We start from the raw sequence: 57,488 nt of genomic DNA on the forward strand, positions 1-57,488 counted from the left end.
GTACGGGTCATCCTCTCCTCCGCCACCGGTGCCGGGCAGGGCACCGGCGCGCAACTGCACGACCACCCGCCGGCGGTCGTTCGGATCGGCGGAGCGCTCGATGTAGCCCTGCTTCTCGAGCCGGTCGAGCACGCGGGTGGTGGTGCTGGTCGGAAGGCCGGTCTGCTGGCTCACCTCCCCCGCGGTCATCGGCGCGCCGTTGCGCGCGAGGTAGCCGAGCGCCTGCAGGTCGACCACGCTCACGCCCATCGATCGGGCGACGCGCTCGTTGGTCATGACCGAGGAGGCGATCACGAGCTGGAGCAGGTCGACGATGCGCGCGGTGACCTCGGCCTTGCTTGACATCGTGGCGACGCCCTCCTATTCTTCCCGGTGTGGGAATGTCCCATGATGGGACTATACCGTTCCGGTACGAATTCAGTCTATGAAAGGGCGGCCGACATGACCACCGCACCCCGCCGAGGCCTCGCCGTCGGCATCCTCCTGTTCGCCTCGTTCATGGACCTGCTCGACGTCACCATCGTGCAGGTCGCGCTGCCGTCGATCGGCAGCGACCTCGGGGCGTCCGAGACCCAGCTCGAATGGATCGTGAGCGGCTACATGCTCGCCTTCGCCGTCGCACTGATCACCGGCGGACGCCTCGGCGACCTCTTCGGTCGCCGCCGGGTCTTCCTCATCGGAGTCGCCGGCTTCACCCTCGCCTCCGCTACCGCGGCCGCCGCCTGGTCCGGCGAGGTGCTCGTCGCCACCCGCATCCTGCAGGGGCTCTTCGCGGCGCTCATGGTGCCGCAGCTGCTCGCGACGGTGCAGGCACTGTTCACCCCGCGCGAGCGGGCCCCGATGTACGGGCTCATCGGCGGCGTGAGCGGTCTCGCCGCCGTCGTCGGGCCCGTGCTCGGCGGCTGGCTCATCGACGCCGACCTGCGGGGGCTCGGCTGGCGCACGGTCTTCCTCATCAACATCCCGGTCGGCATCGCCATCTTCGTGCTCGCCGCGCTGATCGTGCCCGAGACGCGCTCGCCGCGACCGATGCGACTCGACCTCGCGGGCGTCGCCATGCTCAGCGGCGTCGTGCTCGCATTCATGGTGCCCCTCGTCGAGGGCCGGTCGCTCGGCTGGCCGGTCTGGCTCTGGGCTCCGGTCGCCGCGGGCGCCGTACTCCTCGCCTGCTTCGTGCTGCACGAACGCCGGCGGATGCGGCGCGACGGTTCGGCGCTGCTGCCGATGCCCCTCTTCGCCGACCGCGGGTTCTCGGCGGGCATCGTCACCCAGGCTGCCTTCCAGGGCTCGCTCAACGCGTTCACCCTGCCCTTCATCGTCTACCTCCAGGTCGGGCTCGGATTCGACGCGCTCACCGCGGGCCTCAACCTCCTCGCGTTCAGCCTCGGCGCGCTCGTCGGCACGGGCGCGGTCATCCCGCTCGTCGCCAGGGTCGGAAAGTACCTCGTGACGATCGGCGCGGCACTGCTCGCGGTCGGCGTGCTGTGGGTGTTCGCCGTCGTCGCCGACACGGGCGCCGCGTTCACCGGTTGGGCCGCCCTCTGGCCGATGCTGCTCTCCGGCGTCGGCCTCGCCTTCCTCGTCATCCCGCTCGTCGACGTCGCGCTGGCCACCGTGCCGGTGGCCGACGCCGGAGCCGCGTCGGGCACCTACAGCACCTTCCAGCAGCTCGGCGCCGCGGCGGGCGTCGCCATCTCGACGACGGTGTTCTTCGGTGTCGTCGGCGACGACTGGAGCCGTACGCACGTGCTCACCGCCCTGCAGGCCTCGGTCTGGGTCGCTGTCGCCGGGTTCGCGATCGCCGCGCTCTCGAGCCTCCTGCTCCCCCGGCGCAGCGAGGTGCAGGCGCACCTCGACGAGGCGCGACGACTGGCCGAGGCCGATGTCGAGGCGGATGCCGATGTCGCGGCGCATGCCGCCCCGGTGCCGAACGTCTGACGTCTGCCGTCTGCACCACATTCGCGCCCTCCGCGCCACTTGAACCGGCGCAGAGGGCGACGAAGTGGTGCCAGAGGCTGAGCGGAGCGACCGTCAGTCAGCGGCCCGCGGCGACGGCGGCGAGCGCCCGGCGGTCGGGCTTGCCCGAGGCCAGCACGGGCCAGGGCTCGGCGACCACGAGCCGCACCGGCCTCGCGGCCGGGCCGAGGTCCGAGGCATCCGTGATCTCGCGCAGGCCGGCGAGCGCGGATGCCTCGTCGCCGACGCCGGTGCCGACCACGACCGCCGCTCGCTCGCCCCACTCGGCGTCGGGCACGGCGACGACGACCGCCTCGCCGAACCCCGGCAGTCGGCGCACGGCGCGCTCGACCTCGCCGAGCACGACCTTCACGCCGCCCGAGATCATGACGTCGTCGGCGCGGCCGCGCACGCGCAGCCGGCCGGTGCCCGGGTCGAGCTCGCCGAGATCGCCCGTGCGGTACCAGCGGGTGCCGCGCTCGGCGACGAAGGCCGCGGCCGTGCGCTCGGGGTCGTCGAGGTAGCCCTCGGCGAGGCTCGACCCGCTGAGCTCGATGCGCCCGTCGACGAAGCGGACGGCGGTGTCGCCGATCGGCGCTCCGTCGTAGACGCAGCCGCCGGCGGTCTCGCTCGAGCCGTAGGTGCGCACCACGCGCACGCCGGCGGCGTCGGCGCGCTCGGCGAGGGCGGGGGCGAGCGCCTGCCCACCCACGAGCACCGCGTCGAAGGAGCGCAGCGCCGCCCCCACGAAGGCGTCGCGCTCGGCGGCGTCGAGCAGCCGCGCCAGCTGCGTCGGCACGAGGGAGGTGTAGTGGGGCACGTGGTCGTGCATGCGAGCGGATGCCTCGGCGAACGCCGCCGGATCGAACCCGCCGGCAGGCAGCGCCACGGTCTCGGTGCCGGCGACGAGCCCCCGCACGATCACCTGCGCGCCGGCGATGTAGTGACCCGGGAGGGCGAGCAGCCACTGCCCGGTGCTGCCGAGCGCGTCGTGCGTGGCGTCGGCGCTCGCGACGAGCGCGTCGGCCGAGAGCAGCACCCGCTTCGGGGCGTCGGTCGAGCCGCTCGTCTCGACGACGAGCGCGACCCGGTCGTCGACCTCCGCCGCGGGACGGTCGGCACCGCCCACGCCCGCCGCGCCCGCCTCGGGCACCGGCCAGACCGCCGGTCCGCCGTCGAGGGCCGCGGCGAGTGAACGGGTCAACTCCGCGGCATCCGTCGCGGTCACCCTGATGAGCGGTTTCACGAACACCCCCGACACCGGCCGAGCCGGTTCGGCGTAACCGGCATCAGTAGTGCCACGGGTACGGGCCCCAGTCGGGGTCGCGCTTCTCGAGGAAGGCGTCGCGGCCCTCGACCGCCTCGTCCGTGCCGTACGCGAGCCGCGTCGCCTCGCCCGCGAAGACCTGCTGGCCGACCATGCCGTCGTCGACCGCGTTGAACGCGAACTTCAGCATGCGGATCGCCGTCGGCGACTTCGTGAGAATGGTGCGGGCCATCGCGATCGCCTCGCGCTCGAGCTCGGCGTGCGGCACGACCCGATTCACGGCACCCATCTCGTAGGCTCGCTCGGCCGAGTACTCCTCGGCGAGGAAGAAGACCTCGCGCGCGAACTTCTGCCCGATCTGGCGCGCGAAGTACGCCGAACCGTAGCCGGCGTCGAACGAGCCGACGTCGGCGTCGGTCTGCTTGAAGCGACCGTGCTCGCGACTGGCGATGGTCAGGTCGCAGACGACGTGCAGCGAGTGCCCGCCGCCGGCCGCCCAGCCCGGCACGACCGCGATGACGACCTTCGGCATGAAGCGGATCAGCCGCTGCACCTCGAGGATGTGGAGACGGCCGACCGCCGCCTGCCCCTCCCCCGAGACGACCGCGGTCTCGGCGTCCGAGTACTTGTAGCCGTCACGACCTCGGATGCGCTGGTCGCCGCCCGAGCAGAACGCCCAGCCGCCGTCCTTCGCACTCGGGCCGTTGCCCGTCAGCAGCACGACGCCGATGCGGGGGTTCGTGCGCGCGTCCTCGAGGGCGCGGTAGAGCTCGTCGACCGAATGCGGGCGGAACGCGTTGCGCACCTCGGGCCGGTCGAACGCGATGCGCGCGATGCGCCCGTCGAGCGAGTGGTGATACGTGATGTCGGTGAACGACGCACCCGCAGGAGCCGCGGCCCACTCGCTCGGATCGAACAGTTCGGAGACCTCGGCACTCATGGCTCAAGCCTATTCGGCGCCGCCGCCCAGCAAGCCGGCGACGACGGGCACGACGGCCGTCACGCCGACGAGGATCGCCCAGACGACGGGGATGCCCGCGGCGATGACGACGAGGACGCCGCCGATCCCGATCGCGAGGTTGCGCCCGGTCGACTCGGCACGGACCTCGCTCGTGGTGAGCCCCAGCTCGTCGATCCCTGCAGCCGTCATCCCTCCACCCTAGGCGTCCGAACCGAGCCGAGGGCGGGCGATCAGGGAATTCGTGCCCCGCTCAGGCGGCCGGTGCTCCGCGGCCGGCGAGCACCCGGAGCGCCGTCGCCGTGCTCGTGCCGAGCAGCACGAGCCCCGAGCCCACACCGGCGATCAGTTGCACGAGCGGCGCATCGTGCGTCGTGACGGCGAGCACCATCCCGACGACGCCGAGCGCCGTCATCACCGCCCCGATGACGATCAGCTCGCGCTGCCCGCGCACCCACCACCTCGCGAAGGCCAGGAAGTGCAGACCGACGACGAGCGCGATCCACGCGACGTTCGCGGCGGGCTCGACGCGGTTGAGCACGGCCAGGCCGCCGAAGAGGAGCACGGCCTCGATCGCCACGATCACCCAGAACGCGAGATGCGAGCGAGCCCGGTCGCGTTCGGGCGGGCGCTGCCCGCGCCGGACGGTCGCGACGAAGCCGGCCAGCACGACCGTCGCCGCGAGGACTGCGAGCACCGTCGCGATGAGCTGCAGCGGCTGGCCCAGCAGCCCGCTGTTCACCGAGACGAACACCGCACCGAACGAGGCGCCGATGAGGTGGCCGGGGTAGACGCCGCTCGCCCCCGCCGTTCGAGGGGGCGGCGAGGTGGTCGATCGATCCGTCGGAATGCTCACCCGACCGAACCTAGGGCACCCCGAATCGCCGGGGCACGAACACGCCGCCCGGTGCCAGACTGGGCTCATGTCGCCCGCCGCACACCCCGAGCTCGACGAACTGCTCGCCACCGCCCGCGTCGTCGCACTGCCGCTCGTGACGCGGTTCCGCGGCATCGACGTGCGCGAGGCCATGCTCATCGAGGGCCCGCGGGGCTGGACCGAGTTCAGCCCGTTCGCCGAGTACGACGACGAGGAGGCATCCGCCTGGCTCGCCGCGGCGATCGACTTCGGCTGGAACGCCCCTCCCCCGGCGCTCCGCGACCGCATCCCCGTGAACGCGACCGTGCCGGCCGTCGATCCCGACAGCGTGCCGGCCGTGCTCGCCCGCTTCCCGGGCTGCCGCACGGCGAAGGTGAAGGTCGCCGGCTCCGACCAGACGCTCGCGCAGGACGTCGCGCGCGTGCGCGCCGTGCGCTCGGCGCTCGGCCCGGAGGGCCGGGTGCGGGTCGATGCGAACGGCGGCTGGAACATCGACGAGGCCGAGCACGCCATCCACGCCCTCGCGCCGTTCGACCTCGAGTACGTCGAGCAGCCCTGCGCGACGGTCGACGAGCTCGCCGAGATCCGCCGCCGCACGAAGTACATGGGCATCCCGATCGCGGCCGACGAGAGCGTGCGCCGCGCCGACGACCCGCTCGCCGTCGCCGAGGCGGGCGCCGCCGACCTGCTCGTGATCAAGGCGCAGCCGCTCGGCGGGATCCGCCGGGCACTCGACATCGTCGGACGCACGGGGCTGCCCGTCGTCGTCTCGAGCGCCCTCGACACGAGCGTCGGGCTCGCGATGGGCGCGCACCTGGCCGCGGCGGTTCCCTCGCTCGAGTTCGACTGCGGCCTCGGCACGGCGTCGCTGCTCGCCGCGGATGTCACGCGCGCACCCCTCGCGCCCCGCGACGGGTCGATCCCGGTCGTCCGCGTCGATCCCGACCCCGAGCTGCTCGACCGCTACGCCGCCGCGCCCGAGCGCATCGACTGGTGGATCGAACGCCTGGGGCGCTGCCACGCGGTGCTCGGCGAGGCGCGCGTCGGCTGACCTTCCGACGCGGCGCCCGACGCAGCGCACCGCTCGCCGACGCGGTCAGCCCGTGATCGTCGCCCGGTCGAGGTAGGCGGCGATCGCGTCGCGGTTCTTCGAGAGGCATCCGATGCGCTGCTCGAGCTGCGCACGGCGCGCTGCGAGCGACTCGGCGAGCGCCCGCTGGATGACAGGGGTCTCGGGGTCGGACACGCTCGCGAGGCAGGGAATCATGTCGAGGATGACCGCGGTCGGGATGCCGGCGTCGATGAGGTCGCGCACCTGCCCGACGCGTTCGACGGCCCCCTCGGGGTAGTCGCGGTAGCCGTTGCTCTCGCGCGTGGAGGAGATGAGCCCCTGCGCTTCGTAGTACCGGAGCAGGCGGGTCGAGACCCCGGTCTGCGAGGCGAGTTCGCCGATGCGCATGACACCTCCTGAAATCGACTTGACCTTAACACTAGTGTCAAGGTTCGACACTGGCGGCATGGCTTCTCCGATCACCGCTTCCGCACCCGTCGTCGACGCGCCGACGCGCACCCGACTGCCCGTCAACGGCCTCCTCGCACTCGCCTCGATCGTGTTCGTCGGCGTCGTCACCGAGATCCTGCCCGCCGGCCTCCTGCCGCAGATGAGCGCCGACCTCGGCGTCTCGCAGGCGCAGATCGGCTGGCTCGTCGCCGCGTACGCCGTGACCACGGCCGTGACCGCCATCCCCCTGACCGCGCTCACCCGTGCGGTGCCCCGCAAGCGACTGCTGCTCTCGCTCGTGGTGGGCTTCGCCCTCGTCAGCGCGGTGACCGCGATCGCGGGCGACTACACGACCATCCTCGTCGCGCGCACGATCGGCGGAATGCTCGCGGGCCTGCTCTGGGCGATCGCGGCCGGCTACGCGATGCGCATGGTCGAGCCCGAGCACGCGGGTCGTGCGCTCTCGATCGCGATGGTCGGCACGCCGCTGGCGTTCGCGTTCGGCCTGCCGATCGCGACGACGCTCGGTTCGCTGCTCGGCTGGCGCGCGGCGTTCGCGGTGCTCGCGGGCCTCGCGCTCGTGCTCGCCGTCTGGGCGGCGATCGCGCTGCCCGGCTTCCCCGGAGAACGCGCCGGGTCGCGTCCGGGTCTCGGCACGGTGCTCCGCCAGCCCGGACTCGTCGCGGTGCTCGCGACCACCGCCGCCTTCGTGCTCGCGCACAACGTGGCGTACACCTACATCGCCCCGCTCGCGGTGGCGTCGGGTCTCGACCGGCACCTCGACGTCGTGCTGCTCGTGTTCGGGGTGTTCGCCGTGGCCGGCGTGCTCGTCTCGGGGGCGCTCGTCGACCGGCATCTCCGCGCGATGGTGCTGATCGCCGCGGTCGCGCTCGGCGTCGCGATGCTCGCGATCGGGTTCTTCTCCGCACAGCCCGTGGTCGTCTACGGCGCGGTCGCGCTCTGGGGCGTCGCGTACGGCGGCGCACCGACCCTGCTGCAGTCGGCGCCGGCCCGCATCGCGGGCAGCGCCGCCGACGTCGCGCAGTCGATGGTCGTGGCCACCTGGAACGGCTCGATCGCGCTCGGCGCGTTCGTCGGCGGGGTGGTGCTCGATGCCGCGGGCGTCGGCGGGCTGCCGTGGATCGCGCTGGCCCTCGTCGCCGTCGCCGCGCTCATCGCCGCGACCTCGCGCGCGGCGTTCGCACCGCTCCGCTGACGACCGGCGCGGCGCGACGTCCGGCCCCCTGCACTGGGGGTCGGCCGACGGGGTTCGACCGACCAGCATCAGGGCGAGCACGGATGCCGCGCACACGCGCCGCGACGACGGTGGGCTTCGAGCGTGCGCCGCCCGGGCGCGCCTCGAACCCACCCGAAGGGAATCACATGTCCAAGCGGACCTTGACCAACATCACGGCGGGCGTCGCGCTCGCCGCGGCGGGCGTGCTCGCCACCGGCGCCGGCGCCTACGCGCACGAGTGCTTCAACCCGAACCGCTCCGAGCAGGGCAACGCCGGGGCGTCGAACTCGCAGACGTGGCTCACCGTACACGTCGAGGAGCTCACCTTCGGCCTCCCCGAAGCCGACGCGGAATGCGTGCTCGACGCCTACGCAGCGACCGGCGCGCCGACCTCGTTCACGATCAAGATCAAGGGCGCGAACGGCTCGGGCGGCACGATCGGCGCCAACAACCCGAACCGCGACGTCAAGGCCGCCGACGGCAAGGGCATCGACGAGATCTTCGCCGCCCACGGCGACGACATCGTCGGCAGCTTCATGTCGTGCGGGGTCGAGCTCCCGTTCCCGGTCTGATCGACCCAGCGACCACGGACGCACACGACGGGCCGGGTGGGAGAGCTCCCACCCGGCCCGTCGCATCGTCACGACGCCGCGTCGCCTACCAGAGCAGGATCGGCACCGGCACCGTCCGGGTGTCGGCGAAGCCCTCGTCGCCGGTGAACACCGCGTGCACGATGTGCAGGCCGCGGCCGAGCTTCGGCAGCTTGAGGTTCACCCGGCCCTTGTCCTTCGCGGTCAGCGAGACCTCGGCGAGCTTCGTTCCGCCCTCGTACACCGCGAACGTGCCCGTCGGCGTCGAACCGTCGAGCGCGACGACCTTCGCGACGTACTTCACGGCCGAGCCGGCCTTCGCGACGAGCTTGTCGGGCGCGCCGAGGGCGAGCGTGGCGACCGCGGGCGGCGGCTGCTCGTCGACCAGCACGGCGACGCTGCGGGCGGGCACGGTGACGGTTCCCGTCGTGGCATCCCAGGCGGTCTGCTTCACGACCGCGTCGGAACCCGACGCCTGCGCCTCGGCGAGCGTGAAGTCGCGCCCGGCGAGCCCGCCGACCGTCTGGCTGACGGCCGACGGCGAGGCGTTGAACACGACGAGCGCGCCGTCGAGCTCGGGGTCGACGTCATCGCCGACGAGGTCGTCGATCTGCATCACGATCACGCCCGGCGTCGCGTCGGGCCCGCTGTTCGGGAAGGTGACCTTCTCGTCGATGAGCTCGGCCGAGCCGAGCTGCAGCAGGTCGACCGACGAGCGCACGCGCAGCAGGTCGAGGGCGGATGCCTCGGCCGCCGCCATGTCGGCCGCGGTCGGCTTCAGGGCGGGGTCGGCGAGCAGCGGTTCCATGACCGACCACTTGCCGCCGTTGTCGGCCTCGCCCGGCAGGCCCGAGCCGAAGGTCGACTCCTGCCCGGTCCAGTCGACCCGGTTGAACCAGTCGCCCGAGTTGTAGCTGTTGCGGTCGAGCGACTTCGATCGCAGCAGCTCGGTGCCGGCGTGCCAGAACGAGGGCGACTGCGACAGGGTGACCGTCGCGAGCGACAGCGTGTTCATGCGCACGCGGTCGGCCATCGTGGTGTCCTGCGGCAGCTTGAAGACCGAGAGGTCGTAGAGCGTCTCGTTGTCGTGCGCGTCGACGTAGTTGATGACCTCGTCGGGCTGGTCGGCGTAGCCGGCCGGCGAACCCCGGTAGTCGAGCTGGTCGCCGCGCACGGTCGTGCCCGTGGCATCCTCGAGCTCGTACCCGCGGAGGTTGCCGGCGAGGCCGAGCTTCACGAGGTCGGTCTGGTGCGCGAGGTCGGCGAGCTGGTCGGCCTGCGACGGCGTGCCGGCCCGGCCGTTCGGGTCGGTGCCGAGGCCCGTGCCGAAGCCCTGCTGGAACGTCGACGAGGCGTCGACCGGGCTGCCGCCGTGCACGGCGTCGCGCAGCCGGTCGTTGAACGTGCCGATCCCGGTGCCGCCGAGCTGCCCCTGCGTGGCCTGCTCGAACAGGGCGTTGTTCGCGACCTCGCCGAAGTTCCAGCCCTCGCCGTAGAGGTACACGGCCTTGCCGTCGACCCCGTCGCGCTCGAGCGTGAGCTCGTCGAGCGCCGCCCGCACGGCGAGCATGTTCTCCTTCGAGTGGTGGCCCATGAGGTCGAAGCGGAACCCGTCGACCTTGTACTCCTTCGCCCACAGCACGACCGAGTCGACCATGAGCTGCTGCGCGACGTCGTGCTCGGTCGCCACGTTCTGGCAGCACGTCGAGGTCTCGACGGCGCCGACCGCGTTGAGCCGCTGGTAGTAGCCCGGCACGATGCGGTCGAGCACCGACTTCTGCCCCTGACCGGCCTCGGCGGTGTGGTTGTACACCTCGTCGAGCACGACCTGCAGGCCGTCGGCGTGCAGCGCGCCGACCATCTCGCGGAACTCGGCGACGCGCGCCCCGCCGTCGGGGTCGACGGCGTACGAGCCCTCGGGCGCCTGGTAGTGGAACGGGTCGTAGCCCCAGTTGAAGCCGTCGAGGTCGCGGATCCGGTCGATGCACGCCTGCTGCTCGGCCGACGCGGGACCGAAGCTCGCGAGTTCGCAGTCGGGCACGGCCTGCTGCGCGCGCTCCTCCTCGATGGTTGCGAGGTCGAAGGTCGGCAGCAGGTGCACGGTGTTGATGCCCGCATCGGCGAGCTCGCGCAGCTGCTTCGCGCCCGCGGAGTCGCGGGTGAACGCCCGGTAGGTGCCGCGCTCGGCCTCGGGCACGGTCTCGTCGCTGATCGAGAAGTCGCGCACGTGCAGCTCGTAGATCGCGCGGTCGACGGGGCGTTCGACGACGGGTGCCTTGGTCTTCGCCCACTGCTCGGGGGCGAGCGCCGGGTCGTCGAGGTCGACGACGACGGTGCGCGCCGAATTCGTCGTGAGGGCCACGGAGTACGGGTCGGTCACCGAGTTCTGCTCGATCTTCCCCGTCGACGGAGCGAAGACCTCGACCGACCACCGGTACTCGTCGCCCGCGGCGACGCCATCGACCGACCAGGTGCCGCTCGCGTCGTCCCGCACCGCATCGGTCACCTCGGGGTCGCCGGCGGAGCCTGCGGCCCAGCGCTCGAGCGAGACCGACCGCGCGGTCGGCGCCCACAGGGTGAGGGTCGCGTCATCGCCGTCCCAGCTCGTGCCGAGCGGGGCGGATGCCACGGCGTCGGCGTAGAGGGCGTCGAGCACGCCGGGCAGCTGCACGCCGGTGAAGGCGGTGAGCTCGCCGTTCGAGCCGCCCGACCGCTGCGCGACCGCGAGCTGCTGGGCGAGGAGCGCTTCGACCTCGGCGCGGTCGGCGCCGACGACGTGCAGCGCCAGGTAGCCCTCGAGCGCCGGGAACTTCTCGAGCTGCGCGTCGGAGAGACCGGCCGGGTCGAGTTCGAGCTCGACGGCGTCGCCGCCGCCCGTGACCTCGCCGTCGGTCACCCCGAGGCCCGCGTCAGGTGCGTGCTCGAGCGACCACGTGGCATCCTCGGCCTTCGCACCGCCGAGCAGGGCGGCGGGCCAGGCGATCGTCTGCTCGTCCACCCAGTGCGCCTGCGACTGCCCGCTGCCGGCGAGCGGCGGGTCGGTGACGACGATCTCGAGCACGTGCGTCGCGAGGGTGTAGCGGAACTCGACGAGCTTGCCGCCGGTCGCGGTGAACGTGTAGTTCGCGCCGCCGGGTGCGCCGCCGACGCCGTAGTTCTCGTCCCAGCCGAGACCGTGCGCGACCTTCACCTCGTACGCCCCGTCGGGGATCTTCGAGGTCGAGAAGGTGTAGACGCCGTCCTTGTCGCCGTCCTGCATGAGCGAGGCGAGGCAGTCGGGCGCCCAGTCGCCGGCGCAGCCGATCTCCTGCTGGAAGCTGCCGGGCAGGGTCACCGTGGGGCCCTCGGCCGTCGAGGAGACGACCTTCGTGGCGGGGTTCCAGTAGAACGTCACCGGCTTCGAGCCGTCGGTCGAGTAGGTGACGTTGCCGCCGTTCTGCTCGCCGTTCGCGCCGTAGTTGACGTCCCAGCTGCCGTTGAGCGCGACCTTGTACTCGTAGTCGCCCGCGGGCACGTCGAAGGTGCCGGCGTAGATGCCGTCGGCGCGGAGCGTCAGCTTCGCCGCCTCGCAGCCGGGCGTCCAGTCGCCCGCGCAACCCATCTCGCTGTTGTGCGAGCCGGGCACCGTGACGAGGTCGATCGGCGGCTCGGGCTCCTCGCCCCCGTCGGCGAGGTTCACGGCGTTGCCGACGCTCGCGTAGCTCGACGCCGCCGAACGGTTGCCCGCCGCGTCGGTCGAGATCGCACGGTACTCGAGGAGCGCGCCCTTCGGGAGGCCCGCCGTGTCGTGGAACACCCGCGGGCTCGTGTCCTCGGCCGTGCCGAGCGCGTGCCAGGCGTCATCGCCCGTCGCGCCGGCGACGCGCCAGGCGAAACTCGTCTCCTGCCAGGTGGCGTCGTCGACGTCGGCGGCGACGGGGGTCACGCCGGTCACGCCCGCGCCGGCCGCGGGCACCGCGACCGAGAGCGCGGCGGCCGCGTCGGGAGCGCTGACCTCGCGGTCCGCGCGCAGCACGACGGTGCCGAGCGCCGGCACGGTGACGGAGGCCACGCCGTCGGCGTCGGCCGTCACGGCCGCGGCGCCGGCGCCGGCGCCGCCGTCGTAGAGCACCTCGAACGCGCCGCCCTTCGTGAGCGTCGGCACCTCGACCGTGCGCGCCTCGCCCGCGTTGTTCGCGGCGACGAGGTACTCGACCTGCTCGTCGCGGTCGACCCGGCTGAACGCGTACACGCCCGCGCCGTTGTCGACGTAGCGCTCGATCTGCGCGCCCGTCGCGAGCGCGGGGTGCGCCTGGCGCAGCGCCGAGAGTGCGGCGATGCGCTCGTAGAGCGGGGCATCCGTGCCGAAGCGGTCGACGCTGCCGGCCTGCTCGCCGGTGACGAGCTTCTGGTTCTGGTACTCGGCGACCTGGCTCGCGAAGAGCGACTGACGGGCGTCCTTGTCGCCGCCGGTGCCGGCGAAACCCTGCTCGTCGCCGTAGTAGACGACGGGCTGGCCGCGGGTGAGGAAGAGGAGTTCGTGAGCGAGCTCGTCGCGCTCGAGCGGGGCGCCCGTCGACTGCAGGAAGTAGCCGACGCGACCCATGTCGTGGTTGCCGAGGAAGGTCGGCAGCGCCGTCGCCGAGGAGTCGGGCGTCGTGTAGTAGTCGTCACCGGCGAAGAGCGACTGCAGGTTCTTCGCCGAGTTGCCGGCGGCGAAGCTCACGGCCTGCGACTGGAAGGTGAAGTCGAGCACCGAGTTCATGTCGGTCTTGCGCACATAGGGGCTGAGCTTCACCGGGTCGGCGTCGTAGACCTCGCCGAACATGAAGAAGTCGTCCTTGCCGGCGGCGTGCGCGTAGTCGAGCACCTCGCTCGCCCACTGCTCCCAGAACTCGAAGTTCACGTGCTTGGCGGTGTCGATGCGGAAGCCGTCGATGCCGAGGTCGACCCACTGCTCGTACACGTCGACGAAGCCGTTCACGACGGTCGGGTGCTCGGTCATGAGGTCGTCGAGTCCGACGAAGTCGCCGTAGGTGACCGACTCGCCCTCCCACGTCGAGTCGCCGCGGTTGTGGTACAGCGTCGGGTCGTTGAGCCACGCCGGCACCTTGAGGTCGGCGTCGTCGGCCGCGATCGTCGGCGTGTACGGGAAGCTCGTCGCGGCGTCGAGCGCAGGGAAGTCGGCACCCGCCTCGGCCCCCGCGAAGTCGGAAGGCTTGAACGCGGTACCGTCGGCGTCGAGGTACGGGCTCGTCTTCTGGTCGATGTACGAGTACTGCTGCTCTTCGTAGTCGATCACGTCGGCCGTGTGGTTCGTGATGATGTCGAAGTACACCTTGATGTCGCGGTCGTGCGCATCGGCGATGAGCGCCTCGAGCTCGGCGTTCGTGCCGAGGTGCGGGTCGATCTGGGTGAAGTCGGTGACCCAGTAGCCGTGGTAGCCGGCGCTGGCGTTCGCGCCCTCGCCCTGCACGGCGCGGTTCTTGAAGCTCGGCGTCAGCCAGATCGCCGTCGTACCGAGTCCGTCGATGTAGTCGAGCTGCTCGCGCAGGCCCGCGAGGTCGCCGCCCTGGTAGAAGCCCTTGTCGGCGGGGTCGAAGCCGGTCGCGAGGCGGTCGCCCGTGAGTCCGCCCTCGTCGTTCGACGGGTCGCCGTTCGCGAAGCGGTCGGTCATCACGAAGTAGAACGTCTCGTCGCTGCCGGGCTGGCGCACCGGCGCGGCGACGAGTTCGGCATCGGATGCCTCGTCGTAGGCGCCGGCCATCGCGCCCGGGGTCAGTTCGAGGCCGACCTTCTTGAGGGTGTCGTCGAACACGACCCGCACGGCGGTGTCGCCCGCGACGGTCAGCGGGATGTTGTCTCCCCCGCCGTTCAGCCCGTACGCCTCGTCCCACGAGTCGTTCACGGCGACCTTGTACTGCCAGCTGCCCGCGGGAACGGTGAACTCGGCCGCGTAGACGCCGGCGGTGGCGGTCGGCTCGAGTTCGGTCTCGGCGCAGGCGGGCGCCCAGTCCTCGGCGCAGCCGAGCTCGGACTGCAGGTCGCCGACGAGCGCGAAGCTGCGCTCCTCGGCCGCAGCTGCGGCGAGACCGAGCCCGGGGGCGAAGCTCAGCGCCGTGACGGCGAGCCCGCCGGTCACTGCGGCGGCGAGCCACCTGCGTACGAGTGAGCGTTGCGTCATCTTCGACTCCCGATTCCCGGCACGACTCCGTGCCACCGACACTGCTCGCGAACGTAGCAGCGTCAGCTCCGTTAATGCAAGCGTTTACAGTCGAAGAGATCAATGATGACGCGAAGTCGGCTTCAGGCAATGGGATGAGAGTGCAATCGCTGTCACTGCGGTGATCCGGCGCCCGTCGTCAGAGCAGCCGCGCGAACGCTCCCGCTCGGAACTGCTCCTCGCGCAGCCGTCGCGCCTCGTGCCGGAGCTGGTGGCGGCGGGCCTGCTCGTCGCGGTCGAGCGTCTGGACGGTGCGTGCCTCGGTGAGGCGGCGCGCCAGCCATCCGAGCACTGCCGAGCGTCGGGTCGGGCGGATCGTCGTGGAGACGGATCCGGCGAGTGCGGTGTTCATGATGATCCCCTGTCGTTCACGGTTCCCGCCTCCGCGGGCCGTGATTCCATCCCACCGCCGGGCGCTCGTCGACGAATCGGCGAGCGCTACCGAGATCATCGCGGCGCGCTACCGAGATCAGCTCGAGAGCAGGTTGTGCTCCTCGGCGAGGCGCACGGCATCCTGACGCGACGCGACCCCGAGCTTCGCGAGCACGGCGGCGACGTGGCTGTCGACGGTCCGCACCGAGACCACGAGTCGCGCGGCGATCTCGGCGTTGGTGAGGCCGTCGGCGAGCAGCCGCAGCACGTCGAACTGCCGGTCGGTGAGGCCGTCGGGATTTCGACGGGTGAGGCTCGAGGGGCCGCGCGGGATGCTTCGGACGCCGCGGTCGCGCAGTTCGGCACGGATCCGGCGGGCGAGCGGTCGTGCCCCGATTCGATCGAGGATGACGAGCGCCTCCAGCAGGTCGGCGTCGTCGGGGCTCTCGGCGAGCGCGACGGCCTCGTGGTAGGGACATCCGGCCGCTCGCCAGAGGTCGGCGGCGCGGCGCCACTCACCGCGCGCCTGCACGGCGAATGGATGCTCCCCCTCGGGCGCTTCGACCTCCGCGCCCGCCCGGCGCAGCAGTGAGGCGAGCTCCGCCCGGAGATTCTCATCCTGCCGACGCACCGCCTCCTCGTGCACGGGAAGGGCGATCGCGCGCACCGCCGCCCGATCGCCGCGGAGCAGCGCGGCCTCGGCGCGAGCCGCGGCGGCCGGGCCCGTGCGCTGCAGCTCACCGAGCCGTTCGGCCACCAGCGTCGCCTCCTCGAGCGTCGACTCGCCGTCGGGGTCGCCGCGGCGGATTCCGACCATGCCGATGATCGTGAGCGCGACGCAGTACAGCTGCGGCATCGCCTCGGTCTGGTACGCGGCCGCTGCAAGGGCCTCGTCCCATTGCGCTCGCGCGAGGTGCAGACGCCCGCGTTCGGCCTGCTGGTAGGTCCACAGTCCGAAGACCTCGGTGCGCTCCGAGAGTTCGAGCGCCGGCTCGAGGTAGCGCTCCGCGAGGTCGAGGCGGTACTGGTCGAGCAGGCTCCAGACGAGGTTCACGTGTGCACGGGCCGCGTCGTCCATGAGGTTGGCAGCGACGGCGATCTCAGCGGCCTCGAGCAGCTCCGCGATGCCATCGTCGCGCGTCTGCAGCATGTGCGCGGTGCCGAGGTTGTTGAGCGCATGGGAGAGCGCCCTCGGTGCGCCGACCGCCCGCGCGATCCCGGCGGCGCGCGACGCGAGGTCGATCGCCCGAGGCAGTTCGTGGGCGAGCATCGCGAGCTGCGCCTCGTTGCTCAGCGCCAGCGCGAGCAGCCCCCGGTCGTCCGATTCGGCGAGCGCCGCCGACGCCTCGCGACCGGCCTCCTCGGCGGCCTGTCGATCGCCCGCGAGCCACTGGAACCGTGAGAGCCAGCGAAGGCTCGCCCCCAGCGCGGTGAGGTCGCCCCGCTCGCGCCGGAGGCGCACGACCTCGGTCTCGGCCGTCACCGACTCGGGTCCCTGCCCGATCGTGTACGCCTCGATCGCGTACCCCTCGATGAGCTCGCATCGCTCGACCGCGTTGTACCGGTCGAGGTGGTCCAGTACCGTGCGGAAGTGCGCGGCCGCCTGCAGGTGCGCGCCGGATGCCTGGGCGTCGCGCGCGGCGCGCGGCGCCCAGGCGACGACGATGTCGAGGTCGCCCGCCGCGAGCGCATGGTGCACGAGCGTCGACGGGTCGGCGACCCCCGACGCGAGCAGTTCGACGAGCACCCGTCGCTCGAGCTCGATGCGACGGGAGGCCGGGAGCGCATCGACGATCGCCCGGCGTGTCAGCTCATGGCGGAACCGAACGCTCTCGGGGTGGACCTCCAGCAGCCCGGCCTCCTCGGCCGTCCGCAGCGCACCGGCCGATCCCGGGATCAACCTCGCGAGCAGGGTGGCGTCGACCGCCGACGGCAGCACCGCGAGCTGCTCGACCCGTTCCTGCGTCACCTCGTCGAGGCGGCGCAGCCGGCCGGTCACCGCGTCGACGACCGTGGGAGGCACCGCGGCCTCGTCGGCCGAGGCGACGAGTTCGGACACGAAGTACGGGTTGCCCTCGGTCATCGAGTAGACCCGATCGGGGTCGAGCCCGCTGCCGGCGGTCAGTGCACCGACGGCATCGGCCGAGAGGTGCCGCAGCGCGATGCGCTCGACGCGGTCACCGTGGCCGAGGTCGCCGAGAAGCCGGCCGAGCGGATGGTCGCGGTCGAGCTCGTCGCGGTAGGTGAGCACCAGGGCCGCGGGCAGGTCGTCGATCCGACGAGTGAGGAATCGGAGCGCGTCGAGCGTGGCCTCGTCGGCCCAGTGCACGTCCTCCACGATGAGCACAGTGCCGCCCGGCGCAGCGAGTTCATCGCGAAGCGCCTCGAATACGTCCTCCCGGTCGCCGGCACGAAGGGCCTCGCCCAGCCGCGATCCGACCGACGACGCGAGGTCGCGCAGCGGCCCAAGGGTGCGCGGCGTCGACATTGCGTCGCACGCCCCGACGAGCACCCGCGCCCCGTCGGGCACGGCGGACCGCAGCGCACCCACGAGGCTGGTCTTCCCGATGCCCGCCTCGCCGTGGACCAGCACGACCCGCCCGCGTCCGGCCGCGGCGTCACGCGCGGCGGCGAGGAGTTCGGCGAGCTCGGATTCACGTTCGAGCAGGTCCCTGCCCATGGAGCGAGCATGCACTCGGGGGGCCTGCGCCGCAACCGGGCCGGCCCTGAGTCAGGGTGGATCAGAGACCCGAGTACGCGTGCAGGCCCTTGAAGAAGAGGTTCACCACGGTGAAGTTGAAGAGCACCGTCGAGAAGCCGATGATCGCGAGCCAGGCCGAACGCGAGCCGCGCCAGCCGCGCGTCGCGCGCGCGTGGATGTACCCGGCGTAGACCACCCAGATGATGAAGGTCCACACCTCCTTGGTGTCCCAGCCCCAGTAGCGGCCCCAGGCCTTCTCGGCCCAGATCGCGCCGGCCATGAGGGTGAAGGTCCACATGATGAAGCCGATGATGTTGACCCGGTAGGCGAGGTTCTCGAGCGAGACCGCGTCGGGCAGGGTCGCGAGGAAGCTCGCCTTCACGGCCTTCGCCGAGGCGATCACGGCCTCGCGGCGGGCCTGCATGAGCTGCACGACCGACAGGGCGAAGCCGAGAGCGAAAAAGCCGACGGAGGCGCTGGCGACGAACACGTGGATCACGAGCCAGATCGACTGGAGGGCCGGCGGCAGCGGGATCGGGCTCACGTAGAAGTTGATCGTCGCGATGCCGAGCAGCACGAGCACGAGGCCGGTGACGAAGGTGCCGAGGAAGCGCAGGTCCTGCTTCGCCACGACGAGCACGAGCAGGAACACCGTCGTGATGATGAGCGTGCCGGTCAGGGCGAACTCGTACATGTTGGCCCACGGCACCCGGCCCGCGGCGAGCCCGCGCAGCACGGTGCCCGAGAGGTGCAGCAGCCAGGCGAGCACCGTCATCGCGACGCCCACGCGCAGTGCGGGCGAACGTCCGTAGGCGACGGATGCCCCGGCGCCCGGGCCGCCCGCGGCGCCGAGCTTGACCTTCGCCGGTCGCGCCGAGTCGGTCGACGCGGTCGCGCTCGCCGCGCTCGCCTTCGCCGCCGCGGCGGCCTGGAGCACCCCGACCGGCTCGGGCGTCTCGGCCGTCAGTGCGGGCGAGGCATCCCCCGCCGCCGTGGCCGCTGCCGAGCGCTTGGCGAGGTCGATCGAGAACGCGATGAACGCGATCGCGTACACGACCATGGCCGAGTACACGCAGAGGATGGAGATCTCGTCGAGCTGCACCGTTCTACCTTACGTCGAATGCGGGGTTGGTCTGGGGGTTACTTCGCATCGTCGGCCGGGCCGGCGTGCTTGTCGGCGAACGCCGTCACGGCGTCCTCGAGGGTGGGGTCCTCGCCGCGGGCGAGTGCGGCGTACTCGAGGGTGATGCGGCCGTCGGGCCCCGCGATCGCCTTCACCCACATGCGGCGACGCGGCACGAAGAGCGACACGAGGAGGCCGCCGAGGATGAGCGCCGCGAAGACGAGCACCCAGATCTGCGTCGGGTCGTGGTGGATGTCGAAGCTCGCGAAGCGCGGCACGCTGTTCGAGTAGTCGCCCTCGGCGGCGTCGGGGTCGGCGTTCTCGAAGGTGACCGTGCCGAGCCCGTTCGGCAGCTCGGTGGTCTCGCCCGGCATGAGCTCGATCGAGTCGACGCCGGTGTCGCCGCCGGTGAGCTGCTCCATGGTCGAGGGGTCGAGCGTGTACACCGAGGTGGGCTTGCCCTCGTTGATGCCGAGGTCGCCCTGGTACACGTTGAGCGTCAGCACCGGGTACACGAGGTCGGGGTAGGTCGAGGCGTAGGCGCCGGTGTCGAGCGTCTCCTGCGTCGGGTAGAAGAAGCCGACCATGCCGAGCTGCTCGGGCATGCCGTCGGGCACCTTCACGACGCCGATCGAGGTGAGGTTCGCGTCCTGCGGGAGGAACGGCACCGAGTCGGTGAACACGACCTCGCCGTCGGCGTTCTTCACCGTGATCGTCGGCGCGTAGCCGTTGCCGAGCAGGTACACGTCGGTGCCGTGCGTGTAGAGCGGCTCGTTGACCTTGACAGTGCGGTCGGCGCTCTCCTCGCCTTGGCCCTCCACCGTGACGTGCGCGGTGAAGTCGATCGGCTGGCCGAAGGCGTTGCGGTTCTCGGTCTCGTAGACCGCGTCGAGCTCTCCGAGGGAGAGCCGGTACGGCTGCAACCGGGAGTCGTCGAAGAACCGGCCGGGGTTGAACGAGTCGTACGCGGCGAGCGTGTTGACGAAGGTCTGCCCCTCGACGATCACGCGCTGCCCGGAGAACCCGAAGCCGCCGCCGAAGCCGACCGCGACGAGCACGCCGAGCAGCGCCGTGTGGAACACGAGGTTGCCGGTCTCGCGCAGGTAGCCGCGCTCGGCCGAGACCGAGAGCACGCCGCGCTGCTCGTACCGCTCGACGCGGTAGCCGGCCTGGCGCAGCTGCGTCGTGGCGGTCGCGATCGCCGTCTCGGCGTCGATGCCCTCGGGCGCGGTGCGCCCGGTGTAGCCCGCCAGGCGCGAGAGCCGCGCCGGCGTGCGGGGCGGCCTCGCCCGCAGCGCCTCGAAGTGGTGCTTCGTGCGCGGGATGATGCAGCCGATGAGCGACACGAACAGCAGCAGGTAGACGGCCGAGAACCACGCCGAGGTGTAGACGTCGAACATCTGGAAGCCGTCGAGGATCGGCGCCAGCGTCGGGTTGTCGTCGAAGTACTGGGTGACGCCGTTGGGGTCGCTCGAGCGCTGGGGCACGAGCGAGCCGGGCACCGCGGCGATCGCGAGCAGGAGCAGCAGCAGCAGGGCGGTGCGCATGCTCGTCAGCTGCCGCCACGCGAAGCGCAGCCAGCCGACGAAGCCGAGCTTGGGCTGGTTGACTCCGTCGCCGCCGGCGCCGCCGGGCGCGGATGCCTCGGGCTCCAGCGAATCGATGTGATCGGCCGGCCGCAGCGGGTCGACGCCGTGGGTGTCAGAGGACGAGATCGATGCCACTCATCACTCCTTGCAGTTCGCTCATCCAGGCGGTCCAGAGGCCCGACACCATGATCAGTCCGATCACGATGAGCATGCCGCCGCCGATGAGGTTGATGGTGCGGATGTGCCGGCGCAGGAACGCCAGCGACCCCGTCACCCAGCCGAAGCCGAACGCGACGAGGAGGAAGGGGATGCCGAGGCCGATGCAGTACGCGAGCCCGAGCAGCGCACCGCGCCCGACCGACTCGCTGTTGAGGCTCAGGCTGAGCACGGCGGCGAGGGCCGGCCCGATGCACGGGGTCCAGCCGAGGCCGAACACGATGCCGAGCAGCGGCGCGCCCGCGAGGCCCGTCGCAGGGCGCCAGCTCGGCTTGAACTGGCGCTGCATGAAGGTGAACTGGCCGATGAAGACGAGGCCCATGCCGATGAGCACGAGGCCGAGCACGCGCGTGATCGGATCCTGCCAGGCCCGCAGCCATGCCCCGGCCGCACCTGCGAGCGCCGCGTAGATGAGGAACACGACCGTGAACCCGGCGATGAAGAGCAGCACGCCCAAGAGCAGTCGACGGCGATTGCGTCGTTCGGTCTCGGCGTCGGCCGAGGCATCCGTGAAGCCCCCGATGTACCCGAGGTAGCCCGGCACGAGCGGCAGTACGCACGGGGAGAGGAACGAGATGATGCCGGCCGCGAGCGCGATCGGGACCGCCACGATGAGCTGGCCGCCGAAGACGATCTCGCCAGGGGACACCTCAGCTCTCCTCGGCGAGGAGGTCGTCGATGATCGACGAGAGGATCGAGGCCTCTTCGAGCTGGCCGAGCACGCGTGCGGCGACGCGGCCCTCCTGGTCGAGCACGATCGTCGTCGGCACGGCCGCGGGCGGCACGCGCCCGGCGAAGGCGAGCTGCACCTCGCCCTCGTTCACGTCGAGGATCGAGGGGTAGGTCACGCCGTAGTCGTCCTCGAAGGATGCCGCGGTGCCGGCCTGGTCGCGCACGTTGACGCCGACGAAGCTCACCGCGTCGGGGTCGACCTCGGAGTACACGTCCTCGAGGATGGGCGCCTCGACGCGGCACGGGGCGCAGCCCGCGTACCAGAAGTTGACGACCTGCACCTGCCCCGAGGCATCCGCGGAATCGTAGGAATCGCCCTCGACGGTCTCGCCCGCGAACTCGATCGGCTCGCCCCGCTCACCCGCGGGGTAGACCGAGATGGTGCCGTCGCCGGCGATGTAGTTCTTGCCGCTGCCCTCGCGGAACTGGTCGGCCAACGGGTCGCTCGCGCATCCCGCGAGGGTGAGCATCGAGGCCACGGCGAGCGCCGCGACGAGTGCATTCTTCTTCACACCGCTCCAACGTCGGTCGCCTGTGCGGCGAGGCCCGCCGCGGGATCGGTGTAGCCGACCTCGACGAAGCGGCGCCCGGCGGCACTGCCCGCGGCTCCCTGCATCTCGAGGGTCGTGATGCTCGACAGCGCGCAGCGCCGGCGCCGCGGGTCGTGCGAAAGGCGCTCGTTCGCGAGGTGGCGGTGCACCATCCAGATCGGCAGCTGGTGGCTCACGATGACGACGTCGCCGCCGTCGGCCGCGTTCCACGCGTCCTCGACGGCGGCCATCATGCGGGCCGCGATCGAGCCGAACGGCTCGCCCCAGCTCGGCTCCCACGGGTTCACGAGCAGACCCCAGTTGCGGATGTCCCGGAGCGCGCCGCCCGGACCGCGCATGCGCTTGCCCTCGAAGCGGTTCTCGGGCTCGATCACGCGCTCGTCGAGCGTCGGCTCGAGGTCGAACGCGGCCGCGATCGGCTCGCCCGACTGCTGCGTGCGCTGCAGGGGCGAGGTGATGAGGGCCGAGACGGGGCGCCCCCGAGCGACGAGGTCGTCGGCCGCGGCCTTCGCCATCAGACGGCCGAGGTCGCTGAGCCCGTAACCGGGAAGTCGACCGTAGAGCACGCCCTGGGGGTTGAACACCTCGCCATGGCGCACGAGATGAATCTGCTCGGCCGGCACGGGTTCCAGTCTAGAGAGCCGGATCCTTTGAATCCGCCGAGTATCCGGCGCGGAAAGTCGCCCGTAACCCCCGCAGGTAGGATGGACGATCGTGAACAACCGCACCCTCGTCAAGAACCTCGCCGCGCTCCCCGACGGCCCCGTCACCGTGTCCGGATGGGTCGAGACGGTTCGCGATCAGAAGAAGGTGCAGTTCGTCATCCTGCGCGATGAGACCGGCGCCGTGCAGCTCGTGAACCCCGCCACGCGCGAGCTCGACGAGAGCCAGCAGGGCGACGCCGAGGCATCCGCCCGTCTGGCGACGACCGAGGCGATCTCGGCGCTCGCGCACGGCTCGTTCATCACCGTGACCGGTGAGCTCAAGCACGACGAGCGGGTCAAGCTCGGCGGCATCGAGGTCAAGCTCGCGACGCTCGACGTCGTGACCGCCGCCAACCCCGAGACGCCCATCGCGGCCGACTCGAGCCTCGACAAGCGCATGGACTGGCGCTTCCTCGACCTGCGCCACCCGAAGCAGAACCTCATCTTCCGCATCCAGACGACGTTCCTGCACGCGCTGCGCGGCGTCTGGGTCGAGAAGGGCCTCATCGAGATCCAGACCCCGAAGCTCATGGCCTCGGCCTCCGAGTCGCGCGCCGAGCTCTTCGAGGTCGACTACTTCGAGGGCAAGGCGTACCTCGCGCAGAGCCCGCAGTTCTTCAAGCAGATGGCGCAGGCCGCCGGCTTCGGCGGCATCTTCGAGGTCGGCCCGGCCTTCCGCGCCGACCCCTCGTTCACGAGCCGCCACGCGACCGAGTTCACCTCGATCGACACCGAGATCAGCTGGATCGACTCGCACGAAGACGTCATGGACCTCCACGAGGAGCTCATGGTCGCGGGCTTCCAGGCCGTCGTCGACAAGCACGGCGCCGAGATCCAGGAGTTCTTCGGCATCGAGCTGCAGGTTCCGAGCCGTCCGTTCCCGCGCATCCCGCTCGCCGAGGCGAAGCAGATCGTCGCCGACCACGGCTACGTCATCCCGCGCGCCGACGCCGACATGGACCCCGAGGGCGAGCGCCAGATCTCGGCGTACGTCAAGGAGACCTACGGCCACGACTTCGTGTTCCTCACCGACTACGCGTCGAGCATCCGGCCGTTCTACCACATGCGCCACGAGGGCGACCCGAGCCTCACGAACTCGTACGACCTCATCTACAACGGCGTCGAGATCTCGACGGGCGCGCAGCGCGAGCACCGCATCGACGTGCTCGTCGAACAGGCGCGCGACAAGGGCATGGACCCGGAGGAGCTCGAGTTCTACCTCGACTTCTTCCGCTACGGCGTGCCGCCGCACGGCGGCTTCGGCATGGGCCTCGCGCGCGTGCTGATGCTCATGCTGGACGAGCACTCGATCCGCGAGACGACGTACCTGTTCCGCGGCCCGACGCGCCTGCTTCCCTAGGGGTGACGCAGAGCCGGCTCCTGCCCGAGGAGGCGTCCACGCGGGCGCTTCCGCGGCTGCGCCCGCTGCGCGTCGCGACGGTGGCGATGCACACCGCCGTCGGCGCGCAGCTCGTGATGCCGCTGCTGCTCATCGCCTACCTCGTCGGCTCGCTGCTCCTGACCGGCGGCCGGGTGCGGCCCGAAGCATCCGAGCTCTGGGATGCACTGCTGCCCTCACCGCTCTTCACGGTTCCCGAGTGGCTGCCCCTCGGACTCGCCATCGTGTCGACTGCGGCCACCGTGGTGCTCATCGCGACCCGGCGGGTCTGGTCGGATGCCTCGGCCATGGGCGTCGTGAACACGGGCGCGGCGAGCGCGGGATCGAGCTGGGCCTTCATGGTGCTGTCGGGCGGCGGGTCATGGCTGCCCATCGCGCTCTTCGGCGGCAGCGCCGTGCTCGCCGTGACGAGCGAACTGCTCGGCTCACGCCGCTGGTCACGGCTGCGAGCGGCGGGGCTCCTGCCCAACATGACCGGCGTGAACGGCGTGACGCTCGGTCGGGACGAGAACGGCGTCGGCCCGGCGACGTATCGCATCGAGATGCCACTCCTGTGGCACGACACCCGCTTCGAGGACGAGCGCACCACCCCGAGCCTCGTGGGGCCGTTCCAGCGGCTGCTCCGGCGGATCGTCGGGCAGACGGGCGGCACGGCGCCGGCCCGGCACGCAGAGGAGGGCGCCACCGCGACCGTCTCCGAGGTCGACCTGATCGTGTTCCTGCCACCGTCGACGACGCCCGAGACCGCGCCGATCACGATCACGCTCTCGCGCATCGCCGTTCGCGCGGGTGCTCCCTTCGACGAGATGGTCGCGGCTCTGGCCGGGACCCGCGCGCACGAGCTGCGGGCCCGTCGCGCCCTCGTGTTCCGCTGGCGGCGCGACCTCGACCCCGGGGCCGCCCGCTCGCGCCGCGAGATCGGGTACGCCTTCCCGGCGCCCGAGGGTCGCGTCGTGGAGGGGCTCCTGTTCCGCGTTCAGCTTCGTCCCGAGCACTACACGCCGGACGTGACGACCGAGCTGCTCGAGGAGCTCGCCGACTCGATCATGGACACCTTCGCCTGGCGCTGACGCTTCCCCCGCCCCGACGGCGATAGCGTGAAGCTGCGCGAAGGGGGATGCCGCAGATGCCTCGACGACTCACCGCCACGCTCCGCGAGTGGTTCCCGCGCCCGTTCGCGGGCCTGACGAAGCGCAACCTGCTGCGCGAGGCCGGCGCCGGCGTGACGCTGCTCGCGATCGCCGTTCCGCTGAACATCGGCTACGCCCAGATCGTGGGGCTGCCGCCGACGGTCGGCCTGTACGCCCTCGTGCTGCCGCTCATCGTCTGGGCGCTGGCCGTGTCGTCGCGACAGCTCGTCGCCTCCCCCGACGCCGCGGCGGCGGCCCTCGTCGCCACGTCGATCGGCGGGCTCGCGGTCGCGGGCTCCGCCGACTACCTCTCGCTCGTGCTCGCCCAAACGGTGCTCTGCGGCGCGCTGTTCCTCGTCGCCGCGGTCTTCCGGCTGGGTTTCCTCGCCGACTTCCTCTCGAAGCCGATCCTCGTGGGGCTCCTCGCGGGGCTCGCGCTCGACATCCTCGTCGGACAGGTGGCGAAGATGCTCGGCATCTCGGTGCCGCCGGGCGGCGAGTTCTTCGAGAAGGTCCTCGCCCTGGTCGCGGGTCTCGGCAGCACGAACGTCTGGTCGGCGATCACAGCGGCCGGATGCCTCGTGGTGCTGCTGCTCGGCCGCCGCCTCGCGCCCGCGGTGCCGTGGGCGCTCGTCGTGCTCGTGCTCGCCACGCTCGCCACGACATTCGGCGGGCTCGAGGCGCGGGGCGTCACGACGCTCGGGCCGGTCGAGGGCGGCCTGCCCCAGCTGAGCTGGCCGGTCGTGGCCTGGACCGACTGGGCCGCCGTGCTGCCGTCGGCGATCGCCCTGTTCCTCGTCGGAGCCGGCGAGGGTCTGCTCGTCTCGCGGGCGTACGCCGACAAGCGCGGGTACCGGGTGAACGCGAACCGGGACCTGTTCGCGTTCGGCCTCGCGAACGTGGCATCCGGCACCACCGGGAGCTTCGCGATGGGCTCGTCGACGGCGCGCACCGCCGCACTCGACCAGGCGGGCTCGCGCACCCAGTTCCCGGCGATCGTCGCCGCCGTGGGCGCGACGCTGCTGCTCGTCTTCGGCACCGGACTGCTCGAGCACGTGCCCGGCCCGGCGATCGGCGCGGTGCTCGCGGTCGCGGTGCTGCCGCTCCTCGGCATCCCCGACTTCATCGACCTCTGGCGTCGCGACCGTGCCGAGTTCGCGATCGCCGGGGTCTGCTTCGGCGTCACGGTCGTGTTCGGATCGATCGTCGGCATCGGAATCGCGTTCGTGCTGGCGCTCGTGAACCTCGCCCGGCGGGCGGCGAGCCCCGACATCGACGTGCTCTCGCTCGACGAGTACGGCGCCTCCTCGGCCGAGGGCCTGCCGCTCGGGCGCACCACCGCGCCGGGCGTCGTCGTGGTGCGCCTGGCTGCACCGCTCTTCTTCGCCAACGGCACCGTGTTCCAGGACGCGGTGCAGCGCGCGGTCGAGTCGACCGAGGAGCCGGTGCGCCACGTCGTCTTCGACATGGAGGCGGTGAGCGACGTCGACATCACTGGAGCGGACGCGTTCGAGCGGCTGCGGTCGTGGCTCGTCGAGCACGACATCGACGTGAGCTACAGCCGGATGCGCCACGAGACCCTCGAGCGCATGCAGCACCTCGGGCTCCTGCACGACGAGCCGATCCACCACAGCAACCGCGAGGCGCTCGCCGCGCTCGGAGCGCGCCCCAGCTCGCCGGACCCGGGCACCCCGAGCCCGTAGGCTCGAAACATGGTCGACGTCACTCCGCTCATCCGCATCGAGGGCGGCACCTTCCGCATGGGCTCCGAGGAGTTCTACGCCGACGAGACCCCCGTGCACGAGCGCACGGTCGCGTCGTTCGAGCTCGAGCGGCACCCCGTGACGAACGCGCAGTTCGCCGCGTTCGTCGAGGCGACGGGCTACGTGACGGTCGCCGAGCGTCCCCTCGACCCGGCCGACTTCCCGGGCGTCGACCCCGCCGAGCTCGTGCCCGGCGGCCTCGTCTTCACGCCGACGGCCGGCCCGGTCGACCTGCGGGACTGGCGCCAGTGGTGGCGCTGGGGCGTGGGCGCGAGCTGGCGGCGTCCGTTCGGCGCCGACGGCCCCGACGCACTCCTCGAGCGCCCCGATCACCCCGTCGTGCAGGTGAGCTTCGAGGACGCCTCGGCCTACGCCGAATGGGCGGGCCGCCGCCTGCCCACCGAGCCCGAACTCGAGTACGCCGCCCGCGGCGGGCTCGAGGCTGCCCGCTTCGCGTGGGGCGACGACGAGACGCCCGACGGGCAGGTCATGGTGAACCGGTGGCTCGGGCACTTCCCGTACGAGACCTCGGTCGGCTTCGCCGGCACCTCCCCCGTCATGAGCTTCCCCGCGAACGGCTACGGCCTCTTCGACGTGACCGGCAACGTGTGGGAGTGGACGACCGACTACTACTCGCCCCGCCACCAGGTGCCCGGGCAGCAGGCCGTCGACGCCGGCGCCCGCGAGAACCTCCTCGCCGCGACATCCGCCGAACCCGGCTCACGCATCCCCCGCCGCGTGCTCAAGGGCGGGTCGCACCTCTGCTCGCCCGAGTACTGCCTGCGCTACCGCCCCTCGGCCCGTTCGCCGCAGGCCGACGACACCGCGACGACGCATATCGGGTTCCGCTGCGCGCGCACCGTCGACTGAGCACCAAGGCCGCCGGGTGCGAGCCCGCCGATCCGCGGTCTCTTCAGGAACAGCGCCTTGATGCCGTCGGTACGGGGTCCATCGCCCCGCTCATCCTGAGCGGTGCCGAAGCAACCGTCACCCGACCTTCGCAGCGGCCGCAGCCTCGAGCGTCGGATAGACCCGACCGGCCTCCTCGACCCCTCTGAACCAGCGCCCCCGCCGCGACATCTCGGCGCCCGCCTCGGGCACCGCCGCGAGGCGCAGTTCGACGCCCTGGTCGGCGAGCTCCCGGTCGAGTTCGGCGAGCGCATCGAGGATCGTCACCGAGACGACGTCGAGTCGGCTGAGCTCGAGCGCCACCGCGGTCGTGCCCGGGTGCGCCCGCACGGCGTCGAGCACGGCGTTCTCGTATGCGAGCACGTTGGCGGTGTACATCGGCCCGAGCAGGCGCAGCGGCAGAACCGCCCCGCCCGACCCGTCATCGCGTGGGTCGCCGACGTCGAGGCGCACCCGGTTGAGCTCGCGCAGGATCACGACCATCGTCGCGATGATGCCGACGGCGACCGCGAGCAGCAGGCCCGCGGTGAGCCCGACGATCGCAGTGGCGATCGCGATCCAGAAGTCGTTGTGACTGATCCGCCAGAACCGCGCGAGCGCACCGAAGTCGATGAGCCCGATGACCGCGACGAACACGAGCGAGGCGAGCGTCGCCTGCGGCAGCAGGCTCAGCACCGGACCGAGGAACAGCGCGACGAGCACGGCGAGCACGACCGTGACGAGCGTCGACAGCTGCGTGCGCGCGCCGGCGCCCTGGTTGACGGCGCTCTGCGAGAAGCCGCCGGCCGCGGGCAGCACCTGGAAGAACGAGCCGATCGTGTTCGCGGCGCCGGTCGCGAGGAGCTCCTGGTTGCTGTCGACCTGCGGTTCACCGGGTCTGCGGATGCCTCGCGCGACCGCCGCCGACTCGAGGAACGCCATGATCGCGATCGCGCACGCGCCGGGCAGCATCGGCAGGACGTTCGCGAACGTCGGCAGCTCGAACGGCGGGAATCCCTGCGGCACGGGCGCGATGAGCTCGACGCCCTGGTCTTCGATGCCGGTGAACGCGACGAGCAGGATGCCGACCGCCACGACGACGAGCGGCGCCGGCACCTTCTTCAGGAACGCCTTCATGAGGAACATCGCCGTGATCGACCCGACCGACAGCAGCACGGTCGTGGCATGCGCCGAGGGCAGCGCCTCGAGGGCGGCCGCGAGCGAGTTGAAGAACCCCTCACCCGAGGCGTTCGACGTCTCGCCGAGCAGTTTCGGCAACTGCCCCACGGCGACCGTCGCCCCGACGCCGATCTGGATGCCCACGATCGTCGCCTGCGAGATGTTCTCGACGAGCGACCCGAGCTTCGCTCCACGGGCGATGAGCAGGATCAGCCCGACCATCAGCGTCAGCGCGATGAGATCGGGCACCGGGTCGTCCGAACCCGCGGCGACGCCCGCGGAGACGAGCGTCGTCGCCGTGAGCGTCGCGATCGTCGACGTCGTCGACACGCTCATCGCCCGCGAGCCGCCGAGCATCGCGTACACGAGCATCGGCACCATGCAGGTGTAGAGGCCGAGCTGCACCGGCAGGTTCGCGATCGTCGCGTACGCCATCGCCTGCGGGATCACCACCGCACCGGCCGAGAGCCCTGCGATGAGGTCGGGCCCGAGCCATCCGCGTTGATACCCGGCGAGGGTCGGGAAGAGTCGCAACCGGCGGGCCGCCGGGGTCGCGGTCGAGGTCACCGGGTCAGCTCTCGGGGTGGATGCGCGACCAGTCGTGCTTCACGCTCACGACCGTGTACCCGCGGTCTGATGCCTCGGCGAGCGCCCGCTCGGCCCCCTTGTCGTACGGCGGGTCGCCGCCGTCGTCGTCGTGGTGCACGAGCAGCGCGAGCCCGCCGCCGGCACGCGCGAAGTCGAGCATCGGCTGGTCGCCGTTCGAGTTGCCGCCGGCGATGAGCGGACGACGGCCGATGCGGCTCCAGATGCGCACGGGCTTCTCGGGGCCGTCGTCGAAGAAGTCGAGTCCGGCGGTGTAGCGGACGTCGCCGGAGTCGGCGTCGTAGCTGAGGCCGAGCGCCGAGCCCACGACGCGCTCGGGCGGGATGCCGTAGTACTGCTCGGTCATCGGCCGCATGAAGTCGCGTTCGCCGCCCGAGACGATGTACACGGTGAACCCGTGCGCCTCGAGATAGCGCAGCAGCTCGACCATGGGCGCGTAGACGGCGTCGGCGTACGGGGTGCCGAGGGTGAGGTGCTTCGCCGTCTCGTAGAACTGCGACACCGAGGCCGCGTAGTCGTCGACGCTCATGCCCGCGGTGATGCCCACGAGGGCGCCGATGAGCGTCTTCAGGTCGCTGTCGTCGCCCGTGTAGTGCTTGTCGATCGCCCCGCCGAGCCACGCGTAGTCGCCGGTGACGGCCGCCTTGTACGGTTGCCGGTCGGCGAGCGCGGGGTCGGCCGCGGCCTGCACCTTCCACTGCTCGACGATGTAGTGCAGCTGCGTCGGCATGGGCTTCTCGGTCCAGAGCGTGCCGTCGTTGTCGAACACGGCGACCCGCTCGGCCTCGGGCACGGCGTCGGCGCCCGTCGTCACACGTTCGACGAAGTCGACGATCGCGGCTCGGGTCGGGGTATCGGCCCAGGAGGGCAGTTCGGTCGGCATGGAGCGGTCCTCTCGGGCGGTCGCGTCAGGACGGACAGCGGCGGGGATGCCGGAAACCGCACCCCCGCCGCCATTCTGGCAGTGCGTTCGATCAGTCGCGGGCGTACGCCGCCGCGAGGTGCGCCTCGAGGTCGAGGTACGCGTCGTCGGCGATGTCGAAGACGACCCGCGCGATCTCGCCACCCGTGAAGTCGAAGCCGTAGCCGTACAGCGACGACACCGGGTCGGCGCTGTCGCGGCCGATGGTGAGTCCCTCTCCGCAGAGCGAGAAATGGCCGAGCACGGTGCGGATCTGCTTCTCGCCGACCTGCTGGTCGTCGATGTAGAGCTTCACCGGTCCCGTGCCCTCGCGGTACTCGCCCATGCCCTCCTTCACGAACTCGACGCCGATGATGTGCTTGCCCGAGGTGGGCACCGGCGCCGAGACGCGGTCCTCGGGCGGGATACCGAGGAAGTTGTACACGTAGTGCACCTGGCCGTCCTTCACGACGAGCGCGTGCCCGCCGAAGCGGGAGCCGTGCGCGAAGATCACGCCCTCGGTGTCGGGCGTGAACTCGACCTCGGCCGCGATCTTGTATGAGACGCCGTGCACGTTCGCCGCGCTTCGCTCGGGAATCTCGCTCGTGCCCGGGTAGTAGACGAACTGCCCGCTCGGCGGGGCGGGCTGGTGGAACTCCATGGTGAGGAAGGTCTCGTAGTCCTTCGGGTTGCCGATGATCTGCAGGTCGTTCAGCGGCAGGACGTGGTTCTGCTCCGCCTCCGCCATCCACAGCGCCTTCAGCTCCTCGAGCTTCTCGGGATGCTCCGCGGCCAGGTTGTTCGACTCCGAGCGGTCGATGTCGGTGTGGTACAGCTCCCACACGTCGCTCGGGAAGTCGCCCTTGCCGCTCACCGGCCCGTGCACGGTGACGGCCTTCCAGCCCTCGTGCCAGATGCCTCGCTGGCCGAACATCTCGTAGTACTGCGTCTGCTTGTTCGACGGCGCATCGGGGGCGGCCTCGAACGACGGCACCATCGAGACGCCCGAGAGCGGGGTTTGCTCGACGCCGTTGTAGGTGTCGGGGAAGGCCACGCCGCAGGCCTCGAGGATCGTCGGCACGACGTCGGTCGAGTGGTGGTACTGGTGGCGCACCTCGCCGCGCGCGGCGATGCCCTTGGGCCACGAGATGACCATCGGGTCGGAGACGCCGCCCTGGTAGGTGTAGCGCTTGAACATCTTGTACGGGGTCGAGAAGGCGGCCGCCCACCCGGTCGGGTAGTGGTTGTACGTGTCGGGCGAGCCGAGCTTGTCGACGAGCTTGAGGTTCTCCTCGAGCGAGTCGGGGTAGCCGCCGAAGATCTTGCCCTCGTTGACCGAGCCGTTCGGCGAGCCCTCGCCCGAGGCGCCGTTGTCGGCGCAGTAGATGACGAGCGTGTTCTCGAGCTGGCCCGACTCCTCGAGGTAGTCGACGATGCGCCCGACCTGCGCGTCGGTGTACTCGCTGAAGCCCGCGTACACCTCGGCCATGCGGCTGAACATCGCCTTCTGCTCGTCGCTCAGCGACGCCCAGGGCAGCACCTCGTCGCTCTGCGAGAAGGTGCCGTCGGGCATCGGGTTGAGCTCGGTGAGCACGGTGTCGGCCGGCAGGATGCCGCGTTCGATCATGCGCGGCAGCACCCACTCGCGGTACGCCTCGTAGCCGTCGTCGAACTTGCCCTTGTACTTGTCGATGTACTCCTGCGGCGCGTGGTGCGGAGCGTGGTTCGCGCCGGGGCAGAACCAGAGGTACCAGGGCTTGTCGGGCTCGGTCTGCTTGACGTCGCGGATCATCTTGAGCGCCTGGTCGGCGAGGTCCTTCGACAGGTGGTACCCGTCTTCGGGCTGGTACGGCTGGTCGATGTACTTGTTGTCCTCGGCGAGCGAGGGGTACCAGTTGTTGGTCTCACCGCCGATGAAGCCGTAGAAGCGGTCGTAGCCCTGGGCGAGCGGCCAGTTCTTCTTCGACGATCCGGCCGTCCACTCGTCGATCGGCACGTTGTGGTTCTTGCCGACCCAGAACGTCGACCAGCCGGCGTCGCGCAGCAGGTGCGCCATCGGCACGTTCGAGGGCGGGATGTGCGAGTTGTAGCCCGGGAACCCCGTCGACGATTCGGAGATCGTCGCGAAGCCGTTCAGGTGGTGGTTGCGCCCCGTGAGGAACGTCGAGCGCGTCGGCGAGCACAGCGCCGTCGTGTGCCACTGCGAGTAGGTGAGCCCATTCTTCGCGAGCCGCTCCATGGTCGGCATCTCGATGCGGCCGCCGTACGGCGACCAGGCGGCCATGCCGGTGTCGTCGTAGAGCACGACGAGCACGTTCGGCGCCCCCTCCGGCGCCTTGTCGGGGAGGAACGCGTCCCAGTCCCCCTGCGAGTCCCGAACGTCGAGTTCGATCTTGCCCCTGAATTCACGCGCCACGCGTTCTCCCCTTCGAACGTGGGGGTCGCCGACCGGTGTCCCCCGCTGGTCACCCTAGCCACGGCACCGACGGCTCGCCAGAGAATCGCGGGGAACTCGGAGTGATGAGCGGCGCTCACCGTTCGGACGCCGAACGCGGCGAACCGGCGCGCAGGTCGCGCGTCGACGGCCCCTCGATCAGGCGACCGGATGCCTCGAATCGCGAGCCGTGCAGCGGGCAGTCCCAGCTCGACTCGACGTCGTTCCACCGCACGACTCCGCCGGCATGCGGGCAGACCGCGCACACCGCGCTCGTGCGGCCGCCGACCGTCGAGACGCCGTACGGCACGCCGCCGCGGTTGACGACGACGCCCTCGCCCTCGCGCGGCCGTGCCGCCGGCGCGGGGTTCCCGAGCGCGCGACCCCACCCCGTGAACAGCTCGCGGCCCACCGCCGCGTTCTCGACGACGCCGCGGGCGAGATCCGACGGGGCGGTCGTCCGCGTCGCGAGCACCTTGACCCACGGCCGGTGCTCGCGCCACGGCTCGCCGAGGATCTCGGCGCTGATGCGCAGGGCCGCGGCCGCCCCGTTCGTGAGACCCCATTTGGCGTACCCCGTGGCGATCCAGATCCGGCGCAGGCCACGTGGCATCCGGCCGACGAAGGGCACGAGGTTGAGCGACTCGTAGTCCTGCGCCGACCAGGCGGCGACGAGCGAGGCGCCGTCGAAGTACTCGTTCGTCCAGTCGACGATGCGCCGCGCCTCGATCCGCGTCGAGTCGACCCGCCCGACGGGGTGACCCCCGCCGCCGACGAGCAGGAGCGGAGGTCCGCCCGTCGCCACGTCGGGCGTCGTCCGGATCGATCGGGTCGGTCCGTCGACCGAGAGGAAGAGGCCCGGCACCGGCGGCTCGCCGACCCGGAACGCCGCGAGGTACGAGCGCGAGTGCCGGGTCTTCGCGAAGTAGAGCCCGCGGCGCAGCATCGGCGCCGCCGTCGCGACGACGACGGCGTCGCCCGTGAGCGTGCCATGGTCGGTCGCGACGGTCGCCGGATCGGAGGCGCGTACGTCCTGTGCACGCACCCCGGTGAGGAGCACGCCCCCGAGCCTGGTGAACTCGGCGGCGAGCGCACCGGTGAGGCCGACCGGGTCGAGCGCGAGCTGGTCGGCGAGCGACACGGCACCTGCGAGGGGGAACGGGACCGGCAGGCGGTCGACCCGTTCGACCGCCAGTCCGGCCTCGCGGGCGGCGGCGAACTCGGCGTCGACGACGCGCAGGCCCGACGCCCGCTGCGCGTAGCTCAGCGCCGGCTCGAGCGCGAACGGTACCGAGTGCTCGATGGCGAAGTCGCCGATCCATCGCTGTCCGTCGAGGTTCGCCTCGACGTAGGCGCGGGCGACCTTCGCCGAGTGCGCCCGCCGGATGGTGCTGATCCTCGCTCCCTGCAGCACCGTGACCTTGCCCGTGTTGCCCCCTGAGGCGAGCGCCGCCACCCCGCGCGCCTCGACCAGCGCGACCGAGCATCCCCCGCGCGCGAGGATCACCCCGGTGACGAGGCCGGTGATGCCGGCGCCGATGATCACGGCGTCGAACGGCCGGGTGGGCCACCGGCCCACCCCATCGCCTCCGGGATGCTCCGGCACGCGCGCGCTCCAGAAGGAGGTCATGCCCCGAGTCAAGGCCGACGCGGCCGCCTCGGCAAGCGGGTTGACAGCTGCGGAGCGGCCCTCAGTTCAGCCCTTCGCGCAGAGCGCCGTCTTCAATCGCACGGGGTCGACGCGCCAATAGCTGTGCATCTCGCCGTCGATGAGCAGTACGGGGATCTCCTCGGCGTAGCTCGCGCGCAGCGCCTCGTCGTCGAGGATCGATCGCTCGTCGAGCGAGATCCGCCGCGAGGCATCCTGTTCGAACTCGGCGACGACCGCCTGCACGACCTCTCTCGCGTCATCGCAGAGGTGGCAGCCGGGCTTGCCGACCAAGGTGAGCTGGATGTCTCGGGCCATGGCTCGATGCTACGTCGCCGCGCCGTCCGTCGCCTGAGTCCTCCGAAGACAGCGAAAAGCGCCGAACCCCGGCGGGGCTCGACGCTCAGCTGCAGTCGCGAGCGACTACTTCTTGTTGCGACGCTGGTGGCGCGTCTTGCGAAGAAGCTTGCGGTGCTTCTTCTTCGCCATGCGCTTGCGACGCTTCTTGATGACGGAACCCATCAGAACCTCACAGAAAAGATCGTGCCGGCCGCGCGTGCCGCAGCCGAAAGGCAGAATGCCTCGGAGTAGTCTACCGGATTCACGAGCCGCCCCCTGACACGCACCCGATCAGCACCGGCACGATGCGTTAGCGTCGAGGGATGCAGGCCTCCGACGTCGTCATCCGCACCACGACCACCGACGACTGGCAGGCGGTCCGCGCGCTCCGCATCGAGATGCTGCGCGACTTCCCCCTCGCCTACGGCGAGACCCTCGAACATGCGCTCGAGGTCGACGAGCAGGGCTGGCGCCTGCGCGCCGCGCGCGGCGAGACCGACGGGCAGACCTCGGTCGTCGCGATCGAGGGCACTCGATGGGTCGGCCACATGGGCGGGTACATCCCGGATGCCACGTCGGGCCCCGTGCTCGTCGGCGTCTACGTCGCACCCGATCACCGCGGCGAGGCCGCCGACGTGTCACGCCGCCTGCTCACCGCCGTCGAGGAGTGGGCGCTGGGCCACGGCAGCACGCTGCGACTCGAGGTGCACGAGGCGAACCCGCGGGCGATCCGCTTCTACGAGAAGCTCGGCTTCACCCTCACCGGGCGCAGCCGCGAGTACGAGCTCGCACCGGGCGGCCTCGAGCTCGAGATGATCAAGCCCCTGCGCTGAGCCGCGCTCCGCGCCCCGATCGAGACGGTTCTTCCGCGCCGGGCACGAGGTCGGGCAGACTGGCACGATGAGCGCCGTCGCGACCGTCCTGCTCGTCATCGCCATCGTCGGCACCGGGCTCGTCTCGGGCGTCTTCTTCGCCTTCTCGGGCTTCGTCGTGCAGGGGCTCGACCGCCTGCCACCGGCCGATGCCGCACGGGCGATGCGCGAGATCAACGTGACCGCGGTGCGGGCGCCGCTCATGCTCGCGATCTTCGGCACCGCGCTGCTCGTGATCGCCATCGCGACCATGACGTTCTTCGGCGCGTACCCCGGCGGCGAATGGTGGATCGTCGGATCGGCCGTGCTCTACCTCGTCGGCGTGGTCGGCGTCACCGGCGGCGCGAACGTGCCCCGCAACAACCGGCTGGCGGCCGCTCCCGAGGCCGATGGGGCTGCGCTCGGCGCCGCCTGGCGCGAGTTCCGCCCTGGCTGGTTCGCGTGGAACCACGTCCGCTGGCTCACTTCGGCCGCCTCCTGCACGGCCCTCGTCGTCGCGCTCCTGGGCTGACCCGGGCTACTTGCGCTTGACGACCTGGGTGACGTCGGCGAAGACCTTGCCGATCGCCGAGGCGAAGGCGCGCTGGTCCTCGTTGAGCGAGGCCTCCTGCGCTTCGACGCCGGCGAGCGTCACCGCGTCGGCCGCGGCATCCGACGAGATGAAGGGGATCAGCCAGTCTTCGAGCGTCTCGAGCGGGCCGCGATCGAGGCGGTAGTACCGGTGCTGGCCCTCCTCGCGCACACTGACGAGGCCTGACTCGCGCAGCACCTTCAGGTGCTTCGAGACCGTGGGCTGACTGGTGCCGAGCGCCGCGACGATCTCGGAGACGCTGATCTCGCCGCCGGACTGCGGCACCGCCGACTCGCGTTCGAGCAGTACGGCGAGGATGTCGCGTCTGGTCGCGTCCGCCACCACATCGAAGATGTCAGCCATGCCCCAAGGGTAGCCACTCGCGGCGGGGAGTACCATGACTCACGCGTTCGGTGACGGCACAGAGGGGGGTCGATGCGCGCACAGCGGGTGGCCCGCCTCGGTCGAGTCGATCGGCGGTCCTGGCTCGGGCGGCTCCGCGATGCCATCGACGCGCTCGTCAAGAGCTCGCCGTCGCGGTTCGCGATCCTCGTGTTCGCGGCGCTCATCCTGCTCTTCACGCTGCTCTTCTCGCTGCCGATCGCCACTGCCGACGGCAGCATCACCCCGCTCCACGACGCGTTGTTCACCGCGGTCTCCGTCATCTGCGTCACCGGACTCGCGACCGTCGACATGGCGACGTACTGGTCGCCATTCGGCCACGGGCTCGTGTACCTCGGCGTCAACATCGGCGGTGTCGGCGTGCTCACGCTCGCCACGACCCTCGGCTTCGTGATCTCTCGCCGGCTCGGGCTCCGCGCGAAGCTCATGGCGGCGAGCGACACGAACCCCTCGCGCATCCACGTCGGCCCCGTCGCCGAGCGCCAGGCGGTGCGCCTCGGCGAGGTCGGCGGGCTGCTGTTCACGGTCGCGATCAGCGCATTGGTCATCGAGGCGGCGATCGCGGTCGGCCTGATGCCGAGCATGCTCGCGGCCGGATACGACGTCGGACACTCGATCTGGTACAGCCTCTACTACTCGGCGATGGCGTTCACGAACACGGGATTCTCGCCGAACCCCGGCGGGCTCCTCCCCTTCGAGCACGACTACTGGATGCAGTCGCTGCTCATGATCGGCGTGTTCCTCGGCAGCCTCGGCTTCCCGGTGATCTTCGCCCTCGCGCGCGCGTGGAAGCAGCCGCGCAAGTGGAGCGTGCACGTCAAGCTGACGCTCACGACGACGGTGATCCTCTTCGTCGCGGGCGCCGCCATGTTCCTCCTGCTCGAGCACGCGAACCCGAAGACGTACGGGCACCTCGACGCCGGGCCGACGATCTTCCAGTCCTTCTTCATGTCGGCGATGACCCGCTCCGGCGGGTTCGCGACGATCGACATGCACGACCTCTACGGCTCGAGCCAGCTCGTCAGCAGCATGCTGATGTTCATCGGCGGCGGCTCCGCGTCGACCGCGGGCGGCATCAAGGTGACGACGCTCGCCGTGCTGTTCCTCGCCGCCTTCGCCGAGGCGCGCGGCAATCCCTCGATGGAGGCGTTCGGCCGGCGCATCCCCCGCGACATGCTGCGCCTGTCGGTGAGCGTCGTGCTCTGGGGCGCGACGATCGTCGCCGGCGCCTCCATCGCCATCCTGCAGATCACGAAGGCGCCGTTCGAGAACGTGCTGTTCGACGTGATCTCGGCGTTCGCCACGTGCGGGCTCTCGACGGGACTCACCGCCGAACTGCCGCCCGAGGGCGTCTACGTCATGGCGGCGACGATGTTCATGGGCCGCGTCGGCACCGTGACGCTCGCCGCCGCGCTGGCCGCGAGCCAGCGCCGCCAGCTGTTCAAACGACCGGAAGAGAGGCCCATCGTTGGTTGACAAGATCAGGCACGACGCCCCGGTGCTCGTGATCGGCCTCGGCCGGTTCGGCGCCGCCACCGCGGGCCAGCTCGACCGTCTCGGCCGCGAGGTGCTCGCGGTCGACACCGACGAGGCCCTCGTGCAGAAGTGGTCGGAGCGGGTCACCCACGCCGTCGTCGCCGATGCCAAGAACATGGACGCGCTCAAGCAGATCGGCGCCCAGGACTTCTCCATCGCGGTCTGCGCGGTGGGATCGTCGATCGAGGCATCCGTGCTCATCACCGCGAACCTCGTCGACCTCAAGATCCCGCAGATCTGGGCGAAGGCGATCTCGGCTTCGCACGGCAAGATCCTGCAGCGCATCGGCGCGAACCACGTGATCTACCCCGAGCGCGAGGCGGGCGAGCGCACGGCGCACCTCGTGTCGGGCCGCATGCTCGACTTCATCGAGTTCGACGACGACTTCGCACTCGTGAAGATGTACCCGCCGAAGCCGATCCGCGGCAAGAACCTCACCGAGTCGGGCGTGCGCTCGAAGCACCGGGTGACGGTCGTCGGCGTGAAGAGCCCCGGCAAGCCCTTCACCTACGCGACCGAGAACACGGTCGTCTCGAACCACGACCTCATCATCGTGTCGGGCACCGAGGGCGACATCGAGAAGTTCGCCGCGCTCGAGTAGGCCCGCGTTAGGGATGCGTTAGGAAGATTCACAAATTTGTGAATTCGGCGTAGCATCGCGCTCATGACGACAGTGATCAGCGCCAGCGGCCTGCAGAAGCGATTCGGCCGCACCGTCGCGCTCGACGGCCTCGACCTCGAGGTCACCGCGGGCGAGGTGCACGGATTCCTCGGCCCGAACGGCGCAGGCAAGTCCACCACGATCCGCATCCTGCTCGGCCTCGCTCGAGCCTCGGGCGGCACCGCGACCCTCTTCGGGCAGGACCCGTGGAAGCACGCGGGCGAGCTTCACCGCCGCGTGGCCTACGTGCCCGGCGACGTCAGCCTCTGGCCGAACCTGACCGGCGGCGAGGCGATCGACCTCCTCGCCCGCCTCCGCGGCGGCACGCGCGACAAGGGCGACTACACGGCCCGCAAGCAGCGGCTCCTCGACGCGTTCCAGTTCGACCCGCGGAAGAAGGGGCGTGCGTACTCGAAGGGCAACCGGCAGAAGGTCGCCCTCATCGCCGCATTCGCGACCCCTGCCGAGCTGTACGTGCTCGACGAACCCACGAGCGGTCTCGACCCGCTCATGGAGCAGGTCTTCAACCGCGAGATCGCCCGCGTCTCGGCCGAGGGTGCGACCGTGCTGCTCTCGAGCCACATCCTCTCCGAGGTCGAGGAGCTCTGCGACCGGGTGAGCATCATCCGCGCGGGGAAGACCGTCGAGTCGGGCACGCTCGCCGAGCTCCGCCACCTCACGCGCACCGAGATCGCGTTCGCCACCGACGGCATCGAACCGACCGCCCTCGCGGCCGAGATCGACGGCATCCCCGACGCGCACGACCTCATCATCGACCACGGCCGGGTCAGCTTCACCGTCGACAGCGACCGCGTGGCATCCGTGCTGCCCGACCTCGCCCGCCTCGACGTGCGCGGCCTCACCGTGTCGCCGCCCTCGCTCGAGGAGCTCTTCCTCCGCCACTACGGCGACGAGCTCACCGCCCGCGCTGCGGAGCCCATGGAGGGAGCTCGCGCATGAGCACCCTGGCCACGCTGCTCCGCCAGCGGCTGCGCCGCGACCGCCTGCAGCTCGCGCTCTGGATCGTCGGCACCGCACTGCTCGCCTACACCTCGGTCGCGGCCGTCGCCGACACGTACGGCGACGAGTCCGAGCGCAACCAGATCCTGCAGGTCGCGACCGCGAGCCGCACGATCCTCGTGTTCCGCGGCACCCCCGACGGCACCGACCTCGGCGCGTTCGTCTTCTTCGAGCTGTTCGCGTGGCTCGCCCTCATGGGCGGCCTCATGAGCACCTTCCTCGTGACGCGGCACACCCGCGCCGAAGAGGAGCAGGGACGTGCCGAGCTCATCGCCGCGACCCCGGCCGGGCGGGTGAAGCCGACCGTCGCGACGCTCATCCACGGCGTGCTGGCCAACCTCGCGCTGGGCGCACTCGTCGCGCTCGCCTTCATCGCCGGCGGCCTCGACGCCGAGGGCTCGTGGGTGACCGGTGCGGCCATGGCCGCGACCGGCATCGCGTTCGTCGCGATCGGGCTGTTCGCCGCGCAGCTGTTCCGCACCTCGCGCGGCGCGAACGGCGCCGGGGTCGCCGCGGTCGTCGGCGCCTACCTGCTGCGCGGCATCGGCGACGCCGCGGGCACTCCCTCCGACGACCTGCTGCACGTCACCCCGGCGTGGCCGAGCTGGCTGTCACCGATCGGCTGGGGGCAGGCGACCGGCGCCTTCGTCGAGAACTCGCTCGCCCCGCTCGCACTCTCGCTCGGAGTGTCGGCGGTGCTCGTCGCGATCGTGTTCGCGCTGCAGGCGGTGCGCGACCAGGGCGCGAGCCTCCTGCCGGGCCGCAACGGCCGCGCGTCGGCGAGCTGGGCGCTGTCGGGCTCGTTCGGGCTCGCCTGGCGGCTCAACGTCTCGACGCTGATCGCGTGGGCGGTCGGCGCCGCGGTCGCCGGCATCACCGCGAGTTCGCTCTCGGGCCTCATCGACGAACTCGCGGGCGACGCCCCGCAGGTCGTCGACACCCTGCAGGCCGCGCTCGGCGGCGGCGCCACCCTCGAGCAGGCGTTCATCGCGACGTTCTTCGGCATCATCGGGGTGCTCGCGGCGTGCTGCGCCGTGCAGGTGGCCATCCGCGCCCGGCAGGAGGAGGCGCACGGCACCGCCGAGCAGGTGCTCGCGACCCCCGTGCCGCGCACTCGCTGGCTGCTCGAGTACTGGTTCGTCGGGGTCATCGTCATCGTGGTCGTGCTCGCCGCAGCCTGGCTCGCGGGCCTCGCCGGCACCGCGGCATCCGACACCCCCGACGACCTCGTGTCGCTCATCACGCAGGCGGCGATCGCACAGCTGCCCGTCTCGCTCGTCTTCCTCGGCGTGACCCTGCTCGTGTTCGCCTACCTGCCGCGTTGGACGATCGTGCTCGCCTGGGTGCTGCTCGGCGTCGCCGCGATCCTCGGCACCTTCGGGCCGCTCCTCGGCGCCCCCGACTGGATGCTCGACCTCTCGCCGTTCACGCACTCGCCGGTGCCGGCCGGTGACGACACCGACTGGACGGGCGGCCTCTGGATGCTCGGCATCGGGCTCGCGACCGCGGCGCTCGCCGTCGGGTCGATGCGGCGACGTGAACTGGCGGCGGGCGGCTGACCGCCCGCCGACTGGGAGAATCGGAAGATGGCACGCGATGAGCAGGCACTGAGCACGGCGGTCGAGCAATCGGCCGCCGTGCTCACGGCCGCCGGCTTCCCCAAGATGCCGGCGCGCGTGCTGATGGCGCTCCTCGTCGCCGACGAGGGCGGGCTCACCGCCGCCGAGCTCGGCGAGTCGCTCGGCGTGAGCGCCGCGGCGATCTCGGGCGCGGTGCGGTACCTGCGCACGCTCGGCATCATCCATCGGATGCCGCATCCGGGCAGTCGGCGCGAGCGCTGGGAGATCTTCGACGACGCCTGGTACACGGCGCTCGCGGGCAAGAACTCGGTCTACGGCACCTTCGCCGAGACCGCCGCGCAGGCGATCGACGCGCTCGGCGACCCCGACTCGGCCGGCACGCGGCGCACGAGCGAGATGGTCGCGTTCTTCCGCTTCATCGAGGGCAAGATGCCCGAGCTCCTCTCCGAGTGGGAGGCGCTGCGCGCCGCCGGCGCCACGGTGGTCGAGTAGCCGGACCCCTCCATCCCTCGGCCGCCGGTCCTCGACCGTCGTGCATCAGTACAGCAGCCGCTGTACTGTGTTGCTGTGCTCACCTCCGCCTCCCGCCTCGACGTCATGAACCGCCTCGGTCGCGCCATGGCCGATCCCACCCGCTCGCGCATCCTGCTGACGCTGCTCGAGGGGCCCGCGTACCCGGCCGGCCTGGCCGACTCGCTGGGGCTGACCCGCCAGAACGTGTCGAACCACCTCGCCTGCCTGCGCGACTGCGGCATCGTCGTCGCCGAGCCCGAAGGCCGGCAGAACCGCTACGAGATCGCGGACCCGCACCTGTCGGCGGCGCTCGAGCGGATCGTCAGCGTCACCCTCGCCGTAGACGAGTCGGCAGAGTGCATCGACCCGAGCTGTTCGGTTCCCGGCTGCTGCGAGGCATCCGCATGACCACCTCGCTGACCGACGCCCGCCGAGCACTGCTGCACCGCCGCATCCGCCTGATCGTCGGCATCACCATCGGGTACAACCTCATCGAGGCGGCGGTCTCGATCGCGGCGGGCGCCGCAGCCTCGTCGGCGGCACTCCTCGGCTTCGGGCTCGACTCGCTCGTCGAGGTGCTCTCGGCGGCGGCGGTCGCATGGCAGTTCACCCGCAAGGAGCCGGAGCGATACGAGAAGCCGACGCTGCGGGTGATCGCCTACGCGTTCTTCGCCCTCGCCGCCTACGTCAGCGTCTCCGCCGTGCTCACGATCACGGGCGTCCTGCCCGAGGCCGAGCACTCCACGCTCGGCCTCGTCATCACGGCGCTCAGCGTGATCATCATGCCGTTCCTGTCGCTCGCCGAACGACGCACCGGCCGCGAACTCGGCTCGGCGACCGCGGTCGCCGACAGCAAGCAGACGCTGATCTGCACCTACCTCTCGGCCGCCGTGCTCATCGGGCTCGTGCTGAACTCGCTCCTCGGGTGGGCCTGGGCCGACTCCGTCGCCGCGCTCGTCATCGCCGTCTTCGCCGTCCGCGAAGGCATCGAGGCCTGGCGGGGCGACACCTGCGCTACCCCGATCGGGATGCTCCTCGAAGAGGGCGAAGCGCACGACCACGAGCACGAGCACGAGGCCGGACGATGAACGTCGAGGTGCTGCACATCTCCGGCTGCCCGAGCTGGCAGGAGGCCGGCGTGCAGACGCGCCGCGCACTCGACGTGCTCGGGATGCCCGACGTCGACGTGAGCTACCGGCTCATCGCCTCGGCCTCGGACGCCGAGTCGACCCGGTTCGGGGGATCGCCGACGATCCTGATCGACGGGGTCGACGCCTTCGCGTCCACCGAGCGCGTCACCGAGCTCTCCTGCCGGCTCTACCCCACTCCGGACGGCCTGCGCGACTCCCCGACGCTGGGGCAGCTCGTCGAGGCGATCCGCGCACGGCGGGCCTGAACGACTCGGCGCCGAGGCCGCGGCCGACCCCGCCGGATCGCCCCGTGAGCACGCCGTGAGGATCCCCGCGGCACGGCGTTAGGGGTCCGTGAGGATCGGCCGCGAGGGATCCGCCCGGGTGTTGCATCGAAGACGCAGCGAGCCGCTGCCCGCCGCCGCGCCCGCGTCGACGGCCTCCGAATCCCTGGAGTCCCTGTGCTCGACCTCGTCTACGTCATCGGCATCATCGCCGTGTTCGTACTCGTCGGCCTCATCGCCAGGGGGGTCGAGAAGCTGTGATCTTCTTCGAACTCCTCGCCGCCGCGTTGGGTGTCGCCGCTGTGGTGTACCTCGTGTACGCGCTCGTCAAGCCCGAGCGGTTCTGATGGGCGCATTCCTCGCCGTCGCACAGGCGGCCACCCTCGCCCTGATCCTCGCGCTGCTCTACCGCCCCCTGGGCGACTACATGGCGCGCCTCTACACGAGCGACCGCGACTGGAAGGTCGAGCGCGGCCTCTACCGCCTGATCGGCATCGACCCGCGCGCCGAGCAGTCGTGGCCGGCCTACCTCCGCGGCGTGCTCGCATTCTCGGTCGTCGGCCTCCTGTTCGTCTACGCCATGCAGCGCGCGCAGGCGGTGCTGCCCTACTCGCTCGGCCTGCCTGCCGTGCCCGAGGGTCTGTCGTTCAACACCGCCGCCTCGTTCGTCGCCAACACGAACTGGCAGTCGTACTCGCCCGAGCTCACGATGGGCTACACGGTGCAGCTCACCGGCCTCGCCGTGCAGAACTTCGTGTCGGCCGCCGTCGGCATCGCCGTGGCCATCACCCTCGTGCGCGGCTTCGCACGCCGCGGATCGGGCACGATCGGCAACTTCTGGGTCGACCTCTTCCGCGGTTCGTTCCGGCTGCTGCTGCCGCTCTCGGTGATCGGTGCGATCGTGCTCGTCATCGGCGGGGTCGTGCAGAACTTCAACGGCTTCACCGAGGTCACGACGCTCGCCGGCAACACGCAGAACCTCCCGGGCGGCCCGGTCGCCTCGCAGGAGGTGATCAAGCTGCTCGGCACCAACGGCGGCGGGTTCTTCAACGTGAACTCCGCCCACCCGTTCGAGAACCCGACCGCGTGGACGAACCTCTTCCAGAACGTGCTCATGCTCGCGATCCCGTTCGCGCTCCCCCGCACCTTCGGCAAGATGGTCGGCTCGAACAAGCAGGGCTACGCGATCCTCGCCGTCATGGCCACGCTCTACGTGATCTCGCTCGTGGCGCTGAGCGCGCTCGAGGCGGGCGGCAACGGCACTGCGCCGGAACTCGCGGGCGGTGCGCTCGAGGGCAAGGAGCAGCGATTCGGCATCTTCGGCTCGGCCCTGTTCGGCACCACTTCGACGCTCACCTCCACGGGCGCGGTCAACTCGATGCACGACTCGTTCACCGCTCTCGGCGGCATGATGCCGATGCTCAACATGATGCTCGGCGAGGTCGCCCCCGGCGGCGTCGGCTCGGGCCTCTACGGCATGCTCGTGCTCGCGGTCATCGCGGTGTTCATCGCCGGCCTGCTCGTCGGTCGTACGCCCGAGTACCTCGGCAAGAAGATCGGGCCGCGCGAGATCAAGCTCGCGAGCCTCTACATCCTCGTGACGCCGACGCTCGTGCTCGCCGGTACGGCACTGAGCTTCGCGATCCCGGGCGTCCGCGAGGACGTCGAGGCGACCTCGATCTGGAACCCGGGCATCCACGGCATGAGCGAGGTGCTCTACGCGTTCACGAGCGCGTCGAACAACAACGGCTCGGCGTTCGCGGGTCTCACGGCGAACACCCCGTGGTTCAACACCGCGCTCGGTGTCGCGATGCTGCTCGGCCGGTTCATCCCGATCGTGCTCGTGCTCGCCCTCGCCGGCAGCCTCGCCGCGCAGGACAAGGTGCCCGCGACTGCCGGCACGCTGCCCACCCACCGGCCGCAGTTCGTCGGCCTCCTCGTGGGCGTCACGGTCATCGTGACCGCGCTCACCTACTTCCCCGTACTCACGCTGGGTCCCCTGGCTGAAGGGCTGAACTGATCCATGTCCACCATCACCTCCCCGTCCGTCCCGGCGCCCGAGCCCGAGTCCGCCGAGCACACGCCTCGGCCGATGGGCTCCCCGTCGAAGCGCCCGACCGGCGCCTTCGGCCCCGCGCAGATCATGCAGGCGCTCCCGGGCGCCTTCCGCAAGCTCGACCCGCGGCAGATGTGGCGCAACCCCGTCATGTTCATCGTCGAGGTCGGCGCCGCGCTCACGACGGTGCTCGCGATCGCCGAACCGTTCCTCGGCGGCCCCGAGGCGTCCGGGGGCACCGCCGTCCCGCCGAGCTTCACCTGGGCCATCGCGGTCTGGCTCTGGCTCACCGTGCTCTTCGCGAACCTCGCGGAGTCGGTGGCGGAGGGCCGTGGCAAGGCGCAGGCCGACACCCTGCGCCAGACGCGGACGTCGACGGTCGCGCACGTCGTCGCGCAGTACGACGAGGTCGCGGATGCCTTGGCGGAACACACCGCCCTCACGCAGGTCCCCTCGTCCGAACTCAAGCTCGGCGACCTCGTCGTCGTGACGGCCGGAGAGCTCATCCCGGGCGACGGCGACATCATCCAGGGCATCGCGTCGGTCGACGAGTCGGCGATCACCGGCGAGTCGGCACCGGTCGTGCGCGAGTCGGGCGGCGACCGCTCGGCCGTCACCGGCGGCACGCGGGTGCTCTCCGACCGCATCGTCGTGCGCATCACGTCGAAGCCGGGCGAGACCTTCGTCGACCGCATGATCGCGCTCGTCGAGGGCGCGGCCAGGCAGAAGACGCCGAACGAGATCGCCCTGAACATCCTGCTCGCGAGCCTGTCGATCGTCTTCGTCGTGGTCGCGCTGACGCTGAACCCGATCGCCTCGTACGCGGCGGCACCCGCCTCGATCCCGGTGCTCATCGCGCTGCTGGTGTGCCTCATCCCGACCACGATCGGCGCGCTGCTCTCGGCCATCGGCATCGCGGGAATGGACCGGCTCGTGCAGCGCAACGTGCTTGCGATGTCGGGCCGCGCGGTCGAGGCCGCTGGCGACGTCACCACCCTGCTGCTCGACAAGACCGGCACGATCACCTACGGCAACCGTCGCGCGAGCGAGTTCGTGCCGATGCCCGGCGTTGCGGCCTCCGAGCTCGAGCGCGCCGCGGCCCTCTCCTCGCTCGCCGACCCCACCCCGGAGGGTGCCTCCATCGTCGAGCTGGCGGCGGAGCGCGGCTGGGCCCCCGCGCCCCGAGGCTCCGCGCAGCGCGCCAGCGATGCGTGGAGTGGGCGTGGGGACCGATTCGACTCGGCCCCCGCGGGCGAGGTCGTGCCGTTCACGGCGCAGACCCGCATGTCGGGGCTCGACCTCCCCGACGGCTCGAGCATCCGGAAGGGTGCCGGCTCGGCGGTCATCGCCTGGGTCGAGGCGTCCGCCCGAGTCGCCTCGTCGACGCTCGACGAGCTCGCGCAGCGCGTCGAGGCGATCTCGACGAGCGGCGGCACGCCGCTCGTCGTAGCGGCCAAGGACTCCGCCGGCGAAGCGCGACTGCTCGGCGTCGTCCACCTGAAGGACATCGTCAAGGACGGACTCACCGAGCGGTTCGCCGAACTCCGCGCGATGGGCATCCGCACCGTGATGATCACGGGCGACAACCCGCTCACCGCGAAGGCCATCGCGGCCGAGGCCGGCGTCGACGACTACCTCGCCGAAGCGACCCCCGAAGACAAGATGGCGCTCATCAAGCGCGAGCAGGCGGGCGGCAACCTCGTCGCCATGACGGGCGACGGCACGAACGACGCGCCCGCGCTCGCGCAGGCCGACGTGGGCGTCGCGATGAACACGGGCACGTCGGCCGCGAAGGAGGCCGGCAACATGGTCGACCTCGACAGCGACCCGACGAAGCTCATCGAGATCGTGCGCATCGGCAAGCAGCTGCTCATCACGCGCGGCGCGCTCACGACGTTCTCGATCGCGAACGACATCGCGAAGTACTTCGCGATCATCCCGGCGATGTTCGCCGGCATCTTCCCGGGGCTCGCGGTGCTGAACATCATGCAGCTGCACTCGCCGGCCTCGGCGATCCTGTCGGCGATCATCTTCAACGCGATCGTGATCGTGTTCCTCATCCCGCTCGCACTGCGCGGGGTGAAGTACAAGGCGGGCAGCGCCTCCGCGATCCTCAACCGTAACCTGCTGGTCTACGGCCTCGGCGGCATCATCGCCCCCTTCATCGGCATCAAGCTGATCGACCTCGTCGTCAGCCTCATCCCCGGGTTCTAGGCCCGGACGCGAAAGGACACCACACATATGAGTACGACACGCACGGCGGTACGCACCCATTGGGTCGCGATCCGCGCGATGCTCGTCTTCACCCTCGTGCTCGGCGTCGCCTACACGCTCGTCGTCACGGGCATCGGCCAGCTCGTGCTGCCCGCCCAGGCGAACGGCTCGGTCGCCCGTGACGCCTCCGGCGAGGTCGTGGGCTCGGCGCTGATCGGCCAGTCGTTCGCGGATGCCGACGGCGACCCGCTGCCCGAGTGGTTCCAGCCCCGCCCGTCGGCGGCCGGCGACGGCTACGACGGCGGCGCTTCGAGCGGCAGCAACCAGGGCCCCGAGAACGCCGACCTCATCGCGGCGATCGAGGAGCGGAAGGCGCAGGTCGCCGAGTTCAACGGCGTCTCCGAAGCGGAAGTCCCCGCCGACGCGGTGACGGCGTCGGCCTCCGGACTCGACCCGCACATCAGCCCCGAGTACGCGCTGCTGCAGGCGGCGCGGGTCGCGAACGAGCGCGGTCTCCCCGAATCCGAGGTCGTCGAGCTCGTGGAGTCTAGGATTCAGGCACGGGATCTCGGCTACCTGGGCGAACCGACCGTGAACGTGCTGCAGCTGAATCTCGCCCTCGCAGAGCTGGAAGGCTAGCCACGATGCGGAAGGGGCGGCTTCGGGTCCTGCTCGGCGCCGCCCCCGGCGTCGGCAAGACCTACACGATGCTCGAAGAGGGCAAGCGGCTCGTCGGCGAGGGTCGCGATGTCGTCGTCGGGTTCGTCGAGACGCACGGGCGTCGGGCGACCGCGTCGATGACCCTCGGCCTCGAGATCGTGCCGCGCCGCGCGGTCGTGCACCGCGGGATGACCATCGACGAGATGGACCTCGACGCGGTGCTCGCCCGCAAGCCCGAGATCGCCCTCGTCGACGAGCTCGCGCACACGAACGCGCCCGGCTCCCGGCACGCGAAGCGCTGGCAGGACGTCGAAGAGCTGCTCGCGGCCGGCATCGACGTCATCTCCACGGTCAACACGCAGCACATCGAGTCGCTCGGCGACGTCGTGCTGCAGATCACGGGTGCCGAGCAGCGCGAGACGATCCCCGACCGGGTGCTGCGCGCCGCCGACCAGATCGAGGTCGTCGACCTCGCCCCGCAGGCGCTCCGCGATCGACTGGCGGGCGGTCTCGTCTACCCCGCCGAGCGCATCGACGCCGCACTCTCCAACTACTTCCGCCTCGGCAACCTCACCGCGCTGCGCGAGCTCGCGCTGCTCTGGCTCGCCGACGAGGTCGACCAGGCGCTCAAGAAGTACCGCGCCGAGCACGGCATCGACCGCAAGTGGGAGGCACGCGAGCGCGTCGTCGTCGCCCTCACGGGCGGCCCCGAGGGCGAGACCCTGCTGCGCCGCGGCGCCCGCATCGCCGCCCGGGCCTCCGGGGGCGAGCTCATCGCGGTGCACGTCACGAATCCCGACGGCATGCGGGCGAGGCATCCCGGTGCTCTCGACGCCCAGCGCACCCTCGTCGAGCAGCTCGGCGGCACCTTCCACCAGGTCGTCGGCGAGGACGTGCCCCGTGCGCTCGTCGAGTTCGCGAAGGCCGCGGATGCCACGCAGCTGGTCATCGGCGTGAGCCGGAGGTCCCGGCTCGCCGCGGCCTTCTCGGGCCCCGGCATCGGCGCGACCGTGATCCGCGAGTCGGGCGACATCGACGTGCACATCGTGACGCACGCGGCGGCCGGATCCGGATTCTCGCTGCCCCGACCGGGCGGCGCGCTGAGCCGTAAGCGCCTCGTCTGGGCATTCGTCCTGGCGCTCGTCGCCGGCCCGGCGCTCAGCTGGGTGCTCACGCGATTCCACACCGAGACCTCGATCACGAGTGATGTGCTCGCCTACCAGCTGCTCGTCATCGTCGTGACGCTCATCGGCGGCATCTGGCCCGGCCTGTTCGCGGCGGTGCTGTCGGGCCTCACCCTGAACTACCTCTTCGTCGAGCCGCTGTACACGCTGACGATCGCCGACGCCCGCCAGCTGCTCGCGCTCGTCTTCTACGTGGCGAACGCGCTGCTCGTGGCCTACGTCGTCGACCAGGCGGCCCGCCGCAACCGCGAGGCCCGGCGTGCGGCCGCCGAGTCGCAGCTGCTCGCGACGCTCGCCGGCAGCGTGCTGCGCGGCGAGGATGCCCTGCAGGCCATGGTGACCCGAACCCGCGAGGCTTTCGGGCTCACCGGGGTGCGCCTCCTCGTCGACGGCGAGACCCGGGTCGCCGACGGCGAACCGGCGCGCGACGACCGGGTGACCGAGGTGCCGATCGGTGCGCGCGGCGTGCTCGAGCTGCACGGGGCCGACCTCGAGGCATCCGAACGCCGCCTGCTGCAGGTGATCGCGGCCCAGCTCGACCAGGCCATCGAGCACGGCGCCCTCGCGCGGGCGGCCGAGGCGGCGGCCGGCCTCGCCGAGACCGACCGGGTGCGCTCGGCCCTGCTCGCCGCCGTGGGCCACGACCTGCGCCGCCCGCTCACCTCGGCGTCGGCCGCCGTGAGCGCGCTGCGCTCGCCCGAGCTCGAGCTGCCCGCCGCGCAGCGCGAGGAGCTGCTCGCCACCGCCGCCGAGAGCCTCGACTCGCTCGCCGAACTCGTCACGAACCTGCTCGACGTGAGCCGCGTGCAGGCCGGCGCGCTCGCGGTGACGCTCGCGCCGACCGAGGTCGCCGACGTCGTGTTCCCCGCCCTCGACGAGCTCGGCCTCGGCCCGGGCGCGGTCGAGCTCGACCTCGCCGACGAGCTGCAGCCGGTGCTCGCCGACGCGGTGCTGCTGCAACGGGTCGTGGTGAACCTGCTCGCGAATGCGGTACGGCACACGCCGACGGGCGAGCGCGTCCGGTTCTCGGCGTCGGCGTTCCAGGGGCGGGTCGAGCTGCGCGTCGTCGACCGCGGGCCGGGCATCCCGGTCGAGCGGCGCGACGAGGTGTTCACGCCGTTCCAGCGCCTCGGCGACACCGACAACGACACGGGGCTCGGCCTGGGGCTCGCACTGTCGAAGGGCTTCGTCGAGGGAATGGACGGCACACTGGAGGTCGACGACACCCCCGGTGGCGGCCTCACCATGGTCGTCACCCTGCCGGCCGCCGAGGAGGCGCGATGAAGATCCTGCTCGCCGACGACGACGGCCAACTGCAGCGTGCGATGCGCATCACCCTCAGCGCGCGCGGCTACGAGGTGGTGTCGGCGCACGACGGCGCCGAGGCCATCGACCTCGCGGCGAGCGCGCACCCCGACCTCGTGCTGCTCGACCTCGGCATGCCGAAGGTCGACGGCCTCGACGTGATCCGGGCGGTCCGGGCCTGGTCGAGCGTGCCGATCCTCGTGCTCTCGGGTCGCACCGACTCGGCCGAGAAGGTCGAGGCGCTCGACGCCGGCGCCGACGACTACGTCACGAAGCCGTTCGCGATGGACGAGCTGCTCGCCCGCATCCGCGCCCGCTCGCGGCGCCCTGCGGGCGATGACGACACCGCGGCCGTGCATCGCATCGGGGAGCTCGAGGTCGACCTCGCCGCGAAGACGATCCGGCCCGCGGGCGACGACGGGCATGGGGCATCCGTGCGCCTGACCCCGACCGAGTGGCGTCTGCTCGAGCTCTTCCTCAAGCACCCTGGGCGCCTGCTCACCCGCGAGATGCTGCTCGGCGAGGTGTGGGGGCCGTTCCACGCGAACGACGCCGGCTACCTGCGCCTCTACGTGGCGCAGTTGCGACGGAAGCTCGAGCCGGTGCCCGCTGAGCCCCGGCACTTCCTCAACGAACCGGGCATGGGCTACCGCTTCGAGCCCTGACCGGGCTCACGACCGGGCTCCTGACCGGGCTCCTGACCGGGCTCAGTGCGGCAGCTCGCCGAGCCGGGCGAGCCAGTGCTCGGCGGTGGCGCCGTCGAAGGGCGCCTCGCGCCGTCGCACCGCGGCGAGCACGGCGTCGGCGTCGGCTCGCACCCGGGCGACGAGCTCGGCGGGGTAGCCGAAGGCAACGGCGTGCTCGGCGAACTCGTCCTCGTCGTCGATGAATGCCGAGGCGCCGTCGCGCTCGACCACGTCGAGGTCGAGGTCGACGTACGAGACCGTCGCACCCGTCGCATCGCTGCGCCACTCGGGCGGCGTGGCGAGGTCGATGTACGTGCCGAGCCCGCGCGGGTGGCCCGTGTTGAACGCGGCGGCCCACCCGCCCGACGGGAAGAGCGACACCGAGACCCAGCTCGCCGTGAAGGCGTTGCCGGGGCGGGCGAACGAGGTGCCGGCCGGGAACCCCACCCAGTCGCCGTGCTCGTCGGCGCCGAGCCAGACGCCGTCGAACTCCCAGTGCGGGCGGCCGCCCCATTTCGTCGCGCGGACGCGGACGGGGGTGCCGGGGACGGTCGGTCGGCTCGCGGGGTCGATGCTCGTCACGCCATCACCGTACGCCCCGTCGGCGGGCGGCGACGACGCGGCGCGGCTGGAGCGCGGCGGGGCCCGGCTCGGCCCGGCTCACTCGCCCGATGCCGCCGCGACCGGCCCGCGCGTGCTCGTCGCCTTGGCACGCAGCCGCAGCGCGAACACGCCGCCGGCGAGGAGGAAACCGGATGCCGCGAAGAGCGCCCAGCGCGAGGCATCCGCCATGCCGGCCGAGAGCGCGTCGGCGACGGGCGGCCCCGCCTCGCCGAGCTGACCGTCGGTGCCCTCGGCGCGCAGCGGCGGAATGTTCGCGCCTGCCGACTGCTCGGTCGACGTGATGACCTGCTGCTCGGCCTCGGCCGAGAGCCCCGACTGGCCGTCGAGCTGCGCCGGCAGCGCCTGCGCGAGGCCCGCGGCGAGCACGGCGCCGATGATCGCGGTGCCGAGGGCCGAGCCGACCTGGCGCACCGTGCTCTGCGTCGCCGAGCCCTGCCCCGACTGCTCGGGCGGGATGTCGGCGAGCACGGTGCCCGTGAGCTGCGCCGAGGCGAGCCCGAGTCCGAGGCCGTACACGGCGAGCACTGCGGCGAGCCACCACCCCGACATCTCGGGCCCGAGCATGAGGGCGGCGATGAGCGTGCCGACGAACTCGATCCCGAGTCCGAGCAGCACCACGTTCGGCGCCCCGAACCGCTCGGAGAGGTGGCGGGCCGAAGCACCGGAGACGAACGCGCCGAGCCCCATCGCGGCGAGCACGAAGCCGGCGGCGAGCGTCGAGAGCCCGAGGGCGTTCACGATGAACAGCGGCAGCACGAAGAGGATGCCGAACTCGCCGACCGCGACGCAGAGCGCGACCAGGTTGCCCCAGGTGAAGGTCGGCACCGAGAAGAGCCGAACGTCGAGGATGGCCGAGCGGCCGTTTCGGGCGCGATGCCGCTCCCAGAGCACGAAGAGCACGAGCGAGACCACGCCGATGGCGAGCGCGATCGGCACCGGGGAGACGGGCCAATCGGCCGGCCAGGTCCAGCCGAACAGCACGAACGGCTGCTCGGGCGCCCACCAGCCGAGCGAGCCGCCCTCGATGAGGCCGAAGACCAGCGCGCCGAAGCCGATCGCCGAGAGCAGCAGTCCGTCGACGTCGAGGCCCGGACTCGTCACGTGCGCCCGGGTCTCGTCGACGGTGAAGATCGCGACGACGGCGATCACGATGCCGAACGGGAGGTTCACGAGGAAGATCCACTGCCAGCCGAACGACTCGGTCAGCCAGCCGCCGAGCAGCGGGCCGAGCGCGGCCACGCCGGAGATGACCGCGCCCCACACGCCGAACGCGACCGCGCGGTCGCGCCCGCGGAACGTCGCGTTCACGGTCGACAGGGTGGTCGGCAGGATGAAGGCGCCGCCGACGCCCTGCACGAGTCGCGCGAGGATGAGCGAGTCGCCGCTGGAGGACAGCGCCGCGAGCAGGCTGCCCGCGAGGAAGAGCGCGATGCCGAAGAACATCGCGCGCCGTCGCCCGAGGCGGTCGCCGAGGCGGCCCGCGGTGAGCAGCAGTGCGGCGAAGACGACCGAGTAGATGCCGTTGACCCACTGGGCCTCGCTGAAGTCGAGCTGCAGCTCGGTGATCAGCGTCGGCAGCGCGACGCCGACGATCGTGCCGTCGAGCACGATCATCGACAGGGCGGAGGCGAGGACGCCGAGCCCGACCCATCGCCGTACCCCTGTTCGACCCGGAGCACCCCCGGTGCCCACCACTGCGTCGTTCCCCTGTTCGCCCACGCGCCAACGATACGAGCAGGCATCCCTCCGGGCATCCATCGAACGACGGAAGGCGTGTCGCAGACGGCGGCCGACGCCGTGTCCGGAACCCGCCGGACGCCCGCGCACAGCGCCGCGAGGCTGGGACCACCAGACAGGAAGGCGGCCGACGTGGGAACCCTGACCCCGATCGACGCGCACACGCGCAGCACCCGGCACTCGACGATCTCCCCGGCGATCCTCTACTTCGGCAGCCAGGTGTCACTGCTGTCGACCGTCGACGAGGACGGGCACCCGAACCTCGCGCCGAACTCCTCGGTGTGGTGGCTCGGGCAGACCGCCATGCTCGGCGTCGCCGCGCGCAGCCAGACCGGCCGGAACCTCGTCGCGAACGGCGAGGCGGTGATCAACCTGCCGTCGGTCGACCACGTCGACGCCGTCGACCGGCTCGCCCTCACGACCGGCCGCAACCCGGTGCCCGAGCGCAAGGCGGGGGCCGGCTACCGGCACGTGCGCGACAAGTTCGCCGCGGCGGGGCTGCGGCCGCTCGCGTCCGAGACGGTCGCCCCGCCGCGGGTGGCCGAGTTCCCGGTGCACCTCGAGGGGCGCGTCGTCGCGATCCACCCGATGGGCGGCGCCGAGACGCCGGCTGAGGCGAGCCTGCTCGCAGTCGAGCTCGGCATCACGCGCGTGCACGTGATCGAGTCGGTGCGGATGGCCGGCCATGCCCACCGCATCGACCCCGTGCGCTGGCGACCGCTCATGATGAGCTTCCAGCGCTTCTTCGGCCTCGGCGGCGAGGCGCGGCCGTCGCGCCTCGCGAGCATCGACGAGGAGTGGTACCGCGGCTGAGGCGGCCGGCGCCGGAGGCGGGGCCGGCCGGGTGCCGGAGCCGCCTACGCTTGACGGGTGGACTGTTCGTACTTCGACGCCGGGCGCTGCACCTCGTGCGCGCTCATGGGTCGGCCGTACGCACGGCAGCTCGCCGACAAGCAGGCGCACGCCGAGGAGCTGCTCGCCCCGTTCGACGTGCCCATCTGGGATGCGCCGGTCGCGAGCCGCGAGGACGGCTACCGCAACAAGGCGAAGATGGTCATCGGCGGCACCGTGGATGCCCCGACGATCGGCATCCTCGACGCCGACGGGCACGGCGTCGACCTCGAGGCGTGCGGCATCTGCTCGCCCGGCCATCGTGCCGCGTTCCCGGTGCTCGCCCGCTTCATCACGCTCGCGCGGCTCACCCCCTACGACGTGCGCGCGCGCACGGGCGAGCTGAAGCACCTCATCGTCACCGAGTCGCCCGACGGCGAGCTCATGATCCGCTTCGTGCTGCGCTCGACCGAGCCGGTGCCGCGTCTCCGCAAGCACCTGCCGACGCTCCTCGCCGAGCTGCCGCACGCGCGCGTCGTGACGGCGAACGTGCTGCCCGAGCACAAGGCGGTGCTCGAAGGCGAGCAGGAGATCGTGCTCACCGAGGCGCAGACCCTCGCGATGCGGCTCAACGACGTGACGATGCATCTGCGCCCGCAGAGCTTCTTCCAGACGAACACCGAGATCGCCGCCGCGCTCTACGCCGAGGCCCGCGACTGGATCCGCGACCTCGCACCCGACACCGCCTGGGACCTCTACTCGGGCGTCGGCGGCTTCGCCCTGCACCTCGCCGGCACCGACGGCGCCGGGCCCGAGGTCACCGGCATCGAGACGAGCGTCGAGGCGGTCGCAAGTGCCGAGCTCAGTCGAACGGATGCCGCGCTCTCGCGCCTGCGCTTCGCCTCGGGCGATGCCACGGCCTTCGCCCTCGGCGCCGAGGCGAGCCCCGACCTCGTGATCGTGAACCCGCCCCGCCGCGGCATCGGCGCCGAGCTCGGCGCGTGGCTCGAGGCATCCGCCGTCTCGCACGTGCTCTATTCGAGCTGCAACGCGGCCTCGCTCGCGAAGGACCTCGCGGCGATGCCGTCGCTGCGACCGGTGAAGGCGCGCGTCTTCGACATGTTCCCGCAGACGACGCACTTCGAGGTGATGGTGCTCCTCGAGCGGCGCTGAGTCGGAGGCTCGTCGTCCCGTCCCGTCCCGTCCCGTCCCGTGACGAGTCGTCGCGCCGGGGCGCGACACGCCGCCGCGAGCGACCTCGGCCGCGGCCGGGGGTCCGACAGTGCCGACGACTCGAGACGGGCGCCTACGCTCCGGCCGGCACCTGCTGCGTGATGCAGTGCGGTCCGCCGCCGCCGAAGGCGATCGTCGACCCCGGCACGCCGACGATCTCGCGGTCGGGGTGCACCCTCGCGAGGAACTCGAGCACGCCCGCGTCGCGTTCGTCGCCCTCGACCGGCACGATGACGGCGCCGTTGGCGAGGTAGTGGTTCGCGTACGACACCTCCGACTCGGGGTCGGGGTCGAGGAGGTCGATCTCGAGGGTGCGGCCGGCGGCGTCGGGCGAGGCCTGCAGGCGGGCGAGGTTCTCGCGGGCGCGCTCGTACTCGCTCGAGCGCGGGTCGGAGGGCACCTCGAGCAGCACCCGGCCCGGGCCGACGTACTGGGCGACGCCGTCGACGTGGCCGTCGGTGCCGGCCGGGCCGACGTCGAGGCTGTGCCCGAAGGGCAGCCAGGTCACGGCGGTGACGCCGAGGTAGTCCTTGAGGCCCTGCTCGATCTCGGTCTTCGTGAGGTGCGGGTTGCGGTTCGGGTTGAGCAGGCACTGCTCGGTGGTGATGAGCGAGCCCTCGCCGTCGACGAAGAACGCGCCGCCCTCGAGCACGAACGGGGCCCGGAAGAGCGGCACGCCGAAGTGCTCGGCCAGTCGGTCGGGGATGAGCTGGTCGCTGTCGTGGGGGTGCCAGCGGCCACCCCAGGCGTTGAAGCCGAACTTGATGGCGGCGAGCTCGCCGGCGGCGTTCGTGACGAAGGCGGGGCCGCTGTCGCGCGCCCACGAGTCGTCGACAGGCACCTCGAGCGGTTCGACGCCCGAGCCGCAGAGGCTGCGCACCTCGGCGGCGTGGCCGGGGTTGCAGAGCATGACGACGGGCTCGAACGCGGCGATCGCGCGGGCGACCGCGGCGTAGTCGCGCTTGGCCTCCTCGAAACGGTCCTTCCAGAGCTCGCGACGGGCCGGCCAGATCATGATGCAGGCCGAGTGGGGGGCCCATTCGGCGGGCATCGAGTAGCCGGCTGCGGCCGGAGTGGGTGTCGAGATGCCGGCCTCGGCCGGGATGGGAGTCGTCTGAGTCACGGCGGACCTCCAGGGCTTGCGCGTCGGTGCGGATGCGATGTCTCGACTATTTTGGATGAGAACCAAGATTCTCGCAAGTGCGCGCCGACGCGCGAAACGGGATGCCCCGCCGCGGCCCGAGGGCACGGCGGGGCATCCCGTCTCGAATGCCGCCCTGCGGGCGGCGGCGATGCGTCTCAGCGCACCCGTCAGCGACGCGCGGGCTCGCCCAGGAACACCGCGCAGGTCTGCATGCAGAGCGCGAGCAGCCGGTCGTGGTCGACGCCCGCCGCCCCGACCGTCAGCTGGATCGACAGGCCGTCGATCGTCGCGGAGAGGATCTGCGAGACCTCGTCGAGATCCTCGAAGGCGAACACCCCGCGCTCGCGCCCGTACTCGAGCACGTCGCGGAGGATCTGGCGCC

The 57,488-nt window shown here is 71.5% G+C and carries 51 protein-coding genes (2 of these 51 cut by a window edge); 26 read left to right on the forward strand and 25 right to left on the reverse strand.

What is annotated here, in order from left to right:
- Nucleotides 1-345, reverse strand: partial view of a MarR family winged helix-turn-helix transcriptional regulator gene (locus ACFVTR_RS18380; protein ID WP_387039667.1) — the 5' portion only. It extends 102 nt beyond the left edge of the window; 345 of the gene's 447 nt are visible here — the first part of the coding sequence; its start codon is at nt 343-345; its stop codon lies off the left edge, out of view.
- A gap of 96 nt (nt 346-441) precedes the next feature.
- Between ACFVTR_RS18380 and ACFVTR_RS18385 the strand changes: the two genes are divergently transcribed.
- Nucleotides 442-1,938 (forward strand): MFS transporter, encoded by a 1,497-nt coding sequence (locus tag ACFVTR_RS18385; protein WP_387039669.1) that lies wholly within the window; start codon nt 442-444, stop codon nt 1,936-1,938.
- Nucleotides 1,939-2,035: 97 nt separating this feature from the next.
- Here the strand turns inward: ACFVTR_RS18385 and ACFVTR_RS18390 are convergent, their stop codons facing one another.
- The 4 genes from ACFVTR_RS18390 to ACFVTR_RS18405 form a co-directional block, all read right to left on the reverse strand.
- Complete coding sequence (locus ACFVTR_RS18390; protein WP_387039671.1) at nt 2,036-3,202, reverse strand: AMP-binding protein; 1,167 nt, start codon at nt 3,200-3,202, stop codon at nt 2,036-2,038.
- A gap of 43 nt (nt 3,203-3,245) precedes the next feature.
- Nucleotides 3,246-4,163 carry a 1,4-dihydroxy-2-naphthoyl-CoA synthase gene (locus tag ACFVTR_RS18395; protein ID WP_387039672.1) on the reverse strand — a complete coding sequence of 306 codons (918 nt, stop codon included), beginning with the start codon at nt 4,161-4,163 and terminating at the stop codon, nt 3,246-3,248.
- Nucleotides 4,164-4,172: 9 nt separating this feature from the next.
- Nucleotides 4,173-4,373 carry a hypothetical protein gene (locus tag ACFVTR_RS18400; protein WP_387039674.1) on the reverse strand — a complete coding sequence of 67 codons (201 nt, stop codon included), beginning with the start codon at nt 4,371-4,373 and terminating at the stop codon, nt 4,173-4,175.
- 61 nt (nt 4,374-4,434) lie between these two features.
- Nucleotides 4,435-5,037 carry a hypothetical protein gene (locus ACFVTR_RS18405; RefSeq protein WP_387039676.1) on the reverse strand — a complete coding sequence of 201 codons (603 nt, stop codon included), beginning with the start codon at nt 5,035-5,037 and terminating at the stop codon, nt 4,435-4,437.
- Between the two features lie 67 nt (nt 5,038-5,104).
- Between ACFVTR_RS18405 and ACFVTR_RS18410 the strand changes: the two genes are divergently transcribed.
- On the forward strand, nt 5,105-6,109 hold the full coding sequence (locus ACFVTR_RS18410) for an o-succinylbenzoate synthase (RefSeq protein WP_387039678.1): 1,005 nt from the start codon (nt 5,105-5,107) through the stop codon (nt 6,107-6,109).
- 45 nt (nt 6,110-6,154) lie between these two features.
- Here ACFVTR_RS18410 and ACFVTR_RS18415 read toward each other — a convergent pair whose 3' ends face one another.
- Nucleotides 6,155-6,517: a MerR family transcriptional regulator gene (locus tag ACFVTR_RS18415; protein ID WP_387039680.1), complete on the reverse strand. Its 363-nt coding sequence runs from the start codon at nt 6,515-6,517 to the stop codon at nt 6,155-6,157.
- A 58-nt stretch (nt 6,518-6,575) separates the two neighbouring features.
- Between ACFVTR_RS18415 and ACFVTR_RS18420 the strand changes: the two genes are divergently transcribed.
- Entirely contained in the window at nt 6,576-7,775 is a 1,200-nt protein-coding gene (locus tag ACFVTR_RS18420; RefSeq protein WP_387039682.1) for an MFS transporter, read from the forward strand.
- A gap of 167 nt (nt 7,776-7,942) precedes the next feature.
- Nucleotides 7,943-8,368, forward strand: coding sequence for a hypothetical protein (locus ACFVTR_RS18425; protein ID WP_387039684.1), 426 nt, complete (start codon nt 7,943-7,945; stop codon nt 8,366-8,368).
- An 85-nt stretch (nt 8,369-8,453) separates the two neighbouring features.
- Here ACFVTR_RS18425 and pulA read toward each other — a convergent pair whose 3' ends face one another.
- From pulA to ACFVTR_RS18465, 8 genes are all read right to left on the reverse strand, one after another.
- Nucleotides 8,454-14,549: a pullulanase-type alpha-1,6-glucosidase gene (gene pulA, locus ACFVTR_RS18430; RefSeq protein ID WP_387039686.1), complete on the reverse strand. Its 6,096-nt coding sequence runs from the start codon at nt 14,547-14,549 to the stop codon at nt 8,454-8,456.
- 178 nt (nt 14,550-14,727) lie between these two features.
- A complete protein-coding gene (locus ACFVTR_RS18435; protein WP_376941941.1) occupies nt 14,728-14,940 on the reverse strand; it encodes a hypothetical protein in 213 nt (70 codons plus the stop codon).
- Between the two features lie 117 nt (nt 14,941-15,057).
- Nucleotides 15,058-17,640 (reverse strand): ATP-binding protein, encoded by a 2,583-nt coding sequence (locus tag ACFVTR_RS18440; protein WP_387039688.1) that lies wholly within the window; start codon nt 17,638-17,640, stop codon nt 15,058-15,060.
- 61 nt (nt 17,641-17,701) lie between these two features.
- Nucleotides 17,702-18,721, reverse strand: a complete 1,020-nt coding sequence (gene ccsB, locus ACFVTR_RS18445; protein ID WP_387039763.1) for a c-type cytochrome biogenesis protein CcsB — start codon at nt 18,719-18,721, stop codon at nt 17,702-17,704.
- 80 nt (nt 18,722-18,801) lie between these two features.
- A complete protein-coding gene (locus tag ACFVTR_RS18450; RefSeq protein ID WP_387039691.1) occupies nt 18,802-20,508 on the reverse strand; it encodes a cytochrome c biogenesis protein ResB in 1,707 nt (568 codons plus the stop codon).
- Nucleotides 20,486-21,238, reverse strand: a complete 753-nt coding sequence (locus ACFVTR_RS18455; protein WP_387039692.1) for a cytochrome c biogenesis CcdA family protein — start codon at nt 21,236-21,238, stop codon at nt 20,486-20,488. Before ACFVTR_RS18455 ends, ACFVTR_RS18450 begins: the two co-directional genes overlap by 23 nt.
- Before the next feature lies 1 nt (nt 21,239).
- Nucleotides 21,240-21,833, reverse strand: coding sequence for a TlpA family protein disulfide reductase (locus ACFVTR_RS18460; RefSeq protein ID WP_387039694.1), 594 nt, complete (start codon nt 21,831-21,833; stop codon nt 21,240-21,242).
- Nucleotides 21,830-22,495, reverse strand: coding sequence for a histidine phosphatase family protein (locus ACFVTR_RS18465; protein ID WP_387039696.1), 666 nt, complete (start codon nt 22,493-22,495; stop codon nt 21,830-21,832). Before ACFVTR_RS18465 ends, ACFVTR_RS18460 begins: the two co-directional genes overlap by 4 nt.
- 91 nt (nt 22,496-22,586) lie before the next feature.
- Here ACFVTR_RS18465 and aspS point away from each other — a divergent pair, with 91 nt between their 5' ends.
- The 4 genes from aspS to ACFVTR_RS18485 are packed head-to-tail and all read left to right on the forward strand — an operon-like array spanning nt 22,587 to nt 27,738.
- On the forward strand, nt 22,587-23,936 hold the full coding sequence (gene aspS / locus ACFVTR_RS18470; protein ID WP_387039697.1) for an aspartate--tRNA(Asn) ligase: 1,350 nt from the start codon (nt 22,587-22,589) through the stop codon (nt 23,934-23,936).
- A gap of 2 nt (nt 23,937-23,938) precedes the next feature.
- Complete coding sequence (locus tag ACFVTR_RS18475) at nt 23,939-25,045, forward strand: hypothetical protein (protein WP_387039699.1); 1,107 nt, start codon at nt 23,939-23,941, stop codon at nt 25,043-25,045.
- 56 nt (nt 25,046-25,101) lie between these two features.
- Complete coding sequence (locus tag ACFVTR_RS18480; RefSeq protein ID WP_387039701.1) at nt 25,102-26,808, forward strand: SulP family inorganic anion transporter; 1,707 nt, start codon at nt 25,102-25,104, stop codon at nt 26,806-26,808.
- 9 nt (nt 26,809-26,817) lie between these two features.
- A complete protein-coding gene (locus ACFVTR_RS18485) occupies nt 26,818-27,738 on the forward strand; it encodes a formylglycine-generating enzyme family protein (protein WP_387039703.1) in 921 nt (306 codons plus the stop codon).
- Between the two features lie 117 nt (nt 27,739-27,855).
- Here ACFVTR_RS18485 and ACFVTR_RS18490 read toward each other — a convergent pair whose 3' ends face one another.
- The 6 genes from ACFVTR_RS18490 to ACFVTR_RS18515 all read right to left on the reverse strand — a co-directional run bounded on the left by ACFVTR_RS18490 (nt 27,856) and on the right by ACFVTR_RS18515 (nt 35,046).
- Nucleotides 27,856-29,502, reverse strand: a complete 1,647-nt coding sequence (locus ACFVTR_RS18490; protein ID WP_387039704.1) for a SulP family inorganic anion transporter — start codon at nt 29,500-29,502, stop codon at nt 27,856-27,858.
- A 4-nt stretch (nt 29,503-29,506) separates the two neighbouring features.
- Complete coding sequence (locus ACFVTR_RS18495; protein WP_387039706.1) at nt 29,507-30,424, reverse strand: HAD family hydrolase; 918 nt, start codon at nt 30,422-30,424, stop codon at nt 29,507-29,509.
- Between the two features lie 91 nt (nt 30,425-30,515).
- On the reverse strand, nt 30,516-32,858 hold the full coding sequence (locus ACFVTR_RS18500) for an arylsulfatase (protein WP_387039708.1): 2,343 nt from the start codon (nt 32,856-32,858) through the stop codon (nt 30,516-30,518).
- Nucleotides 32,859-32,973: 115 nt separating this feature from the next.
- Nucleotides 32,974-34,506, reverse strand: a complete 1,533-nt coding sequence (locus ACFVTR_RS18505; RefSeq protein ID WP_387039710.1) for an FAD-dependent oxidoreductase — start codon at nt 34,504-34,506, stop codon at nt 32,974-32,976.
- Nucleotides 34,507-34,572: 66 nt separating this feature from the next.
- The gene (locus ACFVTR_RS18510; protein ID WP_387039712.1) at nt 34,573-34,842 is read right to left on the reverse strand and encodes a glutaredoxin family protein; all 270 of its coding nucleotides are present in this window, start codon (nt 34,840-34,842) and stop codon (nt 34,573-34,575) included.
- A gap of 105 nt (nt 34,843-34,947) precedes the next feature.
- Nucleotides 34,948-35,046, reverse strand: coding sequence for a 30S ribosomal protein bS22 (locus ACFVTR_RS18515; RefSeq protein WP_003792170.1), 99 nt, complete (start codon nt 35,044-35,046; stop codon nt 34,948-34,950).
- 140 nt (nt 35,047-35,186) lie between these two features.
- Here ACFVTR_RS18515 and ACFVTR_RS18520 point away from each other — a divergent pair, with 140 nt between their 5' ends.
- Entirely contained in the window at nt 35,187-35,696 is a 510-nt protein-coding gene (locus ACFVTR_RS18520) for a GNAT family N-acetyltransferase (protein WP_387039713.1), read from the forward strand.
- Between the two features lie 67 nt (nt 35,697-35,763).
- Entirely contained in the window at nt 35,764-36,246 is a 483-nt protein-coding gene (locus ACFVTR_RS18525) for a DUF1772 domain-containing protein (protein WP_387039715.1), read from the forward strand.
- A 6-nt stretch (nt 36,247-36,252) separates the two neighbouring features.
- Here ACFVTR_RS18525 and ACFVTR_RS18530 read toward each other — a convergent pair whose 3' ends face one another.
- On the reverse strand, nt 36,253-36,669 hold the full coding sequence (locus ACFVTR_RS18530; protein WP_387039717.1) for an ArsR/SmtB family transcription factor: 417 nt from the start codon (nt 36,667-36,669) through the stop codon (nt 36,253-36,255).
- A gap of 72 nt (nt 36,670-36,741) precedes the next feature.
- Between ACFVTR_RS18530 and ACFVTR_RS18535 the strand changes: the two genes are divergently transcribed.
- The 14 genes from ACFVTR_RS18535 to ACFVTR_RS18600 all read left to right on the forward strand — a co-directional run bounded on the left by ACFVTR_RS18535 (nt 36,742) and on the right by ACFVTR_RS18600 (nt 51,516).
- Nucleotides 36,742-38,184, forward strand: a complete 1,443-nt coding sequence (locus tag ACFVTR_RS18535; protein ID WP_157425335.1) for a TrkH family potassium uptake protein — start codon at nt 36,742-36,744, stop codon at nt 38,182-38,184.
- Nucleotides 38,177-38,845, forward strand: a complete 669-nt coding sequence (locus tag ACFVTR_RS18540; protein ID WP_376941983.1) for a potassium channel family protein — start codon at nt 38,177-38,179, stop codon at nt 38,843-38,845. The genes ACFVTR_RS18535 and ACFVTR_RS18540 overlap by 8 nt, the downstream gene beginning before the upstream one ends.
- A 63-nt stretch (nt 38,846-38,908) precedes the next feature.
- Entirely contained in the window at nt 38,909-39,865 is a 957-nt protein-coding gene (locus tag ACFVTR_RS18545; RefSeq protein ID WP_387039719.1) for an ATP-binding cassette domain-containing protein, read from the forward strand.
- The gene (locus tag ACFVTR_RS18550) at nt 39,862-41,484 is read left to right on the forward strand and encodes an ABC transporter permease (protein WP_387039720.1); all 1,623 of its coding nucleotides are present in this window, start codon (nt 39,862-39,864) and stop codon (nt 41,482-41,484) included. Before ACFVTR_RS18545 ends, ACFVTR_RS18550 begins: the two co-directional genes overlap by 4 nt.
- Before the next feature lie 27 nt (nt 41,485-41,511).
- Nucleotides 41,512-41,997, forward strand: a complete 486-nt coding sequence (locus ACFVTR_RS18555; protein WP_387039722.1) for a GbsR/MarR family transcriptional regulator — start codon at nt 41,512-41,514, stop codon at nt 41,995-41,997.
- Between the two features lie 75 nt (nt 41,998-42,072).
- Nucleotides 42,073-42,426 carry an ArsR/SmtB family transcription factor gene (locus ACFVTR_RS18560; RefSeq protein WP_376941991.1) on the forward strand — a complete coding sequence of 118 codons (354 nt, stop codon included), beginning with the start codon at nt 42,073-42,075 and terminating at the stop codon, nt 42,424-42,426.
- Nucleotides 42,423-43,106, forward strand: a complete 684-nt coding sequence (locus ACFVTR_RS18565; protein ID WP_387039724.1) for a cation transporter — start codon at nt 42,423-42,425, stop codon at nt 43,104-43,106. The genes ACFVTR_RS18560 and ACFVTR_RS18565 overlap by 4 nt, the downstream gene beginning before the upstream one ends.
- Entirely contained in the window at nt 43,103-43,414 is a 312-nt protein-coding gene (locus tag ACFVTR_RS18570; RefSeq protein WP_387039726.1) for a hypothetical protein, read from the forward strand. The genes ACFVTR_RS18565 and ACFVTR_RS18570 overlap by 4 nt, the downstream gene beginning before the upstream one ends.
- Nucleotides 43,415-43,689: 275 nt before the next feature.
- Nucleotides 43,690-43,779: a potassium-transporting ATPase subunit F gene (locus tag ACFVTR_RS18575; protein WP_022891167.1), complete on the forward strand. Its 90-nt coding sequence runs from the start codon at nt 43,690-43,692 to the stop codon at nt 43,777-43,779.
- Entirely contained in the window at nt 43,779-45,452 is a 1,674-nt protein-coding gene (kdpA, locus tag ACFVTR_RS18580) for a potassium-transporting ATPase subunit KdpA (RefSeq protein WP_387039727.1), read from the forward strand. Before ACFVTR_RS18575 ends, kdpA begins: the two co-directional genes overlap by 1 nt.
- 3 nt (nt 45,453-45,455) lie before the next feature.
- Nucleotides 45,456-47,702: a potassium-transporting ATPase subunit KdpB gene (kdpB, locus tag ACFVTR_RS18585; RefSeq protein ID WP_387039730.1), complete on the forward strand. Its 2,247-nt coding sequence runs from the start codon at nt 45,456-45,458 to the stop codon at nt 47,700-47,702.
- A gap of 27 nt (nt 47,703-47,729) precedes the next feature.
- On the forward strand, nt 47,730-48,341 hold the full coding sequence (kdpC, locus tag ACFVTR_RS18590; RefSeq protein WP_387039732.1) for a potassium-transporting ATPase subunit KdpC: 612 nt from the start codon (nt 47,730-47,732) through the stop codon (nt 48,339-48,341).
- Between the two features lie 5 nt (nt 48,342-48,346).
- Nucleotides 48,347-50,830, forward strand: coding sequence for an ATP-binding protein (locus ACFVTR_RS18595; RefSeq protein WP_387039734.1), 2,484 nt, complete (start codon nt 48,347-48,349; stop codon nt 50,828-50,830).
- Nucleotides 50,827-51,516 (forward strand): response regulator, encoded by a 690-nt coding sequence (locus ACFVTR_RS18600; RefSeq protein ID WP_376942003.1) that lies wholly within the window; start codon nt 50,827-50,829, stop codon nt 51,514-51,516. Before ACFVTR_RS18595 ends, ACFVTR_RS18600 begins: the two co-directional genes overlap by 4 nt.
- Nucleotides 51,517-51,558: 42 nt before the next feature.
- Here the strand turns inward: ACFVTR_RS18600 and ACFVTR_RS18605 are convergent, their stop codons facing one another.
- The gene (locus ACFVTR_RS18605; protein WP_387039736.1) at nt 51,559-52,119 is read right to left on the reverse strand and encodes a DUF402 domain-containing protein; all 561 of its coding nucleotides are present in this window, start codon (nt 52,117-52,119) and stop codon (nt 51,559-51,561) included.
- 78 nt (nt 52,120-52,197) lie between these two features.
- Nucleotides 52,198-53,880 carry a DHA2 family efflux MFS transporter permease subunit gene (locus tag ACFVTR_RS18610; protein WP_387039738.1) on the reverse strand — a complete coding sequence of 561 codons (1,683 nt, stop codon included), beginning with the start codon at nt 53,878-53,880 and terminating at the stop codon, nt 52,198-52,200.
- 150 nt (nt 53,881-54,030) lie between these two features.
- Between ACFVTR_RS18610 and ACFVTR_RS18615 the strand changes: the two genes are divergently transcribed.
- On the forward strand, nt 54,031-54,711 hold the full coding sequence (locus ACFVTR_RS18615) for a flavin reductase family protein (protein ID WP_387039740.1): 681 nt from the start codon (nt 54,031-54,033) through the stop codon (nt 54,709-54,711).
- 57 nt (nt 54,712-54,768) lie between these two features.
- Complete coding sequence (gene rlmC, locus ACFVTR_RS18620; protein ID WP_387039742.1) at nt 54,769-55,902, forward strand: 23S rRNA (uracil(747)-C(5))-methyltransferase RlmC; 1,134 nt, start codon at nt 54,769-54,771, stop codon at nt 55,900-55,902.
- 133 nt (nt 55,903-56,035) lie between these two features.
- On the opposite strand, the gene ACFVTR_RS18625 is transcribed toward rlmC, so the two are convergent.
- On the reverse strand, nt 56,036-57,085 hold the full coding sequence (locus ACFVTR_RS18625) for an agmatine/peptidylarginine deiminase (protein WP_387039744.1): 1,050 nt from the start codon (nt 57,083-57,085) through the stop codon (nt 56,036-56,038).
- A 188-nt stretch (nt 57,086-57,273) separates the two neighbouring features.
- Nucleotides 57,274-57,488, reverse strand: partial view of a TetR/AcrR family transcriptional regulator gene (locus tag ACFVTR_RS18630; RefSeq protein ID WP_387039746.1) — the 3' portion only. The gene runs 394 nt beyond the window's last position; only the last 215 of its 609 coding nucleotides appear in the window; the start codon falls outside the window, past its right edge; it ends in the stop codon at nt 57,274-57,276.

The sequence above is a fragment of the Agromyces sp. NPDC058126 genome (assembly GCF_042884595.1).
Taxonomy (GTDB): domain Bacteria; phylum Actinomycetota; class Actinomycetes; order Actinomycetales; family Microbacteriaceae; genus Agromyces.

What these genes read in the sequence shown, in the direction of transcription:
- kdpB (WP_387039730.1), top strand. Translation starts at nt 45,456, where the DNA reads ATGTCCACCATCACCTCCCCGTCCGTCCCGGCGCCCGAGCCCGAGTCC.
- ACFVTR_RS18420 (WP_387039682.1), top strand. Translation starts at nt 6,576, where the DNA reads ATGGCTTCTCCGATCACCGCTTCCGCACCCGTCGTCGACGCGCCGACG.
- ACFVTR_RS18520 (WP_387039713.1), top strand. Translation starts at nt 35,187, where the DNA reads ATGCAGGCCTCCGACGTCGTCATCCGCACCACGACCACCGACGACTGG.
- ACFVTR_RS18415 (WP_387039680.1), bottom strand. Translation starts at nt 6,517, where the DNA reads ATGCGCATCGGCGAACTCGCCTCGCAGACCGGGGTCTCGACCCGCCTG.
- ACFVTR_RS18410 (WP_387039678.1), top strand. Translation starts at nt 5,105, where the DNA reads ATGTCGCCCGCCGCACACCCCGAGCTCGACGAACTGCTCGCCACCGCC.
- ACFVTR_RS18400 (WP_387039674.1), bottom strand. Translation starts at nt 4,373, where the DNA reads ATGACGGCTGCAGGGATCGACGAGCTGGGGCTCACCACGAGCGAGGTC.
- ACFVTR_RS18595 (WP_387039734.1), top strand. Translation starts at nt 48,347, where the DNA reads ATGCGGAAGGGGCGGCTTCGGGTCCTGCTCGGCGCCGCCCCCGGCGTC.
- ACFVTR_RS18495 (WP_387039706.1), bottom strand. Translation starts at nt 30,424, where the DNA reads ATGCCGACCGAACTGCCCTCCTGGGCCGATACCCCGACCCGAGCCGCG.
- ACFVTR_RS18565 (WP_387039724.1), top strand. Translation starts at nt 42,423, where the DNA reads ATGACCACCTCGCTGACCGACGCCCGCCGAGCACTGCTGCACCGCCGC.
- ACFVTR_RS18600 (WP_376942003.1), top strand. Translation starts at nt 50,827, where the DNA reads ATGAAGATCCTGCTCGCCGACGACGACGGCCAACTGCAGCGTGCGATG.
- ACFVTR_RS18515 (WP_003792170.1), bottom strand. Translation starts at nt 35,046, where the DNA reads ATGGGTTCCGTCATCAAGAAGCGTCGCAAGCGCATGGCGAAGAAGAAG.
- ACFVTR_RS18395 (WP_387039672.1), bottom strand. Translation starts at nt 4,163, where the DNA reads ATGAGTGCCGAGGTCTCCGAACTGTTCGATCCGAGCGAGTGGGCCGCG.
- ACFVTR_RS18550 (WP_387039720.1), top strand. Translation starts at nt 39,862, where the DNA reads ATGAGCACCCTGGCCACGCTGCTCCGCCAGCGGCTGCGCCGCGACCGC.
- ACFVTR_RS18480 (WP_387039701.1), top strand. Translation starts at nt 25,102, where the DNA reads ATGCCTCGACGACTCACCGCCACGCTCCGCGAGTGGTTCCCGCGCCCG.
- ACFVTR_RS18485 (WP_387039703.1), top strand. Translation starts at nt 26,818, where the DNA reads ATGGTCGACGTCACTCCGCTCATCCGCATCGAGGGCGGCACCTTCCGC.
- ACFVTR_RS18435 (WP_376941941.1), bottom strand. Translation starts at nt 14,940, where the DNA reads ATGAACACCGCACTCGCCGGATCCGTCTCCACGACGATCCGCCCGACC.
- ACFVTR_RS18555 (WP_387039722.1), top strand. Translation starts at nt 41,512, where the DNA reads ATGGCACGCGATGAGCAGGCACTGAGCACGGCGGTCGAGCAATCGGCC.
- ccsB (WP_387039763.1), bottom strand. Translation starts at nt 18,721, where the DNA reads ATGGTCGTGTACGCGATCGCGTTCATCGCGTTCTCGATCGACCTCGCC.
- ACFVTR_RS18530 (WP_387039717.1), bottom strand. Translation starts at nt 36,669, where the DNA reads ATGGCTGACATCTTCGATGTGGTGGCGGACGCGACCAGACGCGACATC.
- pulA (WP_387039686.1), bottom strand. Translation starts at nt 14,549, where the DNA reads ATGACGCAACGCTCACTCGTACGCAGGTGGCTCGCCGCCGCAGTGACC.
- ACFVTR_RS18525 (WP_387039715.1), top strand. Translation starts at nt 35,764, where the DNA reads ATGAGCGCCGTCGCGACCGTCCTGCTCGTCATCGCCATCGTCGGCACC.
- ACFVTR_RS18545 (WP_387039719.1), top strand. Translation starts at nt 38,909, where the DNA reads ATGACGACAGTGATCAGCGCCAGCGGCCTGCAGAAGCGATTCGGCCGC.
- ACFVTR_RS18510 (WP_387039712.1), bottom strand. Translation starts at nt 34,842, where the DNA reads ATGGCCCGAGACATCCAGCTCACCTTGGTCGGCAAGCCCGGCTGCCAC.
- ACFVTR_RS18570 (WP_387039726.1), top strand. Translation starts at nt 43,103, where the DNA reads ATGAACGTCGAGGTGCTGCACATCTCCGGCTGCCCGAGCTGGCAGGAG.
- ACFVTR_RS18385 (WP_387039669.1), top strand. Translation starts at nt 442, where the DNA reads ATGACCACCGCACCCCGCCGAGGCCTCGCCGTCGGCATCCTCCTGTTC.
- ACFVTR_RS18505 (WP_387039710.1), bottom strand. Translation starts at nt 34,506, where the DNA reads ATGACCTCCTTCTGGAGCGCGCGCGTGCCGGAGCATCCCGGAGGCGAT.
- ACFVTR_RS18535 (WP_157425335.1), top strand. Translation starts at nt 36,742, where the DNA reads ATGCGCGCACAGCGGGTGGCCCGCCTCGGTCGAGTCGATCGGCGGTCC.
- kdpC (WP_387039732.1), top strand. Translation starts at nt 47,730, where the DNA reads ATGAGTACGACACGCACGGCGGTACGCACCCATTGGGTCGCGATCCGC.
- ACFVTR_RS18425 (WP_387039684.1), top strand. Translation starts at nt 7,943, where the DNA reads ATGTCCAAGCGGACCTTGACCAACATCACGGCGGGCGTCGCGCTCGCC.
- ACFVTR_RS18440 (WP_387039688.1), bottom strand. Translation starts at nt 17,640, where the DNA reads ATGGGCAGGGACCTGCTCGAACGTGAATCCGAGCTCGCCGAACTCCTC.
- kdpA (WP_387039727.1), top strand. Translation starts at nt 43,779, where the DNA reads ATGGGCGCATTCCTCGCCGTCGCACAGGCGGCCACCCTCGCCCTGATC.